46 protein-coding genes, 1 pseudogene and 1 riboswitch (1 of these 48 running past the window's edge) are annotated in these 57,671 nt (G+C 73.7%); of the genes and pseudogenes, 21 read left to right on the top strand and 26 right to left on the bottom strand.

All coding sequences use genetic code 11. The features are described from left to right. The 5 genes from EV374_RS25445 to EV374_RS25425 all read right to left on the bottom strand — a co-directional run. A protein-coding gene (locus EV374_RS25445) for a bifunctional 4-hydroxy-2-oxoglutarate aldolase/2-dehydro-3-deoxy-phosphogluconate aldolase (RefSeq protein WP_132239574.1) crosses the window boundary here: on the bottom strand, nucleotides 1-276 show its start. Its footprint begins 363 nt before the window's first position; only the first 276 of its 639 coding nucleotides appear in the window; its start codon is at nucleotides 274-276; its stop codon lies beyond the left edge, outside the window. A gap of 4 nt (nucleotides 277-280) precedes the next feature. Next, a complete protein-coding gene (gene dgoD / locus EV374_RS25440) occupies nucleotides 281-1,429 on the bottom strand; it encodes a galactonate dehydratase (protein ID WP_132239572.1) in 1,149 nt (382 codons plus the stop codon). Nucleotides 1,430-1,436: 7 nt separating this feature from the next. Then, nucleotides 1,437-2,252, bottom strand: a complete 816-nt coding sequence (locus EV374_RS25435) for a carbohydrate ABC transporter permease (RefSeq protein WP_132239570.1) — start codon at nucleotides 2,250-2,252, stop codon at nucleotides 1,437-1,439. Next, the gene (locus tag EV374_RS25430) at nucleotides 2,249-3,199 is read right to left on the bottom strand and encodes a carbohydrate ABC transporter permease (RefSeq protein WP_207914545.1); all 951 of its coding nucleotides are present in this window, start codon (nucleotides 3,197-3,199) and stop codon (nucleotides 2,249-2,251) included. Before EV374_RS25430 ends, EV374_RS25435 begins: the two co-directional genes overlap by 4 nt. A 78-nt stretch (nucleotides 3,200-3,277) precedes the next feature. Beyond that, nucleotides 3,278-4,564 (bottom strand): ABC transporter substrate-binding protein, encoded by a 1,287-nt coding sequence (locus tag EV374_RS25425; RefSeq protein WP_486485953.1) that lies wholly within the window; start codon nucleotides 4,562-4,564, stop codon nucleotides 3,278-3,280. Between the two features lie 145 nt (nucleotides 4,565-4,709). Between EV374_RS25425 and EV374_RS25420 the strand changes: the two genes are divergently transcribed. Then, nucleotides 4,710-5,471, top strand: a complete 762-nt coding sequence (locus tag EV374_RS25420) for a FadR/GntR family transcriptional regulator (RefSeq protein WP_486485952.1) — start codon at nucleotides 4,710-4,712, stop codon at nucleotides 5,469-5,471. Nucleotides 5,472-5,630: 159 nt separating this feature from the next. Here EV374_RS25420 and EV374_RS25415 read toward each other — a convergent pair whose 3' ends face one another. The 4 genes and pseudogenes from EV374_RS25415 to EV374_RS25400 form a co-directional block, all read right to left on the bottom strand. Then, nucleotides 5,631-7,034, bottom strand: coding sequence for an MFS transporter (locus EV374_RS25415; protein WP_132239566.1), 1,404 nt, complete (start codon nucleotides 7,032-7,034; stop codon nucleotides 5,631-5,633). 442 nt (nucleotides 7,035-7,476) lie between these two features. Continuing rightward, nucleotides 7,477-8,277, bottom strand: a pseudogene (locus EV374_RS25410) (membrane protein); the annotation flags it as partial. 52 nt (nucleotides 8,278-8,329) lie between these two features. Continuing rightward, nucleotides 8,330-9,415, bottom strand: coding sequence for a hypothetical protein (locus tag EV374_RS25405; protein WP_132239562.1), 1,086 nt, complete (start codon nucleotides 9,413-9,415; stop codon nucleotides 8,330-8,332). Nucleotides 9,416-9,461: 46 nt separating this feature from the next. Continuing rightward, the gene (locus EV374_RS25400) at nucleotides 9,462-11,087 is read right to left on the bottom strand and encodes a serine/threonine-protein kinase (protein ID WP_132239560.1); all 1,626 of its coding nucleotides are present in this window, start codon (nucleotides 11,085-11,087) and stop codon (nucleotides 9,462-9,464) included. A 274-nt stretch (nucleotides 11,088-11,361) separates the two neighbouring features. Here EV374_RS25400 and EV374_RS25395 point away from each other — a divergent pair, with 274 nt between their 5' ends. Further along, a complete protein-coding gene (locus EV374_RS25395; protein ID WP_132239558.1) occupies nucleotides 11,362-12,921 on the top strand; it encodes an ATP-binding protein in 1,560 nt (519 codons plus the stop codon). 21 nt (nucleotides 12,922-12,942) lie between these two features. On the opposite strand, the gene EV374_RS25390 is transcribed toward EV374_RS25395, so the two are convergent. Continuing rightward, on the bottom strand, nucleotides 12,943-13,782 hold the full coding sequence (locus EV374_RS25390) for an SPFH domain-containing protein (protein WP_132239556.1): 840 nt from the start codon (nucleotides 13,780-13,782) through the stop codon (nucleotides 12,943-12,945). 94 nt (nucleotides 13,783-13,876) lie between these two features. After that, nucleotides 13,877-15,112, bottom strand: coding sequence for an MFS transporter (locus EV374_RS25385; RefSeq protein ID WP_132239554.1), 1,236 nt, complete (start codon nucleotides 15,110-15,112; stop codon nucleotides 13,877-13,879). A 289-nt stretch (nucleotides 15,113-15,401) separates the two neighbouring features. Here EV374_RS25385 and EV374_RS25380 point away from each other — a divergent pair, with 289 nt between their 5' ends. From EV374_RS25380 to dinB, 12 genes are all read left to right on the top strand, one after another. After that, on the top strand, nucleotides 15,402-16,094 hold the full coding sequence (locus EV374_RS25380; protein ID WP_132239552.1) for an RraA family protein: 693 nt from the start codon (nucleotides 15,402-15,404) through the stop codon (nucleotides 16,092-16,094). An 82-nt stretch (nucleotides 16,095-16,176) separates the two neighbouring features. Beyond that, nucleotides 16,177-16,288: riboswitch (SAM riboswitch) on the top strand. A 31-nt stretch (nucleotides 16,289-16,319) separates the two neighbouring features. Next, nucleotides 16,320-16,451 (top strand): hypothetical protein, encoded by a 132-nt coding sequence (locus EV374_RS33610; protein ID WP_484514332.1) that lies wholly within the window; start codon nucleotides 16,320-16,322, stop codon nucleotides 16,449-16,451. A 109-nt stretch (nucleotides 16,452-16,560) separates the two neighbouring features. Next, nucleotides 16,561-17,415: an ABC transporter substrate-binding protein gene (locus EV374_RS25375; protein WP_132239550.1), complete on the top strand. Its 855-nt coding sequence runs from the start codon at nucleotides 16,561-16,563 to the stop codon at nucleotides 17,413-17,415. 40 nt (nucleotides 17,416-17,455) lie between these two features. Continuing rightward, nucleotides 17,456-18,232, top strand: a complete 777-nt coding sequence (locus EV374_RS25370; protein WP_132239548.1) for an amino acid ABC transporter permease — start codon at nucleotides 17,456-17,458, stop codon at nucleotides 18,230-18,232. 2 nt (nucleotides 18,233-18,234) lie between these two features. After that, nucleotides 18,235-18,972, top strand: coding sequence for an amino acid ABC transporter ATP-binding protein (locus tag EV374_RS25365; RefSeq protein WP_132239737.1), 738 nt, complete (start codon nucleotides 18,235-18,237; stop codon nucleotides 18,970-18,972). A gap of 106 nt (nucleotides 18,973-19,078) precedes the next feature. Then, complete coding sequence (locus EV374_RS25360; RefSeq protein ID WP_132239546.1) at nucleotides 19,079-20,209, top strand: peptidoglycan recognition protein family protein; 1,131 nt, start codon at nucleotides 19,079-19,081, stop codon at nucleotides 20,207-20,209. A 17-nt stretch (nucleotides 20,210-20,226) separates the two neighbouring features. Beyond that, nucleotides 20,227-20,415 carry a VOC family protein gene (locus EV374_RS25355; protein WP_486485951.1) on the top strand — a complete coding sequence of 63 codons (189 nt, stop codon included), beginning with the start codon at nucleotides 20,227-20,229 and terminating at the stop codon, nucleotides 20,413-20,415. Between the two features lie 194 nt (nucleotides 20,416-20,609). Continuing rightward, nucleotides 20,610-22,757: a glycogen debranching N-terminal domain-containing protein gene (locus EV374_RS25350; RefSeq protein WP_132239544.1), complete on the top strand. Its 2,148-nt coding sequence runs from the start codon at nucleotides 20,610-20,612 to the stop codon at nucleotides 22,755-22,757. A 64-nt stretch (nucleotides 22,758-22,821) separates the two neighbouring features. After that, complete coding sequence (locus tag EV374_RS25345; RefSeq protein ID WP_132239542.1) at nucleotides 22,822-24,042, top strand: GAF domain-containing SpoIIE family protein phosphatase; 1,221 nt, start codon at nucleotides 22,822-22,824, stop codon at nucleotides 24,040-24,042. Nucleotides 24,043-24,145: 103 nt separating this feature from the next. Continuing rightward, the gene (locus EV374_RS25340; RefSeq protein WP_132239540.1) at nucleotides 24,146-25,720 is read left to right on the top strand and encodes an FMN-binding glutamate synthase family protein; all 1,575 of its coding nucleotides are present in this window, start codon (nucleotides 24,146-24,148) and stop codon (nucleotides 25,718-25,720) included. A 67-nt stretch (nucleotides 25,721-25,787) separates the two neighbouring features. Continuing rightward, nucleotides 25,788-26,312, top strand: coding sequence for a GNAT family N-acetyltransferase (locus EV374_RS25335; RefSeq protein WP_132239538.1), 525 nt, complete (start codon nucleotides 25,788-25,790; stop codon nucleotides 26,310-26,312). Nucleotides 26,313-26,413: 101 nt separating this feature from the next. Further along, nucleotides 26,414-27,601 (top strand): DNA polymerase IV, encoded by a 1,188-nt coding sequence (gene dinB / locus EV374_RS25330; RefSeq protein ID WP_132239536.1) that lies wholly within the window; start codon nucleotides 26,414-26,416, stop codon nucleotides 27,599-27,601. Between the two features lie 15 nt (nucleotides 27,602-27,616). Here the strand turns inward: dinB and EV374_RS25325 are convergent, their stop codons facing one another. Together EV374_RS25325 and EV374_RS25320 are read right to left on the bottom strand one after the other, a co-directional pair. Beyond that, nucleotides 27,617-29,221, bottom strand: a complete 1,605-nt coding sequence (locus EV374_RS25325) for a Na+/H+ antiporter (protein ID WP_132239534.1) — start codon at nucleotides 29,219-29,221, stop codon at nucleotides 27,617-27,619. 202 nt (nucleotides 29,222-29,423) lie between these two features. Then, the gene (locus EV374_RS25320; protein ID WP_132239532.1) at nucleotides 29,424-31,856 is read right to left on the bottom strand and encodes a M14 family metallopeptidase; all 2,433 of its coding nucleotides are present in this window, start codon (nucleotides 31,854-31,856) and stop codon (nucleotides 29,424-29,426) included. 403 nt (nucleotides 31,857-32,259) lie between these two features. On the opposite strand from EV374_RS25320, the gene EV374_RS25315 reads away from it, so the two are divergent. Further along, nucleotides 32,260-32,742, top strand: a complete 483-nt coding sequence (locus EV374_RS25315) for a hypothetical protein (RefSeq protein WP_132239530.1) — start codon at nucleotides 32,260-32,262, stop codon at nucleotides 32,740-32,742. Nucleotides 32,743-32,945: 203 nt separating this feature from the next. Next, nucleotides 32,946-33,278 carry a hypothetical protein gene (locus EV374_RS25310; RefSeq protein WP_486485966.1) on the top strand — a complete coding sequence of 111 codons (333 nt, stop codon included), beginning with the start codon at nucleotides 32,946-32,948 and terminating at the stop codon, nucleotides 33,276-33,278. Nucleotides 33,279-33,344: 66 nt separating this feature from the next. Here the strand turns inward: EV374_RS25310 and EV374_RS25305 are convergent, their stop codons facing one another. From EV374_RS25305 to EV374_RS25250, 12 genes are all read right to left on the bottom strand, one after another. Beyond that, the gene (locus EV374_RS25305; protein ID WP_132239528.1) at nucleotides 33,345-33,905 is read right to left on the bottom strand and encodes a dihydrofolate reductase family protein; all 561 of its coding nucleotides are present in this window, start codon (nucleotides 33,903-33,905) and stop codon (nucleotides 33,345-33,347) included. Between the two features lie 112 nt (nucleotides 33,906-34,017). Continuing rightward, nucleotides 34,018-34,662 carry a dihydrofolate reductase family protein gene (locus tag EV374_RS25300; RefSeq protein WP_132239526.1) on the bottom strand — a complete coding sequence of 215 codons (645 nt, stop codon included), beginning with the start codon at nucleotides 34,660-34,662 and terminating at the stop codon, nucleotides 34,018-34,020. Nucleotides 34,663-34,705: 43 nt separating this feature from the next. Further along, nucleotides 34,706-35,359 carry a hypothetical protein gene (locus tag EV374_RS25295; protein WP_132239524.1) on the bottom strand — a complete coding sequence of 218 codons (654 nt, stop codon included), beginning with the start codon at nucleotides 35,357-35,359 and terminating at the stop codon, nucleotides 34,706-34,708. 107 nt (nucleotides 35,360-35,466) lie between these two features. Next, entirely contained in the window at nucleotides 35,467-37,887 is a 2,421-nt protein-coding gene (locus EV374_RS25290) for a carbohydrate-binding module family 20 domain-containing protein (RefSeq protein ID WP_165947908.1), read from the bottom strand. A 316-nt stretch (nucleotides 37,888-38,203) separates the two neighbouring features. After that, the gene (locus EV374_RS25285; protein ID WP_486485950.1) at nucleotides 38,204-39,133 is read right to left on the bottom strand and encodes an ROK family protein; all 930 of its coding nucleotides are present in this window, start codon (nucleotides 39,131-39,133) and stop codon (nucleotides 38,204-38,206) included. A 40-nt stretch (nucleotides 39,134-39,173) separates the two neighbouring features. Beyond that, complete coding sequence (locus EV374_RS25280; protein ID WP_132239522.1) at nucleotides 39,174-40,631, bottom strand: lyase family protein; 1,458 nt, start codon at nucleotides 40,629-40,631, stop codon at nucleotides 39,174-39,176. Nucleotides 40,632-40,694: 63 nt separating this feature from the next. Next, on the bottom strand, nucleotides 40,695-41,648 hold the full coding sequence (locus tag EV374_RS25275; RefSeq protein WP_207914542.1) for an amidohydrolase family protein: 954 nt from the start codon (nucleotides 41,646-41,648) through the stop codon (nucleotides 40,695-40,697). Further along, the gene (locus EV374_RS25270) at nucleotides 41,645-42,625 is read right to left on the bottom strand and encodes a creatininase family protein (RefSeq protein ID WP_132239520.1); all 981 of its coding nucleotides are present in this window, start codon (nucleotides 42,623-42,625) and stop codon (nucleotides 41,645-41,647) included. The genes EV374_RS25275 and EV374_RS25270 overlap by 4 nt, the downstream gene beginning before the upstream one ends. Next, a complete protein-coding gene (locus EV374_RS25265) occupies nucleotides 42,613-44,406 on the bottom strand; it encodes an ABC transporter permease (protein WP_132239518.1) in 1,794 nt (597 codons plus the stop codon). The genes EV374_RS25270 and EV374_RS25265 overlap by 13 nt, the downstream gene beginning before the upstream one ends. Next, on the bottom strand, nucleotides 44,403-45,476 hold the full coding sequence (locus tag EV374_RS25260) for an ABC transporter ATP-binding protein (RefSeq protein WP_132239516.1): 1,074 nt from the start codon (nucleotides 45,474-45,476) through the stop codon (nucleotides 44,403-44,405). The genes EV374_RS25265 and EV374_RS25260 overlap by 4 nt, the downstream gene beginning before the upstream one ends. Nucleotides 45,477-45,569: 93 nt before the next feature. After that, nucleotides 45,570-46,619, bottom strand: coding sequence for an extracellular solute-binding protein (locus EV374_RS25255; RefSeq protein WP_132239514.1), 1,050 nt, complete (start codon nucleotides 46,617-46,619; stop codon nucleotides 45,570-45,572). 51 nt (nucleotides 46,620-46,670) lie between these two features. Continuing rightward, on the bottom strand, nucleotides 46,671-47,834 hold the full coding sequence (locus tag EV374_RS25250; RefSeq protein ID WP_132239512.1) for an ROK family protein: 1,164 nt from the start codon (nucleotides 47,832-47,834) through the stop codon (nucleotides 46,671-46,673). A gap of 417 nt (nucleotides 47,835-48,251) precedes the next feature. Here EV374_RS25250 and EV374_RS25245 point away from each other — a divergent pair, with 417 nt between their 5' ends. After that, nucleotides 48,252-50,948 carry a sugar-binding protein gene (locus tag EV374_RS25245; protein WP_132239510.1) on the top strand — a complete coding sequence of 899 codons (2,697 nt, stop codon included), beginning with the start codon at nucleotides 48,252-48,254 and terminating at the stop codon, nucleotides 50,946-50,948. An 86-nt stretch (nucleotides 50,949-51,034) separates the two neighbouring features. Here EV374_RS25245 and EV374_RS25240 read toward each other — a convergent pair whose 3' ends face one another. Then, nucleotides 51,035-51,796 carry a sulfite exporter TauE/SafE family protein gene (locus EV374_RS25240; RefSeq protein ID WP_132239508.1) on the bottom strand — a complete coding sequence of 254 codons (762 nt, stop codon included), beginning with the start codon at nucleotides 51,794-51,796 and terminating at the stop codon, nucleotides 51,035-51,037. 193 nt (nucleotides 51,797-51,989) lie between these two features. Between EV374_RS25240 and EV374_RS25235 the strand changes: the two genes are divergently transcribed. The 4 genes from EV374_RS25235 to EV374_RS25220 form a co-directional block, all read left to right on the top strand. Next, nucleotides 51,990-52,361, top strand: a complete 372-nt coding sequence (locus EV374_RS25235; protein WP_132239506.1) for an SCP2 sterol-binding domain-containing protein — start codon at nucleotides 51,990-51,992, stop codon at nucleotides 52,359-52,361. Further along, nucleotides 52,354-54,435, top strand: a complete 2,082-nt coding sequence (locus EV374_RS25230) for a glycogen debranching N-terminal domain-containing protein (RefSeq protein ID WP_132239504.1) — start codon at nucleotides 52,354-52,356, stop codon at nucleotides 54,433-54,435. Before EV374_RS25235 ends, EV374_RS25230 begins: the two co-directional genes overlap by 8 nt. 11 nt (nucleotides 54,436-54,446) lie before the next feature. Next, a complete protein-coding gene (locus tag EV374_RS25225; protein ID WP_132239502.1) occupies nucleotides 54,447-55,049 on the top strand; it encodes a cysteine hydrolase family protein in 603 nt (200 codons plus the stop codon). A 140-nt stretch (nucleotides 55,050-55,189) separates the two neighbouring features. Beyond that, the coding region (locus tag EV374_RS25220; RefSeq protein WP_132239500.1) for a non-ribosomal peptide synthetase at nucleotides 55,190-57,671 on the top strand (2,482 nt) is incomplete at its 3' end.

Below are 57,671 nucleotides of genomic sequence, written 5' to 3'. Positions count from 1 at the left end.
CGGCGTCACCACGAACTGCGCGCCGGCGGCGGCCACGTCGGCGACGTCGGCGGTGGTGAGCACCGTGCCGGCCCCGACCAGCGACCCGGCGGGGGCCGCCGCGCGCAGCGCCTCGATCGCCCCGAGGGCGTCCGGCGTGGTGAGGGCCACCTCGACGACGCGTACGCCCTCCTGGAGCAGCGCGGTGCCGGCGGCGATCGCGGCGGCGGTGTCGGTGCCGCGGATGATCGCGAGGATGCGGGCCGAGGTCAGTTCGGCGGTCAGGTCGACGGTCATGTGATCACCATTCCGCGTAGGAGCCGTCGCGGTGCCGCCACGTGGGGCTGCGCCACGCGTGTCCGCGCTTGTCCGCCGCCCGTACGGCGTGCTCGTCGATCTCGATGCCGAGGCCGGGTGCCGTGAGCCGCTCGACGTACCCGTCGACGAACGTCAGCGGGGTCTTGTCGAGGCAGTAGTCGAGCACCTCGGCGCCGAGGTTGTAGTGGATGCCGATGCTCTGTTCCTGGATCAGGTAGTTCGGCGTGGCGAAGCCGACCTGGAGGCAGGCGGCGAGCGCGATCGGCCCGAGCGGGCAGTGCGGGGCGAGCTGCACGTCGTACACCTCGGCCAGCGCGGCGATCTTGCGCACCTCGGTGATGCCGCCGGCGTGCGAGAGGTCCGGCTGGGCGACCGCGATGCCGGCCTGGAGCACCGGCAGGAACTCCTGCCGGTTGTAGAGCCGCTCCCCCGTCGACACCGGCGTGGTGGTGGAACGGACGAACTCGCCGATCAGGTGCGAGTTCTCCGGCACCACCGGCTCCTCCAGGAAGAACGGCCGGTACGGCTCCAGCAGCGGGGCGACCCGGCGGGCGGTGGCGAGGGTGAACCGGCCGTGGAAGTCGACCGCCACGTCCCGCTCGTCGCCGAGCACCTCGCGGGCGGCGGCCACCCGCTGCACCACGCCGTCGATCTCGGCGACGGACGCCACGGTGCTCATCCGGCCGGAGGCGTTCATCTTCACCGCGGTCAGGCCGGTGGCGACGGCGGCGGCGATCTGGTCGCGTACCTCGCTCGGCTCGTCGCCGCCGACCCAGCCGTAGACCCGGATCCGGTCCCGGACCGGGCCGCCGAGCAGCTGGTGCACCGGCGCGCCGAAGTGCTTGCCGGCGATGTCCCACAGCGCCTGGTCGAGCCCGGCCACGGCGCTGGCCAGGATCGGTCCGCCCCGGTAGAACGAGCCCTTGGTCATGACCTGCCAGTGGTCCTCGATGCGCAGCGCGTCCCGGCCGACCAGCAGCTCGCTGAGCTGCTCGACGGCGGTGCGGACGGTCTCGGACCGGCCCTCGCAGGTCGCCTCGCCCCAGCCGACGATCCCGGAGGACGTCTCGACCCGGACGAACAGCCAGCGCGGCGCGACGAGGAAGGTCTCGACCCGTTCGATCGTGGTCATGGTGTCCTCAGCCCTTCGTGGCGCCGGCAGTGAGGCCGGAGACGACGTACTTCTGCACGAACAGGGCGATCAGCATGATCGGCAGGGTGACCACCGTGGCCGCCGCCATCAGGCCGCCCCAGTCGATGCTGGCGTAGCCGACGAAGTCGAAGATCGCCACCGGGAGCGTCTTGGTGTCGGCCCCGGACAGCACGAGGGCGAACATGAAGTTGTTCCAGGAGAAGATGAACGACAGGATGCCGGCGGTGGCGATGCCGGGCACCGACAGCGGCAGGGTGATCCGCCGGAACGCGCCGATGTGGGTCAGCCCGTCGACGAGCGCGGCCTCCTCGAGCTCGGTCGGCAGGCCGTCGAAGTAGCCCATCATGATGTAGACGATCAGCGGCAGCGACACGAACATGTGGCTGAGGATCAGCACGGTGAACCCGCCGACCATCTGCAGGTTCGAGAAGACGTAGTACCAGGGCACCAGCAGCGAGACGCCGGGGATGACCCGCGCCATGAGCACGACGAGCGCGGACTTCTTCATGTTGAACCGGCTCATCGAGTACGCGGCGGGCACGCCGAGCAGCAGCGACAGCACGGTGGCCGCGAGCGCCACCCAGAGGCTGTTGCCGATGAACTGGATGTAGTTCGCCTGCTGGAGCACGTTGGAGTAGTTGTCCAGCGTCGGGGAGAAGACGAACGCCTTGTCGGTGTCGTAGATGTCGACGTTCGTCTTCAACGACGCGGCGACCATCCACACCAGCGGCGCGATCAGCGACAGCACGACGAGGACGAGGGCCACCGTGCGGAAGATCTTGTACGGCCTGCGCAGCTTCATCGGTCCAGCCCCTTCTTGCGGTAGGTCAGGGCCCACATCACCCCGATGATGATCAGGAAGAAGATGATGAGGACGGTCGATGAGACGCCGTAGTCGTTGTAGTCGAAGCTGAGCCCGTAGGCGTACACGTTCAGGGTCTCCACCTCGTGGAACGACCCGCCGCCGCGCCCCTTGGTGGCGTAGAGGATGTCGAAGGTCTTCAGGGCGTCGATGCCGCGCAGCAGGATCGCGACGATCACGGTGGGCATCAGCAGCGGCAGGGTGACGTGCCGGAACCGCTGCCAGGTGCTGGCGCCGTCGATCAGCGCCGCCTCCTGCGGCTCGTCGGACAGCGACGTCAGGCCGGCGAGCAGGATCAGCACGACCATCGGCGTCCACTGCCAGATGTCGATGAACATCGTCGTCGGCAGGGCCGAGTTCTGCCCGGAGAGCCAGGGCTGGGGGTCGATCCCGACCCAGCCGAGCACCTGGTTGGCCATGCCGATGTTGGGGTCGAAGATCAGCCGCCACATCATGCCGACCGCGACCGGGGTGGCCACCAGCGGCAGCAGGATCGCGACCCGGACCCACTTCTCACCGCGGAACGGTCGCCACAGCAGCAGGGCGATCGCCATGCCGAGGACGACCTCGAAGAAGAGCACGACGCCGGTGAAGAGGGCGGTGCGCCACACGGCCGGCCAGAACCGGTCGGTGTCGCCGAGCACGTCGAGGTAGTTCTGGAAGCCGATGAACGAGCTCTCGGCACGGACCGAGCCCTCGGCGTCGGTCAGGCTGAGGTACCCGGTCCACGCCACCGGAAAGATGATCAGCACGGCGACGAACAACATGGCGGGTGCCGCGAAGAGCCACTTGCGGTGCGCGTTGGCCCAGCGCGACCAGGCTGAGGTCTCCGGGGACGCCGGACGCGCCTCGGGCGATCTTTTGACTGGTGTGGTGACGGCTGACATGAGGTCTCCGGGTGGGTCAGGGCAGCGGCCCGACGCGGGGTGGCGGAGCCGGTCCGGCTCCGCCACCTGCGCTTCGGGCTACTTCGCCTCGTCGTCGAGGAACTTCTGGAACGCCTCGTTGGCCGCGTCCGCCGAGGCGGCCGCGTCCTTGCCGGTGATCGCGTCGACGATCGGCTGGCCCACGATCTCCCGCGCCTGGGCGACCTTCTCGACCAGCGGCCGGTCGTGGCCCACGCCGTTGGCGGTGCTGACCGTGGTGGCCTCGGCGAGGTCCTTCGGGTAGGTCGCCGCGCCCTCCGGGTTCTCCCAGACGGAGGTACGGGCGCTCGGCACGCCGGCCTTCTGCTGCGCCAGCGCCTGCTCCTTGCCGGCCGCCCACTGGATGAACTTCCAGGCGTTGTCCTGGTTCTTCGAGGCCTCGTTGACGCCGAGCGCCCAGGACGGGATGTTGTACGGCTTCGAGCCGGCCGGTCCGGCCGGGAAGGCCGCGAACCCGACGGTCTCGGAGACCTTCGACTTGGTCGGGTCGGTGGCGTTCTTGTAGAGCGAGTTGGCCTCGGTGTAGAAGGCCGCCTTGCCCTGGGTGAAGATCGCCATCGCCTCGGACCAGCTCATGTCGGTGCTGATGTTCTCCGGGCCGTGCTCACGCAGCAGCCCGCCGTAGTAGGCGTACGCCTGCTTGGCCTGCTCGGTGTTGATCGAGGCCTTGCCGCTGGCGTCGACGAAGTCGCCGCCGAAGCTGTAGAGGAAGCTGGAGAACTGGGTGACGGCGGCGGCCTTGCCGGTGCGGGACACGAAGCCCGCCACGCCCGGGTTGTCCGCCTCGACCTTCGCCGCCTGCGCCTTGAGCTCATCGAGGGTCTTCGGCGGGGCGGTGAAGCCGGACTTCTCCAGCAGGTCCTTGCGGTAGTAGAGGACCTCCTGCTCGGTGATGATCGGCACGCCGACCACCTTGTCCTCGTACGTGGTGGCCTGCACCGGTCCGGACTGGAAGTCGGCGATCTCGAACGCGCTGTCCGACTTGCTCTTCTCGGTCAGGTCGGCGAGGTACTTGTTCTTGGCGAACAGCTTCCCCTCCTGCAGCGGCCGGTACATCATCACGTCCAGGTCGGTGGACCCGGCGTTGAGCTTGACGTTGTACTGGTCGGAGAGCTGGTCCTCACCGAGCTGGGTGACCTCCACCTTCAGGCCCGACTGCTTCTCGAACTCGGGCAGGGCCTTCTTGATGTTCTCCGTCCAGACGTGGTTCACCAGCGTCACGCGAACGGTGTTCGAGCCGCCGGCGTCGTCGCCGCCACCGCAGGCGGACAGGCCGAGGGCGACGACCATCGCCAGGGAAGTCCCAATAACTGATCGACGTCTCACGTCCATCTCTCCTTATGCCGTGGCCGTGGCCGCCGCCCTGACGGGTGGGCCGCCACCTCGCGGTTTACATCCGCTTAACAACCGGATGCTAGGCCGAAAAAACAGATTTATACAAGGGGTAGACCCAACTGATATGCTCCGTTACGTGAAATCGTCCTCCTCGGGGGCTGTGGCCGCCCAGCTCGCCCCTGTCGAGGCTGGCCTGCACGCACGCGTCCTCGATCGCCTCGGCACAGCCATCTGTGACGGCGAGCTGGCTCCCGGGTCGGTGCTCAACATCGACGACCTGGTCGACCGCTACGCCGTGTCCCGCTCGGTGGTCCGCGAGGTGCTGCGGGTGCTCGCCTCGATCGGTTTCATCGAGACCCGCCGCCGCGTCGGGGTCATGATCCGCCCGGCGGAGGACTGGAACGTCTTCGATCCGCAGGTGATCCGCTGGCGGCTCGCCTCGGCCGGCCGCATCGTCCAGCTACGCTCGATCACCGAGCTGCGGACCGCCATCGAGCCCCACGCCGCCTGGCTGGCCGCCAACCGGGTCGGCCACGACGAGGCGAGCGACCTGGTCGGGCTCGCGGCGAAGATGTGGGCCGCCGGCAAGGCCGGCGACGAGGAGCGCTTCCTCCAGCTCGACATAGAATTCCACCGCCGGATCCTGGTCGCGTCCGGCAACGAGATGTTCGTCCGGTTGCAGGACCTGATCGCGGAGGTGCTCACCGGCCGGCACCAGCACCACCTGATGCCGCACCACCCACACGAGCAGGCCCTCCAACTGCACGCCGAGGTGGCCCAGGCGATCCAGCGGCGCGACGGCGAGCGCGCCCGGCGGGCCATGGTGCAGCTCATGGAGCAGGCCTTCGACGAGATGAGCTCGATCTGGGAGCAGACCGGCGAGACCGCCGGCGCCTGAGCGCGACCCGCCGGGCTGACGGCGTACCGGCGCGAAGGGCCCGCCGCCGAGCGAGCGTGCGCGTGCGCGCGCTCCGGGACCGCGACGGACACCGGTGGTCGTTCCGGCTGACGGGCGGCGGGCCCGGCGGCGGTCGCGCGGACCGCCGCCGGGCCGTGGTCAGCCGGCGCGCCCGGCGGTCGTCCGCGCCGGTGTGCGGCGGGCCGAGCGGCCCACGCGGGTCACCAGCAGCAGCGCCACGATCAGGTACGGCACCGCGGCCACCGCGAACGCGACCGGATTGCCGGCCCCGGTGGCGAGCAGGCCGTAGCCGCCGTAGACCGCGATGACCGTCACGTCGGTGGCCATCCCGGCCAGCGATGTGACGGTGGCGCGACTGCCCCCGGTGATCCGGGCCTGCAACCGGGCGTCGGCGAGCACGGTGGCGAGCTGGAAGCCGCAGAACGCGGCCGCGACCAACGCGAAGCCGGCCGGCCGGGCGGACAGCGCCCCCGCGACCAGGGCCAGGGCCGACAGCGCCAGCAGGCCGGCGTACCCCCGGGCGGTCAGCCGCTCCCCCGCCGGGGCCAGCAGGCCTCCCACGGCCACCCCGAGCCAGGTGAGCAGGAGCAGCAGCGGCACGGTCGCCTCGCCGACGCCGGTGTCCCGGGCCAGCAGCGGGGTGTACTCGTCGAGGGCGCCCCAGACCGCCGCGACGACCGCGACCAGCAGCACCGCCGCGCGCACGGTCCGGTCGGCGCGGACCTCGGCGAGCCCCGCGCGCAGGCTCGCCCACCAGCCGAGGTCCTCGTCGTCGTCGTCCGCCCCGCCGTCGTGCCCGGTCCGCTCCGGTCCCCCGTCACGCCCGGTCCCGTCCGGTCCCCCGTCGCCCACGGCGAAGGCGGGGGCGGCGTCGAGATCGGCGGGCGCGGCGTCGGCCCGGACGGAGTCGGCGTCGGCCCGGACGGGCGCGGCGTCGAGATCGGCGGTCTCGGGTCGACGGTGTTCCGGGAGGCGGGTGGCGACGGCGGCGGCGAGCAGGCAGGCGAGCACGCTCGCCACACCGACGGCCGGGTAGCCGCCGACGGCGAACACGGGGCCGGCCAGCAGAATCGAGGCGAGCACGCCGATCGTCCCGGCCGTCTTCGCCCGGCCGATGACGCGGGCGTAGCGGCCGGCGGCGCCCAGGCGGTCGAGTTCGGTGAAGACCAGCGCCTCCAGCGCGCCCGAGGCGAGCGCCCCGCCGGCGCCCCAGAGCACGAACCCGACGGCGAAGGCCGGGTACGAGGGCACGAGCACCCAGAGGGCGAAGCCGGCGGCGGTGAGCACCGGCGCGAGGCTGAGCAGCAGCCGCCGGGAAACCGCGTCGGCGAACGCGCCGGAGGGCACCTCCAGCAGGATGCTGGCGGCCGACCAGATCACGAACAGCGACGAGATCTGCCACACCGACAGGCCGGTGTCGCTGAACAGCAGCGCGTACAGCGGATAGAGCAGGACGAGTTCGCTGAGGAACGCGTACCCGTAGAGGGTGGCCGCCAGCCGGCGGACGCGCGCGTCGGACGCGCGCGGAGGGTGGACAGTCATGGGACCTTCCCGTGAGGACGAAGCGGACGCCGGACGTACGGCGACCGCGGCGGCCCACGGCAGTGGCCCCTAGCAGTGCATCAACATCGCCACGTCATGCCGCGATGGTAGCCGCGCCGGCCCGGGCCGTCACGCCCTTCGCCGGACACACGCCGGGGTGGGATCCGATGTGGATCCCACCCCGGCGGCGTGGTCAGCGGCGGCGTTGCTCGCCCTCCAGCGGCGGGATCACCATGGTGGCCTCGCTGTCCTCGCCGGCCGGGCGGGCCGGGACGGTGGCGCCGCCCGAGGTGACCCGGGTGGCGTCCGGGTCGCCCTGTCGCGGCACGGGCACGGTCGGGTCGGTGTCGGCGCGGGGACCGGAGACCACCTGCGTGGCGTCCGGGTCCGCCCCGACCCGCGGGGCGGAGACCACCTGGGTGGCCTCCGGGTCGGTGTCGACGCGCGGGCCCGAGACCACCTGCGTGGCGTCCGGGTCGCCGTCGTGCGTGGCCGCCGCGGCGAGGTGGGCCTCGCTGTCGCGGCGTCCGGCCTGGTAGGCGCGCGCGTGCGTGGCGATCAGCCGCGACTCCTGCTCGGCCCGGCTCAGCCACGACTCCCAGCGGCTCTGCATGGGGCGGATCAGCCCGCCGCCCACCCCGACGACGAGGATGCCGCCGACGGTGGCCAGCACCGCGATCAGCACCGGAGTGGTGACCGCGGTGGCCACGCCGATCTGGTTGAGCGCGGCGATGACGCCCAGGCCGAGGATGAACACGGAGGCGATGGTGGCCAGGAGCCGGCCGTACGACAGCCCGCCGAGGGCGCCGCTGATGATGTCCTTCACCGCGTTGGCGATGGCGGCGGCCACCACGACGATGACGATCGCGACGAAGGCCCGGGGTAGCCAGGCGATCACACCCGCGATCAGGTCGGAGATGGGGTTCGGCCCCCAGATGCCGAAGGCCAGCTGGAGGGTCACCAGCAGCACGCCGTAGTAGGCGAGCTTGGCGACGATGTCGCTGGCGTCGTACCGGGAGCGGGCCAGGGCCCGACGGACCCCACCGCGTTCCACGGCACGGTCGAAGCCCACCCGCTCCAGCACCTTGTCCACGATCTTCAGCACGGCCTTGGCGATCAGCCAGCCGACCACCAGGATCGCCACGAAGGCGACGGCCTTGGGCAGGAACAGCATCACCGACCGGAGGGCGTCCCCCACCGCGTCGCCGAAGTTGTCTCTCATCGGAATTCCTCCACACGGCATCCGGGTTCGTCCGGCCCGACCTACCCCGGGCGGCGACCTGGGAAACGCCCGGTCAGCGGCGCCGGCAGCCGTAGGACACCGGGGTCTGGGCCTGCACGGGAGCCGGTGAGGTGATGTTGACCGTGGCCATCTCGGTCGTGCTGCCCACGCCGCTGAAGGCCCAGCGCAGCGTCAACTCGACGGTGCGCTGGCCGCGCCCGACCCGCTCGGTCAGCAGGCTGCCGGGCGCGCTGCCGGTGCGCAGCCACTGGTAGCGGATCTCCCCCGCCCGGCCGTTCGTCGACACGGTGGCGACCACGTCGACGGTGACGTCGCACCGGTCGCCGGCCGGCTGCGGAACCGCCACCGTCACCCCGGTCACCTCCAGCGGGCTGATCCGCTGCCAGAGGTGGAGGCCGACGGCGACGAGCAGGGCTACGGTCAGCAGGGTCGACAGCACCGAGGCCACCGTCCGCCACGCCGACCGCCGGCGCGGCGGCGCCGGCCACGCGGGTGCCGGTGGCGGGGCCGTCGGCACGCCCGGCCCGAACCGCACCTCCCCGCCGGGCGGGGCGGCGGGCCCGGCGGGCCCGCCGAACGGCGTCCCCGGGCCGGGCCCGGTGGTACGCCCGGCACCGGCCGCGTGCCCGACCTCCGTGGCCGTCGCCCGGGCGGTCCACTCCCCCGGTGCGGTCCACTCCCCCGGTGCGGTCCACTCCCCCGGTGCGTGCCGCGCCGCCGGCCACGGCCCGGGTCCCCCGCCCGGGGCGCGCCGCGGCATCGTCGCCTCGCCTGGTTCCGGGCGCACGGTCGCCGCACCGTGGGCCGGAGGCGCCGTCGGCTCCCCCACCGCCAGGTGCGCGGTCGCCTCACCCGAAGCCGGGGATGGTGCCATGCCCGCCAGGTGCACCGTCGCGTCGCGGGAAGGCAGGTGCGCCGTCGTTTCCTCCGCCGCCGGGCGCATGGTCGCCTCGCCGGTGGCAAGGCGCGCGGTCGGCTCTCCACCGGCCAAATACACCGTCGCGTCGCGGGAAGGCAGGTGGGCGGTCGGCTCCGCCCGTGGCGGCGGCTGGTGGACGTTCAGGCGGGCGGTCGCCGCGCCGTCGTCCGGCTGGCGGCGGGCGGGCAGCGCCTCGGTCGGGTCGTTCGGCTGGGTCACGGCGGCCCGCCCTCCGTCGTCGTGGTCGGCATCGAAGTGTCGGGCGTCAGCCCGGCGTGCAGAACGAGCGCAGCGTCACGTACACCGGCGGGCCCTCGGGCGAGGCGTTGCCGGCCTCGTCCACGGCGACGACCCGGACCGGGATCCGGGTGCTGGTCTTCGGCTGGGGCAGCTCGCCCAGGACGCCCCGGAACACCCCGCGCCCGCCCGCCGCCATGGGCACCTCGGTGGCGCGACCGTCCAGCGTGTAGCGCAGGCTCACCCTCAGCTCCCCGGTGGCCGTACGGTCGTCGGCGACGACCGCGGAGATCGTGCTGGACGTCGGCCCGTACGGGCAGCCGCGCGGGTCGAGTTCGCCCGGGCTGGCCGCGACCCGGCCGACGGAGGGCGCGACGGTGTCCGCGGGCGCGGCGCTGGCGCTGGCCGACGCGGTCGGCGGGGCGGGGGCCGACGTCGTCGGCGCGCCGGTACCGGTCGGCTCCGGTGCGGCCGTCGTCGCCGTGGGTGCGACGGGAGGGGTCGGGGTGGGCGTCGTCCCGGCCGTCGGGCTCGGCGCGGGGGCCGACGCGGAGGGCGCACCTGTCGGCTCCGCCGGCGCCTCGGGTGCGGTCGTCCCGGCGGCGGGCAGCGGCTCGTCGCGGCCGGCGTAGCTGAACCCGGCGCCGCCGAGCAGCAGCGCCGCCGCCAGCCCGCCGCCGACCAGCGCCGCGCGGGCCCGGCCGGACCGCAGCCACGTCCACCGGCCCGTCGCCTCGCCGAACGCGGTGCTGGCCAGGCTGGTGGCCCCGCCGGTGCCGTCCGGGAACGGCAGGAGGGCGGCGAGCAGGGCCGCCCGCCGGGCCAGCTCGCGCAGGCCACGCTCCTCCCACCGCCGCCCGTACGCGTCGGCTGCCACCCGCTCCAGCACGGCGAGGAAGACCTGGGCGGGTTGCGGCCGCTCGGCCGGTTGCTTGGCCATGCCGTGCCGCAGCAGTTCGTGCACCGGCTCGGGGGCCGCGTCGGTGGGGACCGGCGCGTGGGCGTGCTGCTGACGCAGGGTGAGCAGGTCCCGCCCGTCGAAGGGCGGGCGACCGGTGAGGCACTCGTAGAAGGTGGCGGTGGCCGCGTAGATGTCGCAGGCCGGGCTCGCCGGGGCGCCCGTCCACTGCTCGGGGGCCATGTAGCGGGGAGTGCCGGTGACGCTGACCCCGGAGCCCGCACCCACCGGCATGGCGATGCCGAAATCGGCCAGTTTGCTGGTGCCCTCGGCGGTGACCAGGACGTTCTCCGGCTTGTAGTCGCGGTGCACGACGCCCCGGGCGTGCGCCGCGCCGAGCCCGGCGAGGGAGCCCTTGAGGACGCAGAGCGCCGACTCCGGCGTCGTCGCTCCGTGCGCGCGCAGCAGCTGCCGCAGCGACACGCCGTTGACCAGTTCCATGACGATCGCCGCGCCGCCGGGCGACTCGACGTACTCGTAGAGGCGGGAGACGTGCGGGTCGTCGATGTCGGCCAGGAGCCGGGCCTCGGCGCGGAACGCGGTGCGGAACGCCGGGTCGTCGCCGATGCCGCCGGTGAGGTACTTGATCGCCACCGGGGTGCCGGTCGCCTCGTGCACGGCGAGGTCCACCCGGCCGGACGCGCCGGCGCCGAGCTGCCGTACCGGGCGGTAGCCGGAGACCTGCCAGCCGGTCACGCGTTCACCTCCCCGATCCGGGGACGGTGGGGCCGTCCCCCGGTCGCCATTGTGGTCGCGGGAGCCGGCGCGGCCATCGGCGCAACGGCTGCTTCCGGCCCCCGGACGTCCGGGGCGTCCCGGCGGGTGGCGGCATGGTCGGTTACGGACACACGTCACTGGTACCACCCGCCGGCAACCGCACCCGCGCCACGGCGCTCCCGGCCGGGCCGGCTGGACTAGGGTGCAGGCCGTGGGCAGCGAGGCGACTCCCGAGGCAGCGACCCGTCGGCCGATGACGACCCGGCGGTGGCTCACTGTCCTGTTGCTGACGATGACCGCCCTGGTCCTGCTCGGTGGGGGCGCCGGCGCCGCCGCGCTGAGGCACACCGCCGCGGTCTCCAACCACCTCGCCGACCAGGTCGCCCCGGCCCGTACGGCGGTCGGCCAGCTCGACAGCGGCCTGCTCGCCCAGGCGGCGGCCGTACGCGGCCACGTCGTCACCGCCGACCCGCGCTTCCTCGACGCGTACCGGCGGGGCGTCGAGAGCGAACGCGCGACCATGTCCCGGCTGCACGAACTGCTCGCCGGCGAGCCGGAGGCGCTGGCCGACCTGGACCGGGCGCGGCGGCTGGCCGACCGCTGGCGCACCGGGTACGCCGAACGCCTGGTCGCCTCCCGGCAGGCCGGCGGGACGCCGGAGGAGCTGGCGCCGCTGGTGACCGGGGACGCGGAGGCCTTCGCGGCGGTACGCGCCGAGCTGACCGGGCTGGTCGGCCGCCTCGACGCGATCCGGGACGCCGGCCGGGACGACCTCGACCGGGCCCGGGCGTTGCGGGACCTGACCTTCGTGGCGATCCTGGCGGCCCTGCTGCTGTGCGGGATCGTCGGATCCGTGCTGGTGCGCACGAGGGTGCTGCGCCCGCTGGACCGGCTGGGCGCCTCGGTGCGGCAGGTGGCCGGCGGCGACTTCCGGCACCGGCTGCGGCCCGACGGCCCCGCCGACATCGCCCGGCTGACCAGTGACGTGGAGACGATGCGCCGCACCGTGGTGGAGGCGTGGGAGCGCAGCCAGCACGACCGGGACGCCCTGGAACAGCAGGCGGCCGAGCTGCGCCGCTCCAACGAGGACCTGGAGCAGTTCGCGTACGTGGCGTCGCACGACCTGCAGGAGCCGCTGCGCAAGGTGGCGTCGTTCTGCCAGATGCTGGAGCGCCGCTACGCCGACCAGCTCGACGACCGCGCCCGGCAGTACATCGGCTTCGCCGTCGACGGGGCCAGCCGGATGCAGGAGCTGATCAGCGACCTGCTGACGTTCTCCCGGATCGGCCGGGTCTACGGCGAGCTGCGGGAGGTCGACCTGGCCGAGGTGTTCGCGCAGGCCGAGTCGAACCTGTCCCGGGCGGTGGACGAGTCCGGCGCGACGATCACCCGCGACCCGCTGCCCACCGTGCGGGGCGAGCCGACCCTGCTGACCATGCTCTGGCAGAACCTGCTGGGCAACGCGGTCAAGTTCCGCAGCCCCGACCGGGCGCCGCTGATCCGGGTGACGGTGACGGACACCCCACACGACTGGTCCTTCGCCGTCGAGGACAACGGCATCGGCATCGACCCCCGGTACGCCGAGAAGATCTTCGTCATCTTCCAGCGCCTGCACCCCCGTGGCACGTACCCGGGCACCGGCATCGGGCTCGCGGTGTGCAAGAAGGTCGTCGAGTTCCACGGCGGCACGTTGAGCCTGGACGAGGCGTACCGCGACGGGACCCGCTTCGTGTTCACGATGCCGCGGCTGCCGACGGCGGTCGTACCCGCGCAGCCGGGCGAACCGGCCGCGGAGTCGGCGGCCGGGCTCTGAGAGCCTGCCCGCCGCCCCGGGTCAGGCCTGCGGGCGCCGGTGGCCGTCACCGGGCACCGGCGCGGCGGGTTCCGGGCGCTGCGCCGCCGGTGGCTCCGCGTCGCGGGTGAACTTGTCGAAGAAGCGCAGCAGCTCCACCGGGAACGGCATCACCAGCGTGCTGTTCTTCTCGGCCGCCACGTCCACCACCGTCTGCAACAGCCGCAGCTGGTAGGCCCCCGGCGTGCCCGCCATCGCCCGGGACGCGTCGGCGAGCCGGCGGGACGCCTGGTACTCGCCGTCGGCGGCGATCACCCGGGCGCGGCGTTCGCGTTCCGCCTCGGCCTGGCGGGACATCGACCGTTTCATCCCCTCGGGCAGCGCGACGTCCTTGACCTCGACCCGCTCGATCAGCAGCCCCCACGGCCCCTCCGTCGGCGCGTCGATGACCGCCTTCAGCTCGGCGTTGACCCGGTCCCGGTCGCCGAGCACGGTGTCCAGGTCGGCCTTGCCGATCACCGAACGCAGGGCGGTCTGCGCCACCTGGAGCACGGCCGAGGGGTAGTCGCGGACGTTGACCAGCGCCTTCACCGGGTCGACGACCCGGTAGTAGACCACCGCGTCGACGGTGAGGGTGACGTTGTCCCGGGTGATCGCCCCCTGCGGGGGCACCCCGATGACGGTCGTCTGCATGCTGACCCGGACCATCCGGTCGGCGACCGGGACGATCAGCCGCAGGCCGGGCTCCCGGACCGGCGTCAGCACCCGGCCGAAGCGGAAGACGACGCCGCGCTGGTACTGCTGCACCAGCCGGACGCTCAGCGCGCCGACGAGCGCCAGGAGCGCGGCCACGATCACCACGCCGACGACAACCGCTGCCACGGCACCCCCGATCCGAACGGCTCCCCGGGCCGCCCCTTTCCCGCTGCGCCGGGAAGTAGTCCCGGCACCGGCGGTGGCCGGCCGGCCCGTCGGATCAGCCGGTCGACCCGCCGCGGCCGGAGAGGCGGGCGACCACCAGCGCGATCCCGCACGCCGCGACGGCGCTCAGCGGGGCGATCAGGAAGCCGACGGTCACCTCCCCCACCGCGTCCAGCACCACGCCGGTCACCGCCGCGCCGCCCGCGCTGCCCACCGAGAACGCCGTCGCCGCCCAGGCGAACGCCTCGGCCACCGTGCCGGTGGGCGCCACGTCGTCGATCGCGACGAAGGCGATGGTCAGCAGCGCCGGCAGCGCGAGCCCGCTGACCGCCATCAGCGCCAGCATCGCGGGCGGGGCCGGGGTGAGCAGCAACGGCAGGTAGCCGGCGGCGAAGACGCCGACCACGCGCGGCAGCGTGGCGTGCCGGCGCAGTCCGCCGAAGCGCACGTAGAGCAGGCCGCCGACCAGCGCCCCGGTGGCCTGCGCGGCGAGCAGCCAGCCGGCCCAGGACCGGGCCCCGGCCGCCTCGGCGTATCCGGTCGCGGCGACGGTCACGCTGCCCACCGCCGCGCCGACCAGCAGCAGCGCCCCGAGGACCAGGCGGAGCCGGCCGGCGCGCAGCGGCCCGGCCCAGTGGCGTACCGCCGGCTCGCCCCGCCAGCGCCGGACCGCGTCGGTCGTGGCGAACCACGCGGTGCCGGCGGCCTGGAAGCCCGCGGCGGCGGCCAGACCGCCGGTCGGGCCGGCCAGGCCCACGGCGGCGAGCGTGACCACCGGGCCGAGGATGAAGATCAGCTCCTGGACGGCGATGTCCAGGGTGTACGCGGTCTGCACCCGGTGCGCGGGGAGCAGGTCGCGCCAGAGCACCCGCAGGCACGACTCGAACGGCGGCGCGCCCGCCCCGGCCAGGACGGCGGCGAACACGGTGACCGGCAGGTTGACGTGCGCGGCGGTGAGGGCGAAGCCGATCGTCGACGCCGCCACGGAGAGCCACAGCACCGGCGGCTGCCGCCAGCGCTGCGCCATCCGGGCGAGCATCGGCTGGCCCACGGCGGTGCCGGCGGTGAACGCGCCGACCAGCAGGCCCGCGACGGTCAGCGTCATCGTCTCCCGGGCGAAGACGAGCAGGGCCAGCGGTGCCGCGCCGAGCGGGAGCCGGCCGAGCAGGCTGGCCGCCAGGACCCGGGCGGTCTGCGGCGCCCGGAGCACCGCGAGGGCGGAGGTGTCGGTGGGGTCGGCGGGCGGACGGTCGGCGGGCGGTACGAGTTGGCGGTGATCGGATCCGGGCATGACTGAGCGCTCCCGAGCGTGGCGGAGATGGACCGGAGAACGGTGGAGTGCCGGGCCGGTCAGGGAACGTAGTCGGAGCGATCGTGGCCGTCGCCGTAGAGCGGGAGGTCCGGGGTGACCCAGCGGCCGTGCACGGCGGCGACGGCATGCGGTGGGATCACGGTGGACAGTCTAGACCCGGACGCCGCCACCGCGGGGGGCCAGTCGCGCCGGATTGGCCCTGGCCGCCCCGCCGACCGGCCCCCCTACGATGACGGCCCACGACTTGCCGCACCGCCGGGAGGACGTCATGCGGGAGCGCTTCGCCGACCTGTCCACGCCGCTGATCGCCGACGCCTGCGTACGCCTCGGCGTGCCCCCGCGCGCGGCGCCGGCCGGGATCCGGGCGGTCGTCCCCGGTCACCGCCTCGTGGGCCGGGCGCTGCCGGTGCGCCACCACGGCAGCGTGGACGTGTTCCTGGAGGCGTACGGGAACGCGACCCCGGGCGACGTGCTCGTGATCGACAACGGCGGCCGGAGCGACGAGGCGTGCGTCGGGGACCTGGCGGTGCTGGAGGGCGTCGCGGCCGGGATCGCCGGGCTCGTCGTCTGGGGCCTGCACCGGGACACGCCCGAGCTGGTGGAGATCGGCCTGCCCGTCTTCAGCTACGGCAGCCTCCCGTCCGGCCCGGCCCGCCTCGATGCGCGGGAGCCGGAGACGCTCACCAGCGCCCGGGTCGGGCCGCACGTGGTGACCGCCGACGACCTCGTCGTCGCCGACGACGACGGGGTGCTGTTCGTGCCCGCCGCGCGGGCCACCGAGCTGTTCGCGGCAGCGGAGCGCATCGGGACCGTCGAGCGGGTCCAGGCGCGGCGGATCCGCGCCGGGGAGACGCTGCGGGAGCAGACCGCCTTCGCCGACTACCTGGCCCGCCGCGCCGCCGACCCCGCCCACACCTTCCGGCAGCACCTGCGGCAGGTCGGCGGGGCGATCGAGGAGTGACCGCGTGCCACCCGCAGGCGCGCATGAGGGTGGTCATAGCGGCTGGACGCCCCACCGTGGCGGGCTGCTAGCCTCGTCGGCAGGTCATGAGCGCCAGCGTCAAGCCCCGGCTCGCTGGCCGGCAGCCCTCGTCCGCGCAGGGGTGCCCCGGGTGAGGACCAGGCACCGGAGCGACTCCGGTGCAAGCGCGGCCTGGTTCCCAGGTCGTCCCGACCGAGGAGAGCCATGTCCGTCCGCATCTGCGCCCCACCGGCGGTCCCCGCCGTGGCCCCGACGTCGCCGGCGCTGATCCGGCGCCGCCACATCGACATGATGCGGGTCTGCGCCACCTCCTGTCGCCCCGGCGACGCGCGCTAGCCGCGCCACCCCTTCTTCCCTGCACCATTCCAGCGGTACGCCCACCGGGCGCACCGTCGGCGACGCGCGCCCCGTGCCCGTCGCCGCAGACACCTCATCGGAGACACCTGTGCGAATCCTGTCCTCCCTCACCCGCGCCGCCGCCCTCGGCGTGGCCGCCGTCCTGGCCGCCACCGCCCTGACCGCCTGCGGCGACGACGCGGCCGGCGCGGCCGACAACCCGTACGGCCTGCTCCAGCCGGGCGTGCTGCGCGCCGGCACGCTCACCGACGCCCCGCCGAACGTCTACCTCAAGGACGGCAAGTTCACCGGCTTCGACAACGACCTGCTCGTCGCGGTCGCCGGGAAGGTCGGCCTGAAGGTGGAGTTCGTCGGCACCGACTTCTCCGCCCTGCTCTCCCAGGTCAACAACCGCAAGTTCGACGTCGGCAGCTCCTCGATCACGATCACCGAGGCGCGCAGGAAGACCGTCGACTTCGGCAACGGCTACGACTTCGGCCACTTCGGACTCGACGTGCCGGCCGGCTCGCCGATCACCGGCTTCGACCAGCTCGCCGGCAAGCGGGTCGTGGTCGTGCAGGGCACCGTCCAGGACGACTACGCCACCGGCGAGGGGCTCGACCCGGTCCGGGTGCCCGACTACAACGGCGCGATCAACCAGCTCAAGGCCGGCACGGCCGACGCCTGGATCGCCCCCGCCGAGATCGGCGACAAGTCGGCCGCCGACAGCGCCGGCAAGATCACCGTGGCGGCCAAGCTGCTCAGCCCGGCCCCGACGGCGTACGCGTTCGCCAAGGGCAACGACAAGCTGCGCGAGGCGCTCGACAAGGGCCTCGACGAGGTGATCGCGGACGGCACGTGGAGCCGCCTGCAGGCCCGGTACTACCCGGGCCGCCCGATCCCGGCCGACTTCACGCCGGGCAGCGGCACGGTCGCGGTGCCGTCGGCGTCGGCCACCTCCTGAGACGTACGGACGACGAGCGAGCGGGGCGGTAGGAGCGACGATGGATCCGTTGAGCACCCTGTGGGAGACCTTCTTCGACGCAGACTCCATGCGCGAGGCGCTGCCCGAGATGCTGACGGTGGGGCTGCCCAACACGCTGATCCTGGCGATCTCCGCCGCCCTGCTCGGCTCGGTGCTGGGCATGGCGCTGGCCGTCGCGGGCATCTCGCGTACGCGCTGGTTGCGGTGGCCGGCGCGGGTCTACACCGACGTGTTCCGCGGCCTGCCCGCCGCGGCGACGATCCTGCTCATCGGCGTCGGCCTGGCGCCGCTGGGCATGCAGGTGTGGGGGCCCAACCCGTATCCCCTGGGCATCCTGGCGCTGTCGCTGATCGCGGCGGCCTACATCGGCGAGATCTTCCGCTCCGGCATCCAGTCGGTGGAGGCCGCCCAGCTGGAGGGGGCCCGGGCGCTGGGGCTGTCCTGGGGCGAGGCGATGCGCCTGGTCATCGTGCCGCAGGGGATCCGGCGGGTGCTGCCGGCCTGGGTGAACCAGCTGATCGCGCTGATCAAGGACTCCAGCCTGGTCTACTTCCTCGGCCTGCTGGCCAGCCAGCGGGAGCTGTTCCGGATCGGGCAGGACTACGCGGCGAACACCGGCAACCAGTCGGCGCTGCTGCTGGCCGGGCTGTGCTACCTGACGCTGACGGTTCCGCTGACGCACGCCGTCAACTGGATCGACCGGCGGCTGCGGCACGGCCGGCAGGCCACCGCGCCGGCTGACGGCGACGACCTCGACCTGGCGCTGCCGGGCGCGGCGGGAGGGAACCAGCGATGAGCATCGACACGACGACCTCGGTGAGCCTGAACGTGCGCGACGTGCACCTGGCCTTCGGGTCGCACCGGGTGCTGCGCGGGGTGGACCTGGACGTGGCGCGCGGGGCGACGGCCTGCGTGATCGGCCCGTCCGGGTCGGGCAAGTCCACCCTGCTGCGCACGATCAACCGGCTGATCGAGCCCGACCGTGGCGACGTGCTGCTGGACGGGCGCAGCGTGCTGGCCGACGACCCGGACGCCCTGCGGCAGCGGATCGGCATGGTCTTCCAGCAGTTCAACCTCTTCCCGCACATGAGCGTGCTGCGCAACGTCACCCTCGCACTGCGCCGCATCCGCAAGCTCGGTGAGGACGAGGCCGTGGCCGTCGCCCGCGAGCACCTGGAGCTGGTGGGGCTGGCGGCCAAGGCCGACGCCCGCCCGGCGCACCTGTCGGGCGGGCAGCAGCAGCGGGTCGCGATCGCCCGCGCGCTGGCGTTGCGCCCGCAGGTGATGCTCTTCGACGAGGCGACCTCCGCCCTGGACCCGGAGCTGGTCAAGGGCGTGCTCGGGCTGATGGCCGAGCTGTCTGCCGGGGGCATGACGATGGTGGTGGTCACCCACGAGATGGGGTTCGCCCGCGAGGTCGCCGACACCGTGGCGTTCATGGACCGCGGCGTGGTGCTGGAGGCCGGCGAACCGGCCGCGATCTTCGAGCGGGCCGAGCATCCCCGGCTGCGCCGCTTCCTCTCCCAGGTGCTCTAGCGCCCGGCCGACGCTTGGCAATATCCTCCACTGCACACGCGACGCCTGGAGTTCCTTTTCACGGGGCCGCCCCCGCCCCCACCTCCGGCCGCAGAGGAGAGACGCCATGCACGTCGAGAATTCCGCACTGGACCGCCGGACCCTGCTGCGGGCCGGCCTCGGCGCCGCCACGGTCGCGGTCGTCGGCAGCCAACTCGCCCTTCCCACCGCCGCACAGGCGGACCCCGGCACCGACCTGGACTGGATCTACAGCTGCGACGAGTGGGGCGCGCGCCCGCCGGCCGACCCGCTGGCGGTCAGCGCCATCCCCACCAACAAGATCATCGTGCACCACATGGCGTTCCCGAACGTCACCGACTACTCCGAGGCGCAGGCGGTCAAGCTGGCCCGCGACTGCCAGAACCTGCACATGGACGGCAACGGCTGGTCCGACACCGGCCAGCACTTCACGATCAGCCGTGGCGGGTACGTCATGGAGGGACGCCGGGGCAGCCTGGAGCGGCTCCAGGCCGGCGACCGGCAGATGATCTCGGCGCACTGCCCCGGCGAGAACGGCCGGGCCATCGGCATCGAGAACGAGGGCACGTACGTCACCGAGACCCCGCCGGAGGCGCTGCTGGACTCGCTGGTCACGCTCTGCGCGACCATCTGCCGGCAGTACGGGCTGCACGCCCACGACATCTTCGGCCACTGGGACTTCCGCACCACCCTGTGCCCGGGCGCCACCTTCTACCGGCAGTTCCCCGCCCTGCGCCGCCGGGTCTTCGAGGCCCTCGGCACCGACCTCGCCGACGTGCCGGCCCGCCGCTGGCCGGACCTGTGGCGCTTCGTCGGCTCCCCCAGCGTCCGGGTGGTGCAGTACCTGCTGGCCCACCGCGGCTACACCGTGCCGGTCAACAGCGTCTTCGACGCCGCCACCGTCGCCGCGGTGCAGGACTGGCAGTACCGCAACGGCATCCCGGTCGACGTCGACGCCACCCTCACCGCGCCCACCTGGGAGACCCTGGTGCCGGAGCTGGGCGCCCACGCCAGCGGCGCGCCTGTCACCGCCGCGCAGTTCCTGCTCAACTACCGGGGCTACCCCGAGGTTGCCGTCACCGGCGAGTACGACCACGCGACCAGGACGGCCGTCAAGGACGTGCAGCGTCTGCACCGCCTGCCCGCGCACGGCAAGCTCGACCTCGACACCTGGTGCGCGGTCGTCGGTGGCGTCGTACGCCGGTCGTTCCGGGGCTGAACACCATCCGCCGGCCCATGGGAGCGACCCGCCCCGCGGGCCGACGAAACGCGGTCGACGAGCTGCGCGGCTACTGGGAGCAGCTCGCCGACGGCGGCACGGTGACCGTGCCGCTGGAGAAGCAGATGTGGGGCGACGAGTTCGGCATGTGCGTCGACCGCTACGGCATCGGCTGGATGGTGAACATCGGCCAGCCGCAGGGCTGACCGGGTGTAGCGGCGGCGCGAACGGGTAGGGACCGCTGTCCGGCGGGCCCGGGCGGCACCCCACCGGTGCGGCCCGGCCCGCAGCCGCCGGCCGGAGGGGTGCACCCGATGCTGTCGCCGCCCGCGCACCCGCACCCGCAGCCCGCTCGCCCCGCCCGGCACGCCCGCCCCCGCCCGAGCCCGCCCCGGCCGCGATGACCCGGGTCCGGAACCTGCGCGTCCGCCCGGACCTGCTCTACGTGGCGAGCGGCTGGAGCACCCTGGTGACCGACGTGCGCGGCCGGATCGCCGGCACCGGCCCGCAGGGCTTCTTCGCCCGCAACACCCGCGTGCTCAGCACCGAACGCCTCAGCGTGGACGGCCGCGAGCCGGTCCCGTTCAGCACGGCCAACGTGGCGGGGCACGCCCAGCTCTCGTACGCGGCCCTCGGCGACGGCGACACGCTGCCCTCCCGCGCGGCCTACCTGCTGGTGGAGCGCTTCGTCGGCGCGGGGCTGCGGACCCGGCTGACCGTGGTCAGCTACGCGGCCGTGCCCCTGGACCTGCGGCTGCGGATCCACCTCGCCGCCGACTTCGCCGACACCAGCGAGGCCGAGACCGGCCGCCGGGTGCAGTCCGGCACGGTCGACGCGAGCTGGGACGACCGGGACCGGGAGCTCCGCCTGGCCTACCGGTGCGACGGCCTCGACCGGGCGGTGGCGATCGGCGTACGGGCCGACACGCCCGTCCGGTACGCCGACGCCGCCCTGACGGTCGACCTCGCGGTGCCGCCCCGGGGGTCCCGCCGGGTGGAGCTCCTCGTCGAACCCGTCTTCGACGGGCAGCGCCTCGCCGCGCCGCCGCCGACCTTCGCCGAGCCGGACGACGCGGCCGCGCGCGCCCGGGGCACCCTGGCCCGCGAGCTCACGCGGCTCAGCAGCAGCAACTTCGACGTCACGGCCGCCTGGCGATGCGCGGTCGACGATTTGGCCGTGCTGCCGCTGGGCGAACCGGAGGGCCCGACGGCACCGATGGCGGGCCTGCCCATCTATCAGGAGATCTTCGGCCGCGACACGATGACCGCCTCGTGGCAGTCCCTGCTCGCCGGGCCGACGATGCTGGCGGACAGCCTGCGGCTCAACGCCCACCACCTCGGGCGGCGCGTCGACGACTGGCGCGACGAGGAACCCGGCAAGCCGTTGCACGAGGCCCGGCGGGGCCCGGTGTCCACGCTCGGGATCGACCCGTTCGACAGCTACTACGGCGACTGGTCGACCGCGCCGGACTTCCTGGTCTTCCTCGGCCAGTACCTGGCCTGGACCGGGGACCTCGACACGGTACGGGACCTGCTGCCGACCGCGCGACGTGTGCTGGGCTGGATCGACCGCTTCGGCGACCTCGACCGGGACGGCTTCCTCGAATACCACCGCCGGTCCCCCGCCGGGCTGAAGAACCAGGGATGGAAGGACTCGGACACCGCCATCGTCGACGAGCACGGCGAGGTGGTGCCGAACCCGATCGCGACCAGCGAGTTGCAGGGGTACTGGTACGCCGCGCTGCGGCACGCCGGGGTGGCGTTCGCCGCGGCCGGCCACCCCGCGTACGGTGCCGGGCTGGTCCGCCGGGCCGCCGCCCTGCGGCGCCGCTTCCACCGGGCCTACTGGATGCCGGACCGGGGCTGCCACGCGTTGGCGCTGGGGCCGGACAAGCGGCAGGTGCGCTCGGTCAACTCCAACGACGGCCACCTGCTGGCCACGGGGATCGTGCCCGCCCGCATCGCGCCCCTGGTCGCCGACCGGCTGCTCGCCCCCGACATGTTCAGCGGCTGGGGGGTGCGCACCCTGTCCTCGGCGCACCCGGCGTACGACCCGTTCAGCTACCACCGGGGCAGCGTCTGGCCGGTCGAGGCGGGCACGATCGGCCTGGGGCTGGCCCGGTACGGCTGCTGGGAGCACCTGCACCGGCTCGCGGAGGGGATGTTCTCCGCGGCGGCGCTCTTCACGGAACACCGCCTGCCGGAGGTGCTCAGCGGGCTGCCCCGCGACGACGCCCATCCGCACCCCGGCGTCTACCCGGACTCCTGCTCCCCGCAGGCGTGGTCCGCCAGCGCGGTCGTCGCGCTGATCCAGGCGCTGCTGGCGCTGCGCCCGGCCGCGCCGCTGCGGACGATCTTCGTCGACCCGCACCTGCCGGAGTGGCTGCCGGACCTCACGCTCGAGGGCGTGCGCGTGGGCGGGCGCACCGTCGACCTGACCGTACGTCGCGGGCGCGGCGGGCGCACGTCGCTGCGCGCCCGGGGCGACCGGATCGCGGTCATCCGCCGGCCCACGCTCCAGGCCTCGGCGACCCGCCGCCGCTCCTGACCGGCCGGGCCGGTCGGCACAGCGCGGAATCGGCGCCCGCAGCCGTCAGGGCTAGGATCCGGTGGTGGGCGGTCGAGGGCTCATCCAGGACGACGAACGGTTGCGCCGCATCGAGGCCGTGACCGACGCGACGCTGTCCCGCCTCGACGCGGCCGACCTCTTCGACGAACTCCTCGACCGCGTCCGGGACCTGCTCGACGTCGACACGGCGGCCATCCTCATGCTGGACACGCACTCCCAGCAGCTCGTGGCCACCGCGGCCAGAGGGCTGGAGGAGGAGGTCCGGCAGGGGTTCCGCGTCTCCGTGGGCCGCGGCTTCGCCGGCCGGATCGCCCTGACCCGACGGCCGGTGATCATCGAGGAGGTCACCCCCGACGTCGTGGTCAACCCGGTCCTGCTGGCGATGGGGCTGCGGTCGCTGCTCGGCGTGCCGATGTTCGCCAGGGGCGAGCTTATCGGCGTGCTGCACGTCGGTACGCTGGGCCGCCGCCGGTTCACCACCGACGACGTACGCCTGCTGGAGCTGGTCGCCGACCGGGCCAGCCTGGCCAACCTGGCCCGGTCCCACAACCTCGACCACAACGCCGCCCTCGCGCTGCAACGCAGCCTGCTGCCCACCCAGCTGCCCAGCCTGCCGGGCCTGGACATGGCCGCCCGGTACGTGCCCGGGCACGTCGCCGGAATCGGCGGCGACTGGTACGACGTGTTCGTCCTGCCCTCGGGCTGGCTGGGCCTGGTCATCGGCGACGTGTCGGGCCACGGCCTGCAGTCGGCCGTGGTCATGGGGCGCGTCCGCAGCGCGCTGCGCGCCTACGCGCTGGTCTGCGACGACCCGGCGGAGGCGTTGACGCTCCTCGACCGCAAGGTCAGCCACTTCGAGGCCGGCAACCTCACCACGGCGCTCTACGCCATGGTCTCCCCCGACCGGACCCGCATCCGGCTCTCCTCCGCCGGGCACCTGCGCCCCGTCCTCGGCGCGCCGGGCCAGCCGGGCGTGCCCGTCCCGGTCCACGCCGATCCCCCGCTCGGCACGGGTCGCCGGCCGCCGCCCCGGCAGCAGGCGGAGGTGGACTTCCCGCCGGGCGCGGTGCTCGTCTGCTTCACCGACGGCCTCGTCGAACGCCGCCACGAGGTCATCGACGTCGGCCTCGATCAGCTCGCCGACGTGATCCGGCCGGCACCGGCCGAGGAGGTCTGCGCCGCGGTCATGGGCGCCCTCGGCGCCGAGCAGCCGACCGACGACATCGCCATGCTGGTCGTCCACCGGCTTCCGACGCCTGACTGATCCGTCGGGCCGCCGGCACCCAGGTGCGCCGTCCGGACGGGCGAGACCGGCCGCGTGGTCGCCGGCCGTTTGGCGGGGGGCGATCGCGGAAAGAGTGGCGGGCATGAAGTGGGCAAGCCGAGCCGTACCCGCCGCCGTCGCCGCCGTCGCGGCCCTCGCCGCGCGTGACCTGATCCAGCGCGACCACGCGTTGCTGCGCACCTTCCCGGTCCTCGGCCGGGCCCGGTACCTGCTGGAGTCCATCGGGCCGGAGCTGCGCCAGTACATCGTCGCGGGCAACAACGAGGAGCGGCCGTTCACCCGCGACCAGCGCCGCTGGGTGTACGCGTCGGCGAAGCAGCAGAACAACTACTTCGGCTTCGGCACCGACAACGACATCGAGGTCACGCCCGGATATCCGATCATCAAGCACCGCACCTTCGGCCGGGCCGTCCCGCCGTCGACGCCGGGCGCCGGACACGACGTGCGGCTGCCGTGCGCCAAGGTGCTCGGCGCCGCGCGGGGCCGCGCCCACGCGTTCCGGCCCGAGTCGGTGGTGAACATCTCCGGGATGAGCTTCGGCTCGCTGTCCGGCAACGCCGTCGAGGCGCTCAACCGGGGCGCCGCCCTGGCCGGCTGTATGCAGAACACCGGCGAGGGTGGGCTGTCGCCGTACCACCGCAAGGGCGGTGACCTGGTCTTCCAGATCGGCACCGCGTACTTCGGCTGCCGCGACGAACGCGGCCGGTTCAGCCTCGACCGGCTCAGGGACCTGGTCGCCGGCGCGCCGGTGCGGGCGCTGGAGATCAAGCTCAGCCAGGGCGCGAAGCCCAGCCTCGGCGGCCTTCTGCCGGCGGCCAAGGTCTCCGCGGAGATCGCGGCGACCCGGGGCATTCCGCAGGGACGCGACTGCGTCAGCCCGTCGCGGCACGCCGAGTTCTCCGACTGCGACAGCCTGCTCGACTGGGTGGAGCTGCTCGCCGCCGAGACGGGCCTGCCGGTCGGCATCAAGTCCGCGGTGGGCGACCTCGGCTTCTGGGAGAAGCTGACCACCCTGATGCGCGACACCGGGCGTGGGGTCGACTTCGTCACGGTCGACGGCGGTGAGGGTGGCACCGGCGCGGCGCCACTGATCTTCACGGACTCGGTGTCGCTGCCGTTCCAGCAGGGCTTCACCCGCGTCTACAAGATCTTCGCCGAGCGCGACCTGCACGAGCAGGTGGTGTTCGTCGGCGCCGGCAAGCTCGGCCTGCCCGACAACGCGGTGGTGGCGTTCGCGCTCGGCTGCGACATGGTCAACGTCGGCCGGGAGGCGATGCTGGCGATCGGCTGCATCCAGGCCCAGAAGTGCCACACCGACACCTGTCCCACCGGCGTCGCCACCCAGAACCAGTGGCTCGCCCGGGGCGTGGACCCCGGCTCGAAGTCGGTCCGCGCGGCCAACTACGTCCGGACGCTGCGCCGCGACCTGGTCAAGGTCGCCGAGGCGTGCGGCGTCGAGCACCCGGGCCTCATCGACACCGACGCGATCGAGATCCTCGACGGCCGGACCGCCTCGCACCCCCTGCACGAGGTGTACGGCTACCGCCCCGGGTGGGGCCTGCCGTCCGCCGCCGACCGGGCGCAGATCGCCCGGCTGATGTCGGCGGAGGCCCCGCAGGGCGGCACCGCCCCGCCCTCGCCGACCGCGATGTCCTGACCGCCCGCACGCCACCGACGCCGATAATGGCGCGCACCGGGTGCACCGCCGCGCCTATCGTGGCCCGGTGCTGATCAGACGCGAGACCCCCGCCGACGTCGACGCGATCCGGGCGGTGCACCTCGCCGCCTTCGCCGACCCGGAGAAGCCGGACGCCGTACCCGTCGAGGCGGGGTTGGTGGACGCGCTGCGCGCGGACGACGGGTGGCTGCCGGCCCTCTCCCTCGTCGCGGCCGACGACGCCGGGCAGGTGGTCGGGCACGTGGTGTGCACCCGGGGCCGGGTCGCCGGCGAGCCGGTCGCGCTGGGGTTGGGTCCGCTCGGCGTGCTGCCGGACTGGCAGCGGCGCGGGGTCGGCTCCGCGCTGATGCACGCGGTGCTCGGCGCGGCCGACGCGCGCGAGGAGGCCCTGGTGGTGCTGCTCGGGCACCCCGACTACTACCCGCGCTTCGGGTTCCGCCCGGCGGTCGACCTCGGCGTCACCCCGCCGCAGCCGTGGGGGCCGCAATACTTCATGGCCCGCCCGCTGAGCGCGTGGCGGTCGTCGATCCGCGGCGGGTTCAGCTACGCCCGCCCGTTCGACGATCTGTAGGCGAGCCGCCAGCGGCCTGACCGACGGGCCGAACGGTGCTCACCGGCGACGTTCGGGCAGGTCAGTGCCACATTCGCGGGTCCGCGTGCGAACATGTGTTCGTGTCGCTCGAGGCCAGCATCCTGCACGCCGACCTGGACGCGTTCTACGCGTCGGTCGAGCAGCGGGACGATCCGCGCCTGCGCGGCCGGCCGGTGATCGTCGGCGGGGGCGTGGTCCTCGCGTGCAGCTACGAGGCGAAGGCCCGCGGCATCCGCAGCGCGATGGGCGGCCGGCAGGCCCGGCGGCTCTGCCCCGAGGCGATCGTCGTGCCGCCGAGGATGGCGGCCTACACGGCGGCGAGCCGCGCGGTGTTCGAGATCTTCCGGCGGACCACCCCGGTCGTCGAGGGGCTCTCCATCGACGAGGCGTTCCTGGACGTGGGCGGACTGCGCCGGCTGGCCGGGCCGCCCGCCGACATCGCCGCCCGGCTGCGCCGCACCGTACGCGAGGGGGTCGGCCTGCCGATCACGGTGGGCGTGGCCCGCACGAAGTTCCTCGCCAAGGTGGCCAGCGGCGTCGCCAAGCCCGACGGCCTGCTGGTCGTCCCGCCGGACGGGGAGCTGGCGTTCCTGCACCCGCTGCCGGTGGAGCGGCTGTGGGGCGTCGGGCCGGTGACCGCGACGAAGCTGCGCGAGCGGCGCATCCGTACGGTCGGGCAGGTCGCCCGCCTCGGCGAGGCAACGCTGGTCTCGCTGCTCGGCGCGGGCGCCGGTCGGCACCTGCACGCCCTGGCGCACAACCGCGACCCCCGGCCGGTGCAGGTCGGCCGCCGGCGCTCCTCGATGGGCGCGCAGCATGCCCTCGCCGCCGTTCCGCACGCCCCCGCCGAGCTGGAGGCGGTCCTCGCCGGCCTGGTCGACCGGGTGACCCGGCGGATGCGGGCGGCGACGCGGGCCGGCCGGACGGTGACGCTGCGCCTGCGGTTCGGCGACTACACCCGCGCGACCCGCTCCCACACGGTGGCCAAGGCGACCGCCGACACGGCCCCGCTGCTCGCCGCGGCGCGGGCGCTGCTGCGGGCCGCGCTGCCCGAGATCGAACGGCGGGGCGTGACCCTGCTCGGCGTCTCGGTCGGGAACCTCGACCACTCCCCCGTACAGCCGCCGCTGCCGTTCGACCGCGATCCGGGGGCGGACCTGGACGCGGCCGTGGACGCCGTGCGCGACCGGTTCGGGTCGGGGGCGCTCACCCGGGCGGTGCTGCTCGGCCGGGACCCCGGCCTGGAGATGCCGCTGCTGCCGGACTGAGCCCGGGGCGGCGGGTCAGGACGGCGGCAGCGACGGCAGGACGCTCTCCTCGTGGTCCAGCTCCCGCTCCAGGATGCGCATGTCGGCGTCGGCGAGGCGGCCCGCGTCGCGCCAGGCGAGCAGTTCATCCCGTTCGGCGGCGATCATCTCCCGGCGGGCCAGCAGGGCCGCCCGGTAGCGGTCGTCCACCGGCAGCACCTGGTCCTCGACGTGGGAGAGCAGTGCCACCCGTTCGGTGTAGCGCTTGTGGCGGCCCTCGGCGGCCCGGCGCAGCGGGGCGGCGACGTCGCGTACGCCCGGGTCGGTCTCGGCCAGGGCGGTCAGCCGGTCGAGGGCGGCCTGCACCGCCGCGGCGCGGGCCTCGTTGCGGGTCAACGCCCGGCTGACGGCGGTGCCCGGCAGCCGCAGCCGGCGCAGCAGCGGGGCGAAGGTCAGGCCCTGACCGACGAGGGTGACCAGCACGACCAGGTACGCGCAGAACAGCAGCAGGTCCCGGGCGGGCGTGCTCGCGGGCAGCGTGAACGCCGCCGCGAGGGTGATGACGCCCCGGGTGCCCGCCCAGCTCAGCGCGAGCAGCTCCCGACCGGACAACGGCGGGTTGTCGGGACGTGGGTCGCCGCCGAGGCGGGCGTGCATCCGGGCGGGCAGGTGCGCGGCGGCCAGCAGCCACAGCGGACGCACCAGCAGCACGACGCCGACGGTGACGGCCCCCGCCGCGACGACGGTGCCGAGGTCGTAGGCGGCCAGCCCGCGCACGACGGCGGGCAACTGCTGGCCGATGAGCAGGAACACGTAGCCCTCGAGGAGGTACTCCACCAGGTGCCAGACCGAACGGGTCTGCAACCGCGCGCCGCTGGACTGCAGGGACGCGCTGCGGTGGCCCAGCCAGAGGCCGGCCACGACGACCGCCAGGACGCCGGAGACGTGCAGACTCTCGGCCGCCACGTAGGCGGCGAACGGGGTGCCCAGGGACAGGGCGTTGTCGGTCAGCGGATCGGAGGCCGTCTTCCGCAGGTACGCGATGACCCACGCGACGGCCATGCCGACGGCCAGCCCACCGGCGGCGACGAACAGGAAGTCGCCCACGGCGTGCCCGACGGAGAACCTGCCGCCGATCGCCGTCGCCACGGCGACCTGCAGGATCGTCAGGGCGGTCGCGTCGTTGAGCAGCCCCTCCCCCTCGACCAGCGTGGTCAGCCGGGGCGACATGCCGGCCCGCCGGCCGATCGACAGCGCCGCAACCGGGTCCGGCGGGGAGACCGCGGCGCCCACCGCGATGGCGAAGCTCAGCGGGACGGCGGCCACCACCGCGTTGAGCCCGAAACCCACGGCGAGCGCCGTGACCAGGACGAGCGCCACCGACAGGCCGATCACGGTGCGGGCGTTGCGGCGCAGCGCGGTCAGGCTCGACTGGAGGGCGGCGCCGTAGAGCAGCGGGGGGATGACGAGGTAGAGCACGACCTCGGGATCGAGTTCCAGGTTCGGGCCGGGCAGGTAGCCGTAGCCGATCCCGGCGAGCACCAGCAGCACCGACGCCGGCAGGTGGGTGCGGCGGGCCAGGGCGTTGGTCAGGACGACCACGACCAGGCCGCCGAGGGCCAACGCCACCAGCTCGCCCATCCCGCCGGTCCCTCCCGCTGTCGGCCTCCGCCCCGGGCACCACCGTAACCCGGTCATTCGGCGGTGGCCGGGCAGCGCCCCCCTCGCCCGGGGCGGGGACGACGGGCGGCGGGGGCCGCCACGCCCGGGGCGGGGACGACGGGCGGCAGGCGGCGGGGGTGCGCCGGGTGGGCCCCTGACGCACCCCCGTCATCGACCCGGGTCAGCGCGTCGGCGGTACGGCGGTGCCCTTGCGGTAGTTGCGGCCGTTGCCGTCGGGGCGGTAGTTGTTCTCGACGTTGCCCGCCGAGTCCACGGAGAACCAGTGGATCCGCGTTCCCGCCGGGACGGTCAGCGTCTCGCCGCCCTCCCGGATGCCAGCCGAGCCGTAGAGCTTCGACGCGTACGTGGGGGCGGCCCGGTCGAGGGTGTAGAAGACGGCGGCCGGCTCGCTGGTGGAGAAGGTCACGTCCACCATGCCCGGCGTCGCGCTGGGCGCGACCGCCAGCGTGCTGCGCGGCCTGGTCCGGTCCGTGGCGAAGTCCCGGGCCACCCGCATCAGCTCGACCAGGCCGTTGGCGAACTCCAGCGCCTCGGCGTGCGCCTCGTCCCACTCGGGCTGGAAGGAGGTGCCGACCTCGAAGTTCCAGGCGTAGATGCCGTACCTGTACCAGAGCATGTCGCCGGAGTTGCCGGCCGCCGAGTAGAGCACGTCGGAGATCGGTCCGGTGCGCGCCGGGGTGACCGCCATGTTGCGGTGCCGCTTGATGGCGGCCAGGATCCGCGAGGACGCGCCCCAGAAGGCCGACTCCTCGGCGAGCGTCGGGCGGGGTGCGGAGACGCGGTCGGGCAGCGCGTACGCCCCCGGCGACCACATGAAGTAGTTGCCCGAGGAGTGCAGGTTCATCGAGAACCGGATGTTGGGGCGGGAGGCCAGCCAGTCGAGGTTGCGGTTCTCCGGCTCGGAGAGCTCGCCCGGCCCGGCGTACGTGCCGCTGGTGCAGCTCGTCGACGCCCCCGAGTAGCCGTCGAAGAGGCTGTACTCGGTGTAGTTGCGGTTGTTGTCCACGCCCCAGGAGTTGCGGGCCAGGAAGTCGGCCGCCCCGGTCGTCGGGCAGTGGTTGGTCATGTTCTTGCGCTGGGAGTTGAAGTCGTAGAACGAGTAGTGGCCGCCGTCGGGGTTGATCGAGGGGGCGATCCAGATGTCGAGGCTGTCCAGCAGCTGCCGGGTCCGCCCGTCGTGGGCGTAGTTGCGCAGCAGCCGCTCGGCGGTCTCGACGGTCACCAGCGGGGGGACCCACTCGCGGGCATGTTCCTGCGCGTAGGCGAGCACGCCGAGCTTCGAGCCGTCCCGGTGCTTGCCGATGCGGATGGCGTACACCGGGTGCGGGTCGCGCGAGACGCTGGCCGGCGCGCTCAGGCCGTCGCTGAGCGGGGTCCGCGCGGCCGGCGCGACCACGCCGCCGCCCGGGCTGCCCCGATAGGTGTACGCCCGCACGAGCGTCCCGGCCCCGGCGTTGAGCGCCGCGACGACCTGGGCGGCCGTGCTGGTCACCGCGCCGGCGCCGTCGGTGCCGAGCGTGACCCGTACGGCCGCGCCGGCGACGGTCACCGACAGCGGCGTGTCCGCGGTGCCCGGGTCGACCAGTTCCACGGAGACGTCGTTGCCGCCCTCGTGCCCCCAGGCCAGGGAGTCCACCGCGACGCGGCTGTCGGTGGCGGTGCCGAGCACGGCCTGCGCGTGCCGCCGGTAGCCGTTGGTCTTGTGCGGCAGTTCGACGATCTCGGCCAGCCGGGGGAACTCGGCCGCCAGCTGGTGGACCCGCGCGTACAGCTCGGTGGGCGTCAGGTAGCTGGTGACGAAGTCCTTCTGGTAGCCGGGCCCCTCGGGGCCGTCGCCGGGCGTCGGCAGCCACTCCCGCACCTGCGCGACGGCCACGTCGCCGGTCGGGCTGGTGATCCGGATCCGGTCGGGCCGGCTGGTCACGGGCGCGGCGCCCCGGTGGTAGAGGTAGACCCCGGCGTCGACGAAGCGGGAGATCGTCTGCGTACCGCCGGAGCCGATCTCGGTGCCCGGGCCGCTGTCCCGTTCGACGGTGAGCGCGTCGGGGGCGGTCTGGCCCTGCGCCCACTTCGCCTCGACGGAGAGGATCTGGCTCGTGCCGGAGGTGTAGTAGTCCGCCCGGATGATCCTGACGTCGGAGGCGGCGGACGCGCCCGGGCCACCCGTCGCGGCGGCGAACCGACGGTTCTGGGCGACGTGCCCGGCGATGGTCGCCTCACGCTCGGCCACCCGGGCGCGGGCGTCGGCGGGACGGTGCAGCACCTTGCCGAGGGTGAAACCGGCCCTGGTCAGCGCCGTGGCCTCGCTCGCGGTGACGACCGCGTGCGCGACGACCCCGTTCCCGGTGCGGGTGACGTGGTGGTCGAGGTCGACGCCGGTGGCGACGAGGGCGTCCAGTTGGGCGGTGCCGGCGAGCAGCACCTCGACGACGTTCGCCTCCTCGTCGGCGACGCGGACCAGCTCGACGGGGGGTTCTGCGGCGGGTACGACGGCCGAGGCGGGGCTGACCAGCAGCACCACCGCCGTGGCGGCGGCGAGCGCGGCCGGGACGGGTAGGCGGCGTCGCCACCGGGGAGCTAGGGGATCACGCATGTGTCCGCCCTTCTGGTGTCGGCAGGCTGACCGGACGGGATGGCCGAGGGGTCGCCCGGTTGCGCGGCTGCGCCCCGCCGGTCGCGCGCCACGGCCGCGGGATCGCGACCCGGCGGGGGCAGAGATGCTGGTGTCCGGTGGCGACGGACCGACGCCGCCGGGCGCGCAAGCGTCGTCAGGGTGGTGGACGAGAGCCGTTCCGGTCGAGGTCGGTGGATTGAGTCATCCTCAGCGCACACAAAGTGATCTGTCAATCCCCGTCGATGTCCTGTGCGCACCGCCGGTCGACCCACGGGCCGCCGCTCGGGGCCGCTCTGAGTAGGTGTGCTCACGCCCCGCCCGGAGGCCACCCACATACTTGGCCGAGCTGGTTGGACAAGATCGCCGGGAGAAGGCCACAGGCATGACGAAGCAGCACCGACCGACGTCTCCGATCACCGCGCTCGTCCTGGTGCTGTGCACCCCGGTGGCCGCCTGGTGGCTCATCGGGGACCTGACCGGCGACGAGGCCCGACGGCTCGCCGCCGAGGGCGTCGAGTTGGACTACGCGATCCACCCGGTGAGCCTCGGTGCGGCGGGAGACCGGATCGTCGGCGTCCTGGCGTGCGTCGGCGTCGCCCTCGCGCTCGCCTGGTTGATCCGGGCCACCGCCCGCCGCCGTCTCGATCGCCGGTGGTGGTGGGTGCTGGCGCCGCTCGTCGCGGCCGGCGTTCTCCTCGGCCTCGCCTGGCGGGTGCTGACCGCCGGTGGGATCGGCGCCAACATCGGAGCGGGGCTCATGGTCATCGCGGGTGGACCGGCCCTGGCGGTCCTGCTGATCGTCGCAGTCGCGGCGCTGCGGATGCGCCGGAACCGGCCGCCGCGAGCCCCGCACCGCTCCGCGTGACGACCGGGGCGTCGCCGGGCGGCGTTCTCGCCGCAGGTGTCGCCGTGCTGGCCTCGTGCCTGGCTCGGTGAGCTGGCTCACCCGGCCCCGGGCTGAGCGCCGTCCGGCGCCCGGTTGGGCAGCCTGGAAGGGGTGCCGAGGTTTCGCCGGCAGGCAGACTGGAGAAGGTGAAGATCACACCTGCGCTCAAGGGGGATCAACTCGTGTCCGACACCACCGCCCGGTCCGACCGTCAGGCAGACCGTCCCGCCGAGGTGACCGACCCGCTGCTGTGGAAGCTCGCCCTGGACGTGGCCGACGCCCACGAGCCGGACGGGGAGGGTGGTTGCCGCAACCTGCTCTGCGCGGACCATGCCTGGCCCTGCCCGGCCTGGAACAACGCCCAGCGCGCCCTGCGCATGGCCCGCACCGACTCCGGCCAGCCGGCGCCGCACGCGACACGGCCGGCTGGCGGCCAGGGCCGCTCCGACCTCTCGGTGCCCGGGTTGGCGCAGCGCATCCGGCCGAACGACCCGCGGGCGGCGTCGGCCGCCTAGGCCGCGTCGTGGCAGTGCTGGCAGCCTTGGCCGTGTCGTCGTAGTGCCGGCAGGCTGGGCGCCGGGTCAGCCGTCCACGCGGTAGCGCGCGAAGATCGTGCCCTGCGAGAAGGTGTGCTGGTCGAGCAGGGTCAGGGTGCGGCGGACGCGGTCGGGGAGGGCGCGCGTGCCACCGCCGACGAGCACCGGGCAGATGATGAGGCAGATCTCGTCGACCAGGCCGGCCCGGTGGGCCTGGGCGGCCAGGTTGGCGCCGCCGATCGCCAGGTCGCGCGTGGCGGACTCCTTGAGCGCGCGGACCGCCTCCGGGTCGAACGTGCGCTCGATGCGGGTGCGGGCGCTGCGCGGCTCCGCCAGCGTGGACGAATACACGATCTTGTCGGCGGAGCGCCAGATCTGGCTGTAGTCGAGGATGTAGTCGGGGTGCCCGGGCTGCTCGTGGGCGGTTTCCCAGTAGGACATCACGTCGTAGAGCCGGCGGCCGTACAGGTGGGTGCCGATGTCCCGGTCCAGGTCGTTGAGGAAGCGGTGCACCTCTTCGACCGGCTCGCTCCAGCCGAACTTGCCGTTCTCGTCGTTGACGTAGCCGTCGAGGGACACGATGTCGGTGTTGATCAGCTTGGCCATCTCTCCGCCTCGGTGTCGGGTCGTCTCGTGCGACCGTCAGCAGTCAGGTGGCCCAGTATGAGACGGGGGCCGGACAATCCGGCGGCCCGTCCGGGCCACCTCCCGGGCGGCTTCAGTCGTCGCGTCCGGCACCGCGGTCGGGCGCGCTCATGTCCCCCGTCGCGGGCGTGCCGTCGGCGAGCCCGTAGCGCAGGTAGACGGTGCCCTTCGGGCCGGCCACCGGCGGTTCGAGCAGGGTGACGTTCGTGGGCACCGCGCCACCGTCGAACACCTTCTTCCCGACGCCGAGCACGATCGGGTGCACCCAGAGGTCGAGACGGTCGAAGAGCTTCTCGCGCAGGAGGGTCTGCACCAGGTTCAGGCTCCCGACGACCTTCACGTGCTCGTGCCGGTCACGGATCTCGCGCACCGCGGCGGCCAGATCCGGGCCGAGCTGCGTGGACCCGGCCCACGGGAGGTCGGGCCTGCCGCGGGAGGCCACGTACTTCGGGACCCGGTTGAAGAGCGTGGCGATCTCGTCGTCCTCGCCGCCCTCCTGGTGCGGCCAGTAGGCGGCGAAGATGTCGTACGTCCGCCGGCCGAGCAGGAGGGCGTCGGTGCCCTCGTAGGCGGCACCGACCTGCGCCCCGGAGACCGCGTCCAGCAGGGGCGCCTGCCAGCCGCCGAACGGGAACCCCTCCGGGTCCTCGTCGGGACCGCCGGGCGCCTGGGCGACGAGGTCGAGGGTCGCGAACAGTTCGATGTGGATCAGGCCCATGTCCCACCCCCGGTGAGTTGGTCTTCGATCCGGCACTCGACACTCACGATAGATCACGGACCGTGCCCGGACGGGTGACCGCGCGCACCGCGGCGTGCCGAGCGAAGATCTCGCGGACGGCGGGCAGCTCGTCGCCCTCGTCGGCGTCGACGTACCAGCCGTGTTCCGTGTCCGCGACGACGGCCTCCGGGGTGAGGAAGTCCCGGCCGAATCGGTAGACGCCCAGGCAGTAGGCGAACTCGGAACCGATCATCGGGTCGATGCCGGTCTGGTCGCAGTGGTCCAGCAGGCCTTCGGCGACCCGCCACTGCTCGCCGTCGAACCAGAACACGCCGCAGGCCCAGTGGATCGTGCGGCCGGTCGGCACGTCGACGACGGCGCCGTACCGCTTGTTCGCCGGGCGGTCGCGCACCAGGCGGACCAGGTCCTCGGGGACGTCGTCGTAGAGCGCCTCCTGCGCGGCGTACTCGTCCCAGCCCACGCTGAGATCCGCCTCGGGGCCGAAGGTCAGCAGCAGCGCCCGCCCGTCCGGGACGAAGTGCCACACGGTCGACTGCCCGCCGCCGTCGTCCCAGGCGAAGCGTTCCGCCCCGTCGACGGTGGTCGGCGCGTGGAAGGTGAGTTCGCTGACGATCGCCGCGCGCCGGCGTACCTCGTCGATCGGGGTGGCGCACAGCGCGTGCCAGGTCTCGTCCATGGGCAGCCATGGTAGCCACCGCGGGGGCGACGCCCGACCGGCGAGCGGCGGCGCGCGGCCCCGGACGGCCGGGTGGCCGGCCCCGACGGGGCCGGCCACCGGTGGCGTCAGCGCCAGGTGTCGGTGCGGGTGTGGGTGCCGCCCGCCGGGGTGGTGAAGCTCCGGTTGCCGCCGGACTCCCAGGTGACGGAGCCGTCGGCGTTCTTCTTCAGGTACTTGTACTCGACGGCGGTGTTCGGCGGCAGGCTGACGGTGGCCCGCCAGACCGGGTAGTCGGCCGGGGAGAGCGCGACGGCGTTCGCCGGGTTCCAGCCGCCGAGGGCGGGCAGGTTGCCGACGACGTACACGTTCTGGCCGAAGGAGGTGGTCGCGGTGGCGTGGAAGGCGGTGGCGACCGGTCCGGCGGTGTCGCCGCGGAAGGTCTCGGTGACGGTGTGGGTGCCGCCCGTCGGGGTGGTGAGGCTCCGGTTCGCGCCGGACTCCCAGGTGACGACCCCGGCCGCGGTCTTCTTGATGAACTTGTAGTCGACGGTGGCGGACCGGGGCAGGTCGACCACGCCGCGGAACACGCCACCGGCGGCGGGCAGCCGCACCGCGTTCGCCGGCGCCCAGTTGCCCAGCGCCGGGACGCCGCCGACGACGTAGACCTCCTGGCCGGCGGCCACGGTGGCGGTGACGGTGAAGGTCGTGGCGACGGTGTCCCCCACCGGTCCCGGCACGTAGGTGTCGGTCCGGGTCGTCGTCCCGCCTGCGGGGGTGGTGAAGGTGCGGCTGGCGGCCTCCTGCTCGACCACGGTGGACCCGCTCTTGACCAGGTACCGGTAGGAGACGGCGGTGGCCGCCGGCAGGTCCACGGTCGCGGTCCACGCGCCGGTGGCGGTGCGGGTCAGCGGCACGGAGGTGGCCGGGTCGCCGTTGCCGAGCGCGGGGGTGTCGCCCACGAGGTGCAGCGTCCGGTCGGCGGGCAGCGCGGCGGTGGCCGTGAACGTGGTGGCCACCTTGGCGGCGGGGCCGCCCCGGGCGTTGGCGTGGAGGGCGACCGCGCCGTTTGCGGGGATGGTGACGGTGGCCCGGCCGCCGGTCACGGTGACCGTGGCGCCGGTGCACCCGGCGGCCGAGGCGGCGCCGGAGATGACGTCGCAGTACGCGCCGTCGGCGAGGCCGGTGACGAACTGGGCGGTGCTGGCGGTGCCGGAGTCGTTGATGCCGATCCACCCGCGGTCGCCCCGGTGGAAGCCGATGACGTTGCTGTTGACGACGGTGAAGTCCGAGACGGTCTTGACGTTGCGGGCGGTGTTGGCCCAGCCGACCATGCCCTTGATGCCGGTGGACCGGGTCAGGCAGGTCCAGGCGCCGCCGCAGACGGTGTCGGTCACGTGGCCGCTGCCGGTGGCCGGCGGCGACTGGTTGCGGTTCGACCAGGTGAAGCTGTCGTAGACCGAGGGCTTGCCGTGCGGGTACGCCAGCGCGAAGTAGTTGGCCAGGGTGTAGTCGCTGCCGTTCTTGTAGGACAGCACCACCCCGTCGCGTTCGAGGTCGTGGTTGGTGACCATGGCGAAGACGTTGGCGCTGGGCGCGTCGAGGTTCCAGTTGGCAACGTTGGCGAGGTTCGCGATGGAGCCCTGGAAGCTGGAGCGCAGGCCCTTGGCGTACCCGAAGTCGAGCACGTCGCCGTTGCCGATGAAGGCCCGCGCCTTGAGCGCGTCGTTGGAGGCGCCGTCGAAGATCTCCTGGGCGACGTACGGGCGCTTGTTCTCCGCCACGGTGTTGTTCAGCTTGCCGAGGATGGCCGCGAAGTCGGCCTTCTTGACGTGCTTGACCGCGTCGACGCGGAACCCGTCCACGCCCAGCCCGATGAGGTCGTTGAGGTACGCGGCGATCTTGTTGCGGACCTGCTCCTTCTCGGTGTACAGGTCGGACAGGGAGAGCAGTTCGCAGCTGGTCACCTGGGACTCGTTGTTCCAGTCGGTGATGCCGCCGGAGGTCGGGCAGTTGTCGCCGGGGTGGTGGAAGTCGCCGTACCCGTAGGGCACGGCCGGGTAGTCGTAGCCGGTGAAGGTGGTGCCGGCGTAGCCGACGGTGCCGGCCGCGTTGTTGACGCCGGCCATGTGGTTGACGACCGCGTCGACGTAGACGCGCACGCCGGCGGCATGGCACGCGGTGACCATGGCGGCGAACTGCTGGCGGTTGCCGAACCGGCTGTCCAGCTTGTAGGACACGGGCTGGTACACCTCGTACCAGGGGTGCGCCCCGTCGGCGCTGTTGGGCAGGCTCACCGACTCCTGGGGCGGCGCGACCTGGACGGCGCCGTAGCCCGCGGGGCCGAGGTGGTCGGTGCAGGCCGCGGCGACCGAGTTCCAGTTCCACTCCCACAGGTTGGCCGTCACCTCGCTGTCGTTGAGCGCGACGGCGGCGTGGGCGGGCGCGGCGGCGGTCGCCACGAGCGGGGTGGCGCCGGACGCGACGACGGCGGCGGCGAGGAGCAGGCGGGGGATGCGGGCGCGCAGGGGCGGTGTGGATCGTGCCATGACAGGAGGACCTACTTCCGGGGACGAAGAGGCACTGACGAGAGGGACGGCCGTCCGGGTAGCAAAGACAATGCTCGATCCACGGCAGGCTCTGCAATAGCTTGCAGCAAACTTCTCGAAATTTCATGGCAACATTGCCGAGATGATCGCTACGGACCTGGCACATCACCCGTAAACGCCGCGAAGCCGGCGTTCCACGATGGATCGCCGGCCTCAGGGACTGCAACTCCTTGCAAGAGCTGGCACCGGGTGTAAGGAAGGGCCCCTTGTAACGCGGAGCGTTAACAAGGGGCCCTTCCTTACACCCATCCGGCGGTCAGCGGGGGGTCGGCACCGCCTCGCGGGCGAGGATGACCGCGCCGAGCAGCGCGGCGTCGTCGGCGAACCGGGACAGCACCACCTCCGGCGGGTACGGCAGGACCGCCGCCATCCGCTCCCCCAGCAGGCCGCGGATCAACGCGTTGCCGGCCACCCCGCCGACCAGCACCACCCGCTGCGGGTCGAGCAGCAGGCAGCAGGTGACCAGGTGCCGGGCCAGCTCGTCGACGCGGGCGGTCAGCGCGTCCCGGGCCGGGCCGGGCCGCTCGGCGGCGGCGGCCAGCCCCCGCGCCCCGCCCGGCTCGCCGAGCGACTCGGCGAGCCGGTCCAGCGCCCGGCCGGAGAAGCCCAGCTCCAGCATGGTGCCCGGCCACGGGCCACCGGCCACGGCGTACCCGATCTCGCCGGCCGCCCCGTGGTGACCGGTCAGCACCGACCCGCGGACCGTGACCGCCGCCGCCACGCCGGTGCCCAGGCCCACCACCAGGCCGGGGTCGGCGTCGCGGAGCGCGCCGAGCCGCAGCTCGGCCAGGGCGGCGGCGTTCAGGTCGTTGTCGACCGCCACCGCCGGCACCGCCAGCCGGTCCCGGACCGCGTCGGCCAGGCGCAGCCCGTCCCAGCCGGGCACGTTCGGCGCCAGGTCGATGCCGTCGGAGCGGACCACGCCGGGCGAGGCGATCCCGGCCGCCGCGACCGGCGCGCCGACCTCCCCCACCAGCTTCGCGGCCAACTCCAGGGCGCGGTCCAGGGCCTGCGGGGCACCCCGCTCGGCGTACGTCGGCACCCGCTCGCGGGCCAGCAGCCGGCCCTCGCCGTCGGCCACCCCGACCGCCATCTTGGTGCCGCCGAAGTCGATGCCGAGCAGCACGCCCGCGTCGCCGGCCGGCGGCGCGGGCTGGGCGGCCCGGCCGGCGAGTCGCACGCTCACCGGACCACCTCCGCGCCCCCGGCCGCCGCGTCCCGCGCGCTCATCGGGCCGCCCCCCGCGCGGCGACCGCGTCCAGCGCCTCGTCGGCGGCGGCGAGGCGGTCGCGGACGGCGGCCAGCCGGCCGGCGACGGTGTCGAACGTGCCGCGCAGCACCGCCACCTGGGCGCGCACCGCGTCCGCGCCGGGACCGTCGACCTGGGCGCGGTCGAGCACGAGTTCCGGGCGTACGGCGGCGGCGATCAGGTCGGCGACGGCCTCGTCGTCGAGCCCGTCGGCGATCCCCTCCGCCGCCGCCCGGACGGTCTGCGCGGTCCAGGTGGCCGGGGCCCCGCCCCGGACCAGCCGGCCGACCACCGAGTGGGCGGCCCGGAAGGGCACCCCGTGCCGGGTCAGCGCGTCGGCCGCGGCGGTGGTGGTGGCGCCGGAGGCGACGATCTCCTCGGCCGACGGCGGCTCCAGCGGCTCGATCTCGGCGAGGAAGCCGCCGAGCAGGGCGAAGAACCGGTCGGTGCGGTCGTTGCTCTCCCAGAGCCGCACCTGCACGTCGGTGGTGGCGTTGTTGGAGTCCTCCCACCAGGCCGCGCCGACGTTGTTGAGCACGCTGGCGGCGTCGGCAGCGGTGGCGCCGGCCATTGAGACGAGGTGCTCCAGCACCACCGGGTTGCGCTTCTGCGGCATGATGCTGCTGCCCTGGGTGAAGTCGCCGGGCGTGCTCACCCAGCGCCAGCTCAGCCAGTCCATGAGGGTGCGGGCCAGCCGGGCGCCGGTCGCGAGGGCCTGGGCGTTGAGGGTGCCGACCCGCACGAGGTGGTCGGCGCCGGCCACCGCCTCGTACGAGTTGGTCACCAGGCCGTCGAAGCCGAGCAGCTCGGCCACCCGGGCGGGGGCGATGTCGAGGTCGGTGCCCGCGAACGCGCAGGAGCCCAGCGGCGAGACGTTGAGCTGGTCGATCAGCTCGGCGTAGGCGACGGCCTCCCCGGCGAGGGCCTCGGCGTAGCCGGCGAGGGCGTGCCCGATGGTGGTGGGCTGCGCCGGCCGGCGGTGGGTGTAGCCGGTGATCACCACGCCGGCGTAGCGGTGCGCGGATTCCAGGGCGGTCGCGCCGGTGGCGAGCACCCGGTCGAGGACGCCGAGGAGCTGCTCGCGCAGCAGCATCCGGAACACCCCGGCGTCGAGGTCGTTGCGGCTGCGGGCCATCTGCACGTCGAGCTCGGAGGTGGGGATGCCGCACGCCTGCGCCAGCCGCTTCTCCATCAGGTAGTAGGTGTCCTCGAACGTGCCGTCGAACTCGGGCGCGCCGGCGGTGTCGGCGCGCAGTTCGGCCAGCCCGCGCAGCAGCCGGGCGCCCCGATCGGCGGGGACGAGCCCCTGCTCGACCAGCATCACCACGTGGGCCTGGCTGGCCCGCACCATCGCCGGGAAGAGGTACCCGACGTGGTGGTCGTAGGTCGGCCGGAGGTGGTGCCGCTGATAGGTGGTCAGCGCGGGTGTGCTCATGACGGTCTCTACTTCCTTCCGTGCCGGGCGTGGCGTCGTGCGCCGCGCCCGGGCGTCAGCCGGTCAGTCGTCCAGGCCGAGCAGGCGCTCGGCGTTCCCGGCGAAGATCGCGCGCAGGTGGTCGTCGGGCAGCCCCAGCTCGCGGCAGATCCGCAGCTGGTCGTCGAGGTAGCGGGTGACGTACCCGCGCGGGAACCACGACGAGTCGCTGCCGAACACGATCCGGTGCGGTCCGATGGTCTCGTAGCAGCGCCGGAACAGCTCGTCCAGTGTCAGCTTGTACGGCATCCAGCGCACCCACTGGTTCGACCCGGAGGTGTCGACGTGGATGTTCGGGCAGCCCCACGCGGCGAAGAGCAGGTCCTGCACGTGCTGGACGCCGAAGTGCGGCACCACCACGGCCAGCTCGGGGAAGCGGCGGGCCATCCGGGCCAGCTCGTCCGGGCCCCCGTAGCGGCCGTGGGACAGGCCGCCGGCGCTACCGTAGTGTCCGATGTGGATCAGCACGGGCACGCCGAGGCGCTGGGCGGCGCCCCAGAGCGGGTCGAGGGCCTCGTCGTCGAGCGGGCCGCGCAGCAGCGGGGCGAAGAGCTTCAGCCCGCGCAGGCCGCGCTCGGTGACGGCGCGTTCCAGCTCAGCGGCGGCGCCGGCGCCGTACGGGTCGTGGTGGGCGAAGCCGAGCAGCAGGTCGGGGTGGCGGTCCACCACGTCGGCGACGGTGTCGTTGCCGCCGCCGGTGACGAAGACCGCCCGACGCACGTTCACCGCGCGCAGCTCCTCGGCCCAGCGGTCCGCCTCGTCCTGCCAGCGCTCGGCGGGCGGCTCCGGGTCGGGGAAGCCCCACGCCTGCCGCCACTGCCGTGCGTACGGGGCGGAGGCGGCGGCGCGGACCGTCCGCTCGTGCTCGCCGCCGGGGTGCATGTCGGCGGCGTGCTCGCAGGCCCGGATCGTCTCGTCGGCGCCGATGCGGAAGTGCAGGTGGAAGTCGACGACGTCCAGTCCACGGTCGACGGTCACGGCGCCTCCTCGGGCTCGGGTCGACCGGCCGGCGCGGTCGGTGGCGCGTCGGTGGACAGCGGGGCGTCGGCGGCCGACGGGGCGTCGGTGGGCAGCGGGGCGTCGGTCGGCGGGGCGGGCGGCGGGGCGGCCACCCAGGCGGCGATCACCTCGCGCAGCCGGGCGCCGGCCAGCTGCCGGACGCGACGACCGGCCTCCTCGCCGGCCAGCGAGATGTGCCCGGACCAGCCCTGCCACGGGTCGGGCCGGGACTCCACCAGCACGTACGGGTGGGTGACCGGCAGCTTCGGCTTCGGCGGCAGGTCGGCGACCGCGTCGAGGCGGACCGCGTCAGGGTCGAAGCCGAGCACGCCGGAGGTCTCGTACGCCCCACCGTGCCCGCGCGCCGGCAGCGGCCCGTACAGCTCGGCGGTCTCGGCCGGGGTGACCAGCTGGAACCAGTTGACCAGCAGCAGGCTCGCCGTGCGCCGCCCGGAGACCCACTCCATGGCGGCCCGGACGGTCGACATGTTCGCGTCGTGTCCGTTGACGATCAGCAGCCGGGGGAAGCCGGCGGCCACGATCCCCTCGATCACGTCGGCGAGGTAGCCGACCGCGATCTCGGGCCGGATCGCCACCGTGCCGGGCCACGGCCGGGTCTGGCCGGGGCAGGCGGCGTACGGCACGGCGGGAAAGAGCACCCCGCGCGGGCCCGCCACCGTCTCGCGGCCCGCGACCTGGGTGGTCGCGGTGCCGTCCGGGGTGCCGCCGCCGGACGGCACCGCGCCGTCGCCGTCGAGCGCGCTCTCGGCGGCGAAGCCCTCGGCGAGGATCAGGTCGGTGCCGAGCGGCAGGTGCGGGCCGTGCCACTCGACCGCGCCGACCGGCAGCACCGCGAAGTCCGCCGCCCCGGCGACCGCCGCGAGTTCCCCGCCAGGGATCCGGGCGGCGGGGACCAGCCCGCCGCCCGTCGGCCAGGCCGCGCTCACGCCGTCCACCGGGCCGCCTCCCGACTGGAGCGCCGGCCGCCTTCGAGCCGGCCGGAGACCACCATCACCACGAAGATCAGGACAACCTGGAGCATGCCGTACGCGGCGGCGGTGCCGACCTCGAACGAGTACATCCGGTTGTTGATCTCGACGGAGATCGGCGCGGTCTCGGAGGTGTAGATCAGCACGGAGGCGACGAACTCGCCGACGCCGTGCACGAAGGCGAGCAGCGCGCCGGCCACCACGCCGGGCAGCATCAGCCGCAGGGTGACCGTGCCGAACGCCCGCCACCAGGACGCGCCCAGGTTGCGCGCGGCCTCCTCCAGCGACGGGTCGATCTGCGCCAGGGTGGCCGAGCTGGACCGGAACACCAGCGGCAGGAACCGCACGAAGTACGCGAGCGGCATGATCCAGAAGGTGCCGATCAGCACCTGTCCGAAGCTGAACGCGTTGCCCGTGCTGAACGCCGAGATCAGGTTGATCGCCACCACCGTGCCGGGCAGCGCCCAGGCCAGCATGACCGCCACGTCCAGCAGTCCCCGGCCGCGGAAGTCCAGCCGGCGCACCGCGTACGCGATGAGCACGCCGACGACGACGCAGGCGACGGTGGCGATGAGGCTCATCTGCAACGAGTTGAGGATCGGCTGGAACGCCGCCGGGTCGGAGAAGATCGTGACGAAGTTCTGCGTGGTGTACGCCGCCGGGATGACCTCGGTGGTCCAGGAGCCGTCCTCGGAGAACGCGACCAGGGCGATGGTCGCCACCGGCGCGAGCAGGACCGCGGTGGCCAGGACCGAGGCGACCAGGGCGAGCCACTTGCCCAGCGGGTTGGTGATCTCGCGGCGGTGCGCGGCGACGCCCTTGGACTGGGAGCGGTAGCTGCGCCGCCCCTCGTACCAGCGCATGCCGAGCAGGAACAGCACCGAGACCACGCCGAGCACCGAGGCGTACGTGGAGGCCATCGGCAGGTCGCCGTTGGTGCGGTTGATGTAGATCTGCATGGTCATCGTCTGGTCCACCCCGAACAGCAGCGGGGCGGTGTACGACGCCAGCGAGGTCATGAAGACCAGCAGCGAGGCGGAGACCAGCGCCGGGGTGAGCATCGGCAGCAGCACCGTGCGCCACACGCGGACCCGGCCGGCGCCCAGGTTGTACGCCGCCTCCTCCACCGACGGGTCCATGCCCGACAGCGCGGCCGAGGCGGACAGGTAGAAGTACGGGTACATGGTGAACGTGTGCACGACCAGCACGCCGGCGATGCCGCTGAACGGCAGCACCGGGTTCTCGGCGCCGAAGAGCTGCTGGAGGCCGCGCGGCAGGATGCCGGTCTCGCTGTAGAGCAGCTGGAACGAGATCGCCCCGATCAGCGGCGGCAGCGCCGCCGGCACCAGGATGATCGCCTCGATCAGCTTGCGGCCGGGGAACGAGAAGCGCTTGAGCAGGAAGGCCATCGCCACGCCGACGATGCCGCAGAGCAGCACGCTGGCCGCGGAGATGATCAGCGAGGTGACCAGGGAGGAGCGGGCGACCCCGCCGCCGGTGACGAAGCTGCCGTAGTTCTCCACCCCGTCCACGCCGACGCTCTCGGCGAAGGTGGCGAACATCGGCTGCACCACGTACCCGAAGAGGATCAGGGCGAGCGGGAAGACCAGGACGTACGGGAACCAGCGCGAGCCGGTGCCGCCGGCGAACCGGTCGGCGAACCGGCGGCGCGGGCCGGACGGCGGGGCGGGCTCCCGGGTGGCCGGCGCGACGGTCGCCGGGCTGGGGGTGGCGGGGAGGGTGCTCACGGGCGCACCACCCACATCCGCTCCCGGTTCAGCCGCAGCCCGACCTGGTCGCCGGCGGCGATCCCGGCCGGCACGTCGATCGCGGCGACCTGCACGGGCTCGCCGGCCACGTCGACGACGAGGTTGGTCGCCATGCCGGTGAACTCCACCTCGGTGACGCGGCCGGGCAGCGCGCCCGCCTCGGCGGCCGAGGTCAGCCCGATGTGCTCGGGGCGGACGGAGACCGACGCGGTGTCGCCCTGGCGCAGGCCGTGGTCGGTCGGGGCGGGCGCGGTGATCTCGCCGCCGGCGGGCAGCCCCACGGTGACGCTCCGCGCGTCGGCGGCGACCACCGGGAGGCTCAGCACGTTGCTGCGGCCGATGAAGCGGGCCACGAAGCTGGTCGCCGGGCGGTGGTAGATCTCCTGCGGGGCGCCGATCTGCTGCACCCGGCCGGACTGCATGACCGCGATCCGGTCCGACATGGCCATCGCCTCGGCCTGGTCGTGGGTGACGTAGATGGAGGTGGTGCCGGCCTCGCGCTGGATGCGGCGGATCTCGACCCGGGTCTCCTCGCGCAGCTTGGCGTCGAGGTTCGACAGCGGCTCGTCGAGCAGCAGCGTGCGGGGCCGGATCACCAGCGCCCGGGCCAGGGCGACGCGCTGCTGCTGGCCGCCGGAGAGCTCGTCGATGCGCCGGTCGCCGTAGCCGGCGAGGTGCACCTGGCCGAGCGCCTCCTCGACCCGCCGCCGCGCCTCGACCCGTCCGACCTTGCGGATCTTCAGGCCGTACGCGACGTTCTGCGCGACGCTCATGTGCGGAAAGAGGGCGTAGTTCTGGAACACCATGCCGGTGTCGCGCTTGTTCGGCGGTCGGCGGGTGACGTCCTCGGTGCCGAACCGGATCCGGCCGGAGGTGGGGAAGTAGAACCCGGCCACCATGCGCAGGGTGGTGGTCTTGCCGCAGCCGCTCGGGCCGAGCAGCGTGAAGAACTCCCCGGCGGCGATGGTGATGTCGACGTCGTCCACGGCCGCGGTGTCGCCGCCGCGCGCGAAGCGCTTGCTCACCGACTCGAGCGTGACATCGATCATGAGGTCCTCTCCTTCGTGCGGTACCGGACCTGGACGGTCGTCAGGGTGGGGGCGCGGGGGCGGGACGGGCCCGCCCCCGGGACGCCCGGGCGGTCAGCCCTTGTTCTTGATCTGGCCGTTCCAGTGGTTGATCCACTCGGTCTCGTTCTTGCCGATCACGTCCCAGTCGACGTCCAGCGGCTTGAGGCCGAGCTGGGCCAGCCACTCCGGCTTCTCGGCGATGTCCACGGCCGGGATCTGGTAGTAGTCCTTGGCCAGGTCGGCGCGGAGCTTGTCGTCGAAGAGGAACTCCATGAACTTCTGGGCGCCGGTGGTGTTGCCGCCCTTGACCGCGGCGATGCCGTCGACCAGCACCGGGGCGCCGGAGGCGGGCATCACGTAGCCGAACGGCATGTTCGACTGGTTGGCCTGGAGCAGGACGTCCTGGAGGTTCCAGGCGCTGAGCACGCCCTGCTGGCGGGAGAGCTTCAGGTAGAGGTCGGTCGGGTTGGCCGCGTACGCGCCGGTGTTGGCGTCGAGCTTCTTCAGCCAGTCGTAGCCGGGCTGCGGGTTGCTGCCGTCCGGGGACTGCCGCATGATCATGGCGGCGTAGATCGACCGCATCGTGCCGGACGCGGCCACGTCCCGGATGATGATCTTGTCCTTCCACTCCGGCTTCAGCAGGTCGTCCCAGTCCTTCGGGGCCTGCTCCGGGGTGAGCGCCTTGTTGTTGTACATGATGACCTCGGGGAGCAGGATCTCCCCGAACCAGCGGCCCTCGGCGTCCTTGTACTTCGGGTCCATCTTGGCGGCGAACGCCGGCTGCCAGGAGGTCAGCAGGTCCTCGCCGGCACCGGCGGAGAGCCCCTGCTGGGTGCCGCCCCACCAGACGTCGGCCTGCGGGTTGGCCTTCTCGGCCCGGACCCGCTCCAGGATCTCCTGGGCGCCCAGGTTGAGGATCTCGACCTTGCCCTTGTACTCGGGGTACTTGGCGGTGAACTGGTCCACCACGTAGGTGGAGACCTTCTTGTCGCGGGCCGTGTAGATGGTCAGCTTCTCGGCGCTCGCGCCGCCGGCCGCGTCGTCACCACCACCGCCGCCGCAGGCGGTGCCGGCGGCGAGCACGGTGGCGAGCGCACCGGCGAGGAGAAGTCGACGTCTCATGGGGTACCTCCGAAGGGTGTGGGGGGGGGAACTGCGGTGTGTGTGGTGTGGTCAAGGGGTCGGCAGCAGGGTCGGCATGCCGGCGGCAGCCGCGGAGAGGGCGTAGCTGACCGCCCCGTGCAGCACCGCCCGGTCGCCGAGCACGGCCCGGCGCACCTCGGTGCTGCTCGGCGCGGCGGTGGTGACCAGCGCCTGGAGCCGGTCCACGGCGGCGTCGTCGAGGTGGGCGGCCGCCCCGCTGAGCAGCACCCGCCCGGGGTCGACGACGCAGACGCAGGAGACGATGAGCCGCGACCAGGCCGCGAGCACGTCGTCCAGGTAGGCGGCGGCCCGGTCGTCGATGGCCGCCAACGCCACCAGGTCCGCCACGGGCGAGTCCGGCCGCCGCCCGGGGGCCAGCGCCACCATCCGCTCGGCGATGGCGTTCTCCGACCAGCGGGCCTCGAACGGACCGATCCCGTCGTGGCCCCGGTCGGTCGGGTCCAGGGGCAGGAAGCCGACCTCGCCGGCGGCCCCGCCGGCGCCCCGGCGGACCTGCCCGTCGAGCACCAGGCCGGCGCCGATGCCGTCGGCCACGTGCAGCAGCAGCAGGTCGGCGACGTCGCTGCCCGCGCCGGCGGCGTGCTCGCCGGCCGCCATCAGGTTCACGTCGTTGTCCACCACCACCGGCACCCCGAGCCGTCGCTGCACCGACTCCCCCACCGGCCGGCCCTCGACGAGGCCGACCGAGGGGGCCAGGCGCACGGCGCCGCCGGTGGAGATGCCGGGCGCGGCGATGGCCACCCCGCGCAGCGCCGGCAGTCCGTCGCCGGCGAGTTCGGGGATCGAGCGGCAGATGGTGTCGACGATGTCGCCGGCCAGCCGGACCGCGCGGTGGGCGATGACGGCGCCGTCGCTGTCGGCGATCTCGCAGCTGATCCGGGACGGCTCCAGGGAGACGGCGGCGACCAGTTCGGCCCGTGGGTTGAACTCCAGCATCGCCCGTGGCCGGCCGGTGCGGGAGGTCCCCGGGCCGCGCTCGATGAGGTACCCCTCGGCGATCAGCTCGCGCACGAGCGGGGTGAGCGTGGCGGGGCTCAGCCCGGTGAGCTCGGTCAGCTCGGCGCGGGAGAGCACCCGCACCTGGCGGGCGGTGGAGATCACGGACAACCGCTTGATCTCCTTCGACCGCTCCCGGCTCACCGGGCTCGTTGGTGGCGTCACCACGTCAGTCACACTTCCTTCCTACGGCGAACGAACTATCGAGTCAAGTAACGAAACCGTCTCGTTACCTTGCGGCCTCCTTCGTGAGCAGCAGAAACGCCCTTCCTCAGGCCCCAGGGAGGCCGCCGGACGGGCGCACTCGCCGCCCGCAACACCTCGGACGACGGGGGGTTAGTTTCTTTCGCAAATAAAGAAAGACCTTGCAAAGCATTGACGGGCCGCCGCGCCGGTCCCTAGCGTCACCGGGCGAAGGCCTTCCAGTGTGTACGGACCCCCGTGCCGCTGCGTACCTGAGGTGATGCCGGCGCTCCCTCGTGCCCCGGCGCCCCTGCCCGCCCTCTCACCGTCCGACCGCGACCCCCACGTCGACGCCCCGCGTCCGACGTCGCCGGCCGCTGCCCGGACCTCGCGTCACGCGAAAGGATCCGCATGCGTCTCAAGGCGTTCCTGCTACCCACGGCGCTCGCCCTGGCCCTGTCCGGGACACCGGCCGTGGCCCTCGCCGCACCCCCCGACGCCCGGCCGACCGACGCCGTCGACCTGGACGTCCTCTTCGTCAGCGCGCACCCCGACGACGAGGCCGGCAGCCTCGCCACCCTCGGCCAGTGGAAGGAGAAGCACGGCGCCAAGGCCGGCGTCGTCACCATCACCCGCGGCGAGGGCGGCGGCAACGCCGTCGGCCTGGAGGAGGGCCCGCCGCTGGGCATCATCCGCGAGCGCGAGGAACGCACCGCGATCGGCCGCGCCGGGGTGGAGAACCTCTACAACCTCGACCGCGTCGACTTCTGGTACACCGCGTCCGCGCCCCTGTCCGAGCAGATCTGGGGGCACGACGACACCCTCGCCCAGATCGTCCGGGTGATCCGGCAGACCCGGCCCGAGATCGTCATGACGATGAACCCGTCGCCCACGCCCGGCAACCACGGCAACCACCAGCAGGCCGCCCGCTTCGCCGCCGAGGCGTTCCACGCCGCGGCCGACCCGAAGGCGTTCCCGGAGCAGGTCACCAAGGAGGGGCTCAAGCCGTTCCGGGCGGCGAAGTTCCTGCGTACGGGCGGCAGCGGCAGCTCGACGACCGGGCCGCAGTGCGCCACCGGCTTCGTGCCGGCCGTCCCGACCGACCAGGTGTTCGGCGTCTGGGAGGGCGCCCGCAGCGCCGGCGGCAAGACCTGGGCCGAGGTCGAGGTCGACGCCCGCCGGGACTACGTGACCCAGGGCTGGGCCAACACCGCCGCCGCCCCCACCGACCCCGCGAAGATCCGCTGCGACTTCTACACCCTGGTCGACAGCCGCGTCCCGTACGACCCGGCGGACACCTCCCCCGAGGCGATCCTGCGCGGCTCGGTCCTGCCCCCGGCCGCCGGCGGGCTGCCCAGGGGCACCGAGCTCTACCTGACCGCCGACCGGTTCGACCTCGCCCCCGGGCAGAGCGTCGAGGTCACCGCGCACGTGCGGGCGCCCGGCAACCGGGCCCTCACCTCGCCCCGGGTCGCCCTGCGGCTGCCGCAGGGCTGGACCGCCAGCGGCTCCGGCGCGGTGCGCGGCGCCGTACCGGCCGGCAAGGAGCGGACCGTCACCTTCACCGTGACCGTCCCCGCCGGCGCCGACACCAACGAGCAGCACCTCGTCGGCGCGTCCCTCACCACCGGGCAGGGCACCGGCCGTACGGACCGCGCGGTCCGGGTGGTCGCCGACGTGCGCGGCACCCTGGAGCCGCTGCCCGAGGTGGGGCTGTTCCGCACCTGGGCCGGCGACAGCGGCTACCCGCAGCTGGACACCCTGATCAAGCCGGTGCTGACCCTCGGCTCCGGCAAGAGCCGGACGGTCCGGGTCGACCTGCGCAACCACGGTGAAACCGCCCAGAGCGGCACCGTCGCCCTCGGCCTGCCGGCCGGCTTCACCGCCGACGCGCCGATCAAGAGCTACGCGGCCCTGGCGCCGGGCGCGACCGGGGCGGTCACCTTCACCGTCACCAACAGCGACGCCAGCCTGCCGACCGCCAACGAGGGCGGCGACGGCGGCGACTACGGCATCACCATCACCACCACCAGCGCCGCCGGCAGCACCGTGGAGACCGGCGCCCTGGAGATCGTGCCGACCAGCGAGGTGCCGCACGCTGGGCACGACCACGCCGTCGACGGGGTGGCCTCCCCGGGCGAGTACCCCGGCGAGGAGCTGGACCTGTCCCGCATCTGGGAGGGGCAGGCCACCACGCCACAGGATGCCTCGGCCACCGGCCGGATCGCCTTCACCGAGGACGCGCTCGTCGTGTTCGTACAGGTCACTGACGACGTGCTCGGCAGGAAGGTGGTGCCGCAGGACTGCAAGCGGCAGCGGCGCACCGACAGCGTGGAGATCATCGTCGACCCGAAGGGGAACTCGACGGACACCTCCACCGTGTTCAAGGCGGGCATCTTCCCGGTCACCGACGACCCCGCCAACGGCGACCCGCCGTGCTGGCAGCGCGACGCCGACAACCGGCAGGGACCGGGCGCCACGACCGCCCCGGGGATGACCGTGGTCAGCAAGGTCACCGCGCCGTACACCGGCTACACCATCGAGGCGCGCATCCCGTTCGCGGTGCTGCCCGACGCCATCGACCCGGCGCGGATGGGCTTCAACGTGCTGGTGTACGACTCGGACACCCAGGACCTCAGCTCCCAGTCCCGGCTGGGCTGGTCCACCTTCACCGGCGTGCGGGCCGACCCGTACCGCTACGGCCTGGTCACCCTGCCCGGCCTCACCCCGGCCGCGCGGCAGCCCAGCGCCCCGGTCTTCCCGGACACCGCCGCCCGTAGCGTGCACAGCCCGCAGACCATCGCGCAGTCGGCGGTGGACGGCGTGGCTCCGGCCGCCGTCACCCGGCTGCCCGAGCGGGCGCTGCGGCTGACCGACCAACGGCAGGTGGCCGGCGGCGTGCGGGTGACCGTCCGGGCCGACCGCGCCGGCACGGTGTACCTGCACACCTGGGACGGCGACCGGTCGCTCGGTGAGCGTTCGGTCCAGGTGCCCTCCGGCCGCCCGGTGACCGTCGTGGTCCCGGCGACCGGTGGCACGCCCACCTCGGTCCTGGCGGCCTTCGAGGCCGGCGGCGCCGCACTCGCCCGCCAGGTCCCGCTGGCCTGACCGGTGCGCGACGGGCCCCTGCCATCCGAGCGGACGGCAGGGGCCCGTCCCGTCGTCGGGGCCGGGGCTCCCGGCGGCAGCGCGGTCTACAGGACGTTGCGCCTCAGCAGGAACAGCCCGAAGAGCACCCCGAACGTGACGACCACCGCCCTGAGCGGGCCCTCGGGGAGCCTGCGGAGCAGTCGGGCGCCGACGTAGCCGCCGACGACGGTCGCCGGGGCGACGACTGCGACCCCCGCCCAGTTGACGGTGCCGAAGAGGACGTAGAGCACCACCGCCGTGAACGAGATGACGGCGGACAGCAGGTTCTTCAGGGCGATCGTCCTGGTGAGCGGCTCGTGCTGGAGGAGTGCCAGGCCGGCGACCAGGACGATGCCGAACCCGGCGCCGACGTAACCGCCGTAGAGGCCGCCCAGGGCGACGGAGAGTTGCAGGGCCGCCGGGTGCGCCCGCCGGTCCCGCGGCGCGGAGCGCCGGACCAGACCGTCCAGCCAGCCCCGCAGCCCGAGGACGGCCGACGCGGCGAGCACCAGGAACGGCACGATCATGTCGAAGACGCGGGTGGGCGTCACCAGCAGCAGCACCGACCCGGCGACGCCGCCGACGACCGCCGCGGGCAGGACGCGCCGCACGTCGCCGCGGGGCGGCAGGTCCCGGTACCCTCCGGCAACGCTCGCCACGTTGCCGGGGAAGACGGCGACGGTGCTGGTCAGCTTGGCCGTGAACGGCGGGATGCCGGCAGCGATCAGCGCCGAGAAGGCGATCAGGGAACCGCCGCCCGCGACCGCGTTGAAGGCGCCCGTGGCGACACCGGCGGCGACGAGCAGCGTCGCCTGGATGGGATCCATCGGATCCCAGGCTAGTGGCGATGCCGGGCGGCGGGGCGGGTGTCGGTCGGGCCGCCCTGCCCGCCACGCCCGGAACGGCTCAGGGCCGGCCGGCGGTGGGCGCGACCCCCGGCGGGGCCGCGCGAAGTTCACCCTCTCCGGGTGAGACGGTGGCGGCGTTTCCGGGGAAAGGTGGCCGGTGAGGAGGGTCGCGATGGCAGATGCCACCGAGGATTTCTTCCACGGCCTCGCGCGCCGTGGGCACGACCGCCGGCTCAGGGCGATCGACGAGGGCAGCGTGCGCTTCGACATCAGCCGCGACGGCCGGACCGAGCACTGGCTGGTCTCCATCGACAAGGGCGACATCAGGGTCACCGAGGGGGCGACCGGCGGGGACGCGGTCGTCGAGGCGGACCGGGCGGTGTTCGACCGCATCGCCAGCGGGGAGGCGTACTTCCTGACCACGGTGCTGCGCGGCGAGGCGGCCGTGGCGGGCAGCCCCCGGCTCTTCGCGACCGTCCGGAAGCTCTTTCCGCCGCCGCCCACGTCCCTCGGCACGCGCCGCAGGGGAGGCAGCCATGAGTGACGACCAGGTGGGCATCCTGGACGGCACCACCTTCCTGGTCTGCGACCGGGCCGGCGACATCCTCCCGTCGCCCGACACCCCGCTCGGCCTCTTCGCCCACGACACGCGCCTGCTGTCGAAGTGGGTGCTCACGATCGACGAGGAGCGGTTGAGCACCCTCGCCATCGACGACATCCACTACTTCGAGAACCGGTTCTACCTGGTCCCCGGCCACCAGGACGTCTACGTCAACAGCACGCTCTCCGTGCGGCGGGTGCACACGCTCGACGCCGGCCTGCACGAGGAGCTGAGCATCACCAACCATGCCGGCCAGCCGGTCGACCTGACCGTCCGGGTCGAGGTGGACGCCGACTTCGCGGACGTCTTCGAGGTCAAGGACGCGACGGCGCGGAAGAAGGGTCGGCACTACCGGCGCGTCGACGACGGGCGCCTCGTCCTGGGCTACGAGCGGGAACGGTTCAAGCGGGTGACGATCGTCTCCGCGACGACGCCGGCGGAACTGGACGAGGACGGGCTGACGTTCGCGGTCCACCTCGAACCGCACGGCAGGTGGCGGACCAGGCTGACCGCGGAGCCGGACCTGCCGATGCCGCGAGGGCTGGAACGGCTCACGATTCCGGGACGGGCGCGCAGCCGGGACAAGGAGCGCCGGCTCAAGGACTGGCTGGCGGAGGCGCCCCGGCTGGAATCCGGCTTCGAGCCCCTGCGCGGCGCGTACCGGCGCAGCCTGATCGACCTGGCCGCGCTGCGGTTCAGCCCGTTCCTCGCCGAGGACCGGAGCGTGCCGGCCGCCGGCCTGCCCTGGTTCATGAGCCTGTTCGGCCGGGACAGCATCCTCACCAGCCTCCAGGCGCTGCCGTTCGCGCCCGATCTCGCCGCCACCACGCTCAGGGTGCTCGCGCTGCGGCAGGGCAGCCGGGTCGACGACTTCCGGGAGGAGGAGCCCGGCCGGATCCTGCACGAGATGCGGTACGGGGAGATGAGCGTGTTCGAGGAGACGCCGCACACGCCCTACTTTGGCAGCGCCGACGCCACTCCCCTGTTCCTGGTGCTGCTCGACGAGTACGAACGCTGGACCGGCGACGCCGCGCTCGTCCGCTCGGTCGAACAGGAGGCGCGGGCGGCGATCGACTGGATCGACGACTACGCCGACCTGACAGGCAGCGGCTACATCTCCTACGAGCGGCGCAACACCCGCAACGGCCTGGAGAACCAGTGCTGGAAGGACTCCTGGGACGGCATCTCGTACCAGGACGGGCGGCTGCCCGGCTTCCCCAGGGCGACCTGCGAGTTGCAGGGGTACGCGTACGACGCGAAGATGCGCACCGCCCGGCTCGCCCGGACGATCTGGGACGACCCGGCGTACGCGGACCGGCTGGAACGGGACGCCGCCGAGCTCAGGCAGCGCTTCAACCGCGACTTCTGGGTCGCCGACGGCGAGTACATGGCCCTCGCGCTCGACGGTGACGGCCGCCAGGTGGACGCGCTGTCGTCCAACATCGGCCACCTGCTGTGGAGCGGCATCGTCGACGAGCCGAAGGCCGCCGCCCTGGCGCGACACCTGATGTCGCCCGCGCTGTTCAGCGGCTGGGGGGTACGCACGCTGGCCGAGAGCGCGAGCCGCTACAACCCGATCGGGTACCACGTCGGGACGATCTGGCCGTTCGACAACTCGTTCATCGCCTGGGGCCTGCGCCGCTACGGGTACGCCGACGAGGCGGCCCGGATCGCCGCCGGGATCCTGGACGCGGCGGTCTTCTACGACGGCCGGCTGCCCGAGGCGTTCGCCGGATACCCCCGGGCCGAGACCAAGTATCCGGTCAACTATCCCACCGCGTGCAGCCCGCAGGCGTGGTCCGCCGGGGCCACCCTGCTGCTGTTGCGCACGATGCTCGGGCTGCAACCGGTCGGCGAAGACCTCGTGATCAGGCCCGCTCTGCCCGCTAGTCTCGACTTCGTGGCGCTGCTCGACATTCCCGGGCGGTGGGGGCGCCTCGACGCGTACGGCAGAGGGCCGGCCGGCGCGGGCGGACGCGGCCACCAGCCGGCGCCACAGCAGCTCTCCGCCCCGTGACGGGAGGGACGATGCGAGAACTCGACCCGATGCGGACCGCCGTCGTCGGCGTCCACTGGCAGCACGAGGTCGTCAGTCCCGACGGGGTGTTCGGTCCGTTCTTCGCCGAGCAGGTCTCCCGGCACCGCGTCGCCTCGTACGCGGCGCAGGTCGCCACGGCGGTGCGCGCCAGTGGCGGCCTCGTCGTCTACACGCGGGTCGCGTACCGACCCGGATACCCGGACCTCATCCCCAATACGCCCAGCTTCGCCCTGGTCCGGGAGCGGCATGCCTACCTCGAGGGCTCGCCCAGGGCCCGGATCGTCGACGAACTCGCGCCGGAGGCCGGCGACGTCGTCATCACCCACGTGCGGCTCACCGGCTTCTTCGGCAGCGAACTCGACACCGTGCTGCGGCACCGGGGCGTGGACACCGTCCTGTTCACCGGCGTCGCCACCAACCTCTCCGTCACCGGCACCGCGTTCGAGGCGGTCAACCTCGGCTACCGGCCCGTGGTGGTCTCCGACGCGTGCACCGCCGCGACCGACGAGGCGCACCGGGCCAGCCTGGAGACGCTGGGGCAACTCGGCGAGGTGGTCACCACCGCCGAGGCCGTCGACCGCCTGTCGAGGTGAACCGTCGGGCCGGGCGGCCCGACGCCCGGCCGGGCCGCCCGGCGGGCGGCCGGCCAGCCCCGACAACTGCCCGGACAGCCCCTAGCCAAGCCCGTTTCCATTGACGACGGGCGTGCCGCGCTGGCAGCATCCGGCGCATCATGATCAAGGAAAGCGGTTGGTCAGCGCCCCCCGTCCCCGCCCGGCCGTCCGGCCAGCCCGCCGGGGGCGAGCCACACCACGCGGACCTCGTCCATGAGGCGATCGTCCGGCATCCCGCCGACGCGTTGGCGCTCGGCACGGACGACGCCCTCGTCACCTACGGGGAATTGCGCGCACGCAGCAACCGGCTGGCCCGGCACCTGCGGACCACCGGGGTACGCCGAGGTGACCTCGTCGCCGTCCTGCTGCCCCGCGGTGTCGACGGGATCGTCAGCGTGCTGGCGGCGCTCACCGCCGGCGCCGCGTACCTGCCCGTCGACGCCGGCTACCCGCCGCAGCGGGTCCGGCACATGCTCACCGACTCCCGGGCGCGGGTGCTCGTCACCGTACGGTCGCTGGTCCGGCCCGACCTGGTGGTTCCGGGCACCCCGGTCGTCCTGCTCGACGACGACCGGGCGACGCTGGCCGCGTACCCCGACCGCCCGCCGGCCGTGCCGGTCGGCCCGGGTGACCTCGCGTACGTGATCTACACCTCCGGGTCCACCGGCCTGCCGAAGGGGGTCATGGTCGAGCACGGCTCGCTGCGCGGGCTGGCCCGGTGGCGGGCCGACGCGGAGCGCCTCGGTCCCGACGACCGCTGCCTGCACCTGTTCTCCCCCGGCTTCGACGCGTCGGTGTGGGACATCTGGGCGCCGCTGGTGGCCGGCGCCAGCCTCTGGATGCCCGACGACGCGACCCGGGTCGATCCCGACCGGCTGGTGGACTGGCTCGCCGCGCACGCGATCACCTCGGCGACGCTGCCCACCCCGCTCGCCGAGGCGGTGCTGGCCCGGCCGGCGCCGCCCGACGGGGCACTGCGCATCCTCGGCGCGGGGGGCCAGCAGCTGCTGGCCCGCCCCCGCTCCGAGCACGCGTTCACCACCGTCAACCTGTACGGGCCCACCGAGGCCACCGTGCTGGCGATGGCCGGGGAGGTGGCGGTCGAGGGCGACGGCCCGCCGTCGCTCGGGCATCCGGCCGCGGGCGCCGCCATCCGGCTGCTCTCCGACGACCTGCGTCCGGTGCCCGCCGGCAGCCTGGGCGAGGTGTTCATCGGGGGGCCGGGCGTGGCCCGGGGATACCACGACCGTCCCGCCCTGACCGCCGAACGCTTCCCGCCCGACCCGTACGGGCCGCCGGGCAGCCGCCTCTACCGCACCGGCGACCTGGCCCGTCAGCTACCGGACGGCACCTACCACTTCGCCGGCCGGGTCGACGACCAGGTGAAGCTGCACGGCCACCGGATCGAGCTGGGCGAGATCGAGAGCGTGCTGCTGCGTCATCCGGACGTGCGGGCCGCCGCGGTCGGGCTGCACGAGGGCACGGCCGGCCCCCGGCTCGTCGGGTACGTCGTGCCCGAGACCGGCCCGGACGACGTGGCGCTCGCCGAGCACGCGGCCCGGTACCTGCCGGCGACCATGGTTCCCGCCGCGTGGGTCCGGCTCGCCGCCCTGCCGCTCACGCCGCACGGCAAGCTGGACCGGGCCGCGCTGCCCGCGCCGGCGGAGCGGGTCGGCGAGGCGCCCCGCGACGACCTGGAGCGGCGGGTGGCGCAGGTGTGGGCGGAGGTGCTCGGCAAGTCGCCGGGCCGCGACGACAACTTCTTCTCCCTGGGTGGGCACTCGCTGCGGGCCACGATGGTCGCCGTCCGCCTGCGCGAGCGGTTCGAGCTGCCGATCTCGGCGGCGATCGTGTTCGAGGCGCAGACCGTGGCCGCGATGGCCGACCGTCTACGGGCCGAGGTGACGACCGCCGGCGGCGATGACGATCTGGTCACGTCCGGCACCGGGAAACCGAGCGAGCCGGCCCTCGTCCCGCCGGGCGGTGAGACCCCGTCGGCGGGTCGGGTCCTGTCGTTCGCGCAGCAACGCCTGTGGTTCCTGCACACCCTCGACCCGAAGTCCACCGCCTACAACACCCAGACCGCCTGGCACATCGACGGCCAACTCGACCTCGACCACCTCGACACCGCCATCAACGAGATCATCCGCCGGCACGACGTCCTGCGCACCATCTTCGCCGAGCACGACGGCGTCCCCGTCCAGATCATCCACCCGCCGACCACCCACCACAGCACCCGCCACGACCTCACCCACATCAACCCGGACCACCACGACCACCACGTCCGCGACATCCTGCGCGCCGAACTCGACACACCGTTCGACCTCGCCACCGGCCCGTTACTACGCAGCCACGTCCTCCAACTCACCCCCACCACGCACGTGCTCTGCCTCACCTGGCACCACATCGTCCTCGACGGCTGGTCCGTCGGGGTGTTCCACACCGAACTGCACCACCTCTACACCGACCTCACCCACGGTCGCACCCCCTCGCTGCCGCCCCTCACCACCCAGTACGCCGACATCGCCCAACGCCAGCGCCACCACTGGCAGAGCACCGACGCCCAACGACACCTCCACGAACTCGCCGCACGACTCCGCG

It is taken from the genome of Micromonospora sp. CNZ303 (assembly GCF_004345505.1).
This window is presented reverse-complemented; position numbering and strand designations above follow the sequence as displayed.

What these genes read in the sequence shown, in the direction of transcription:
- EV374_RS25350 (WP_132239544.1), top strand. Translation starts at nt 20,610, where the DNA reads ATGACCCGGGTCCGGAACCTGCGCGTCCGCCCGGACCTGCTCTACGTG.
- EV374_RS25225 (WP_132239502.1), top strand. Translation starts at nt 54,447, where the DNA reads ATGCGAGAACTCGACCCGATGCGGACCGCCGTCGTCGGCGTCCACTGG.
- EV374_RS25370 (WP_132239548.1), top strand. Translation starts at nt 17,456, where the DNA reads ATGGATCCGTTGAGCACCCTGTGGGAGACCTTCTTCGACGCAGACTCC.
- EV374_RS25355 (WP_486485951.1), top strand. Translation starts at nt 20,227, where the DNA reads ATGGGAGCGACCCGCCCCGCGGGCCGACGAAACGCGGTCGACGAGCTG.
- EV374_RS25435 (WP_132239570.1), bottom strand. Translation starts at nt 2,252, where the DNA reads ATGAAGCTGCGCAGGCCGTACAAGATCTTCCGCACGGTGGCCCTCGTC.
- EV374_RS25340 (WP_132239540.1), top strand. Translation starts at nt 24,146, where the DNA reads ATGAAGTGGGCAAGCCGAGCCGTACCCGCCGCCGTCGCCGCCGTCGCG.
- EV374_RS25385 (WP_132239554.1), bottom strand. Translation starts at nt 15,112, where the DNA reads ATGCCCGGATCCGATCACCGCCAACTCGTACCGCCCGCCGACCGTCCG.
- EV374_RS25260 (WP_132239516.1), bottom strand. Translation starts at nt 45,476, where the DNA reads ATGATCGATGTCACGCTCGAGTCGGTGAGCAAGCGCTTCGCGCGCGGC.
- EV374_RS25315 (WP_132239530.1), top strand. Translation starts at nt 32,260, where the DNA reads ATGACGAAGCAGCACCGACCGACGTCTCCGATCACCGCGCTCGTCCTG.
- EV374_RS25380 (WP_132239552.1), top strand. Translation starts at nt 15,402, where the DNA reads ATGCGGGAGCGCTTCGCCGACCTGTCCACGCCGCTGATCGCCGACGCC.
- EV374_RS33610 (WP_484514332.1), top strand. Translation starts at nt 16,320, where the DNA reads ATGTCCGTCCGCATCTGCGCCCCACCGGCGGTCCCCGCCGTGGCCCCG.
- EV374_RS25295 (WP_132239524.1), bottom strand. Translation starts at nt 35,359, where the DNA reads ATGGACGAGACCTGGCACGCGCTGTGCGCCACCCCGATCGACGAGGTA.
- EV374_RS25235 (WP_132239506.1), top strand. Translation starts at nt 51,990, where the DNA reads ATGGCAGATGCCACCGAGGATTTCTTCCACGGCCTCGCGCGCCGTGGG.
- EV374_RS25240 (WP_132239508.1), bottom strand. Translation starts at nt 51,796, where the DNA reads ATGGATCCCATCCAGGCGACGCTGCTCGTCGCCGCCGGTGTCGCCACG.
- EV374_RS25430 (WP_207914545.1), bottom strand. Translation starts at nt 3,199, where the DNA reads ATGTCAGCCGTCACCACACCAGTCAAAAGATCGCCCGAGGCGCGTCCG.
- dgoD (WP_132239572.1), bottom strand. Translation starts at nt 1,429, where the DNA reads ATGACCACGATCGAACGGGTCGAGACCTTCCTCGTCGCGCCGCGCTGG.
- EV374_RS25300 (WP_132239526.1), bottom strand. Translation starts at nt 34,662, where the DNA reads ATGGGCCTGATCCACATCGAACTGTTCGCGACCCTCGACCTCGTCGCC.
- EV374_RS25230 (WP_132239504.1), top strand. Translation starts at nt 52,354, where the DNA reads ATGAGTGACGACCAGGTGGGCATCCTGGACGGCACCACCTTCCTGGTC.
- EV374_RS25305 (WP_132239528.1), bottom strand. Translation starts at nt 33,905, where the DNA reads ATGGCCAAGCTGATCAACACCGACATCGTGTCCCTCGACGGCTACGTC.
- EV374_RS25290 (WP_165947908.1), bottom strand. Translation starts at nt 37,887, where the DNA reads ATGGCACGATCCACACCGCCCCTGCGCGCCCGCATCCCCCGCCTGCTC.
- EV374_RS25255 (WP_132239514.1), bottom strand. Translation starts at nt 46,619, where the DNA reads ATGAGACGTCGACTTCTCCTCGCCGGTGCGCTCGCCACCGTGCTCGCC.
- EV374_RS25360 (WP_132239546.1), top strand. Translation starts at nt 19,079, where the DNA reads ATGCACGTCGAGAATTCCGCACTGGACCGCCGGACCCTGCTGCGGGCC.
- EV374_RS25325 (WP_132239534.1), bottom strand. Translation starts at nt 29,221, where the DNA reads ATGGGCGAGCTGGTGGCGTTGGCCCTCGGCGGCCTGGTCGTGGTCGTC.
- EV374_RS25395 (WP_132239558.1), top strand. Translation starts at nt 11,362, where the DNA reads ATGACGACCCGGCGGTGGCTCACTGTCCTGTTGCTGACGATGACCGCC.
- EV374_RS25280 (WP_132239522.1), bottom strand. Translation starts at nt 40,631, where the DNA reads ATGAGCACACCCGCGCTGACCACCTATCAGCGGCACCACCTCCGGCCG.
- EV374_RS25245 (WP_132239510.1), top strand. Translation starts at nt 48,252, where the DNA reads ATGCGTCTCAAGGCGTTCCTGCTACCCACGGCGCTCGCCCTGGCCCTG.
- EV374_RS25415 (WP_132239566.1), bottom strand. Translation starts at nt 7,034, where the DNA reads ATGACTGTCCACCCTCCGCGCGCGTCCGACGCGCGCGTCCGCCGGCTG.
- EV374_RS25320 (WP_132239532.1), bottom strand. Translation starts at nt 31,856, where the DNA reads ATGCGTGATCCCCTAGCTCCCCGGTGGCGACGCCGCCTACCCGTCCCG.